At 68.0% G+C, this 55,756-nt stretch carries 52 protein-coding genes and 4 tRNA genes (2 of these 56 only partly in view); 28 read left to right on the plus strand and 28 right to left on the minus strand.

Features of this window, described 5'->3' with window-relative positions; translation table 11 throughout:
• The 3 genes from ABZ412_RS02045 to ABZ412_RS02055 all read right to left on the minus strand — a co-directional run.
• On the minus strand, positions 1 to 417 hold the 5' portion of the coding sequence (locus tag ABZ412_RS02045; RefSeq protein WP_357275178.1) for a pyridoxamine 5'-phosphate oxidase family protein. Its footprint begins 201 nt before the window's first position; only the first 417 of its 618 coding nucleotides appear in the window; the start codon lies at positions 415 to 417; the stop codon falls past the left edge of the window.
• A gap of 411 nt (positions 418 to 828) precedes the next feature.
• Positions 829 to 3,087 (minus strand): molybdopterin-dependent oxidoreductase, encoded by a 2,259-nt coding sequence (locus tag ABZ412_RS02050; protein ID WP_357275180.1) that lies wholly within the window; start codon positions 3,085 to 3,087, stop codon positions 829 to 831.
• A gap of 191 nt (positions 3,088 to 3,278) precedes the next feature.
• Positions 3,279 to 3,758: a hypothetical protein gene (locus ABZ412_RS02055; protein ID WP_357275182.1), complete on the minus strand. Its 480-nt coding sequence runs from the start codon at positions 3,756 to 3,758 to the stop codon at positions 3,279 to 3,281.
• A 359-nt stretch (positions 3,759 to 4,117) separates the two neighbouring features.
• Here ABZ412_RS02055 and ABZ412_RS02060 point away from each other — a divergent pair, with 359 nt between their 5' ends.
• Both ABZ412_RS02060 and ABZ412_RS02065 read left to right on the plus strand, forming a co-directional pair.
• Positions 4,118 to 4,690, plus strand: coding sequence for a DUF4282 domain-containing protein (locus ABZ412_RS02060; RefSeq protein WP_357275184.1), 573 nt, complete (start codon positions 4,118 to 4,120; stop codon positions 4,688 to 4,690).
• A 107-nt stretch (positions 4,691 to 4,797) separates the two neighbouring features.
• Positions 4,798 to 5,670, plus strand: a complete 873-nt coding sequence (locus ABZ412_RS02065) for a helix-turn-helix transcriptional regulator (RefSeq protein WP_357275186.1) — start codon at positions 4,798 to 4,800, stop codon at positions 5,668 to 5,670.
• Between the two features lie 11 nt (positions 5,671 to 5,681).
• Here the strand turns inward: ABZ412_RS02065 and ABZ412_RS02070 are convergent, their stop codons facing one another.
• On the minus strand, positions 5,682 to 6,095 hold the full coding sequence (locus tag ABZ412_RS02070; RefSeq protein ID WP_357275189.1) for a MarR family transcriptional regulator: 414 nt from the start codon (positions 6,093 to 6,095) through the stop codon (positions 5,682 to 5,684).
• A gap of 87 nt (positions 6,096 to 6,182) precedes the next feature.
• Between ABZ412_RS02070 and ABZ412_RS02075 the strand changes: the two genes are divergently transcribed.
• On the plus strand, positions 6,183 to 7,646 hold the full coding sequence (locus ABZ412_RS02075; RefSeq protein WP_357275191.1) for an MFS transporter: 1,464 nt from the start codon (positions 6,183 to 6,185) through the stop codon (positions 7,644 to 7,646).
• Between the two features lie 197 nt (positions 7,647 to 7,843).
• On the opposite strand, the gene rfbC is transcribed toward ABZ412_RS02075, so the two are convergent.
• Both rfbC and rfbA read right to left on the minus strand, forming a co-directional pair.
• The gene (gene rfbC, locus ABZ412_RS02080; RefSeq protein ID WP_357275193.1) at positions 7,844 to 8,428 is read right to left on the minus strand and encodes a dTDP-4-dehydrorhamnose 3,5-epimerase; all 585 of its coding nucleotides are present in this window, start codon (positions 8,426 to 8,428) and stop codon (positions 7,844 to 7,846) included.
• Between the two features lie 3 nt (positions 8,429 to 8,431).
• Entirely contained in the window at positions 8,432 to 9,307 is an 876-nt protein-coding gene (rfbA, locus tag ABZ412_RS02085) for a glucose-1-phosphate thymidylyltransferase RfbA (RefSeq protein ID WP_357275195.1), read from the minus strand.
• Positions 9,308 to 9,555: 248 nt separating this feature from the next.
• On the opposite strand from rfbA, the gene ABZ412_RS02090 reads away from it, so the two are divergent.
• Positions 9,556 to 10,557, plus strand: a complete 1,002-nt coding sequence (locus tag ABZ412_RS02090; RefSeq protein WP_357275197.1) for an alpha/beta hydrolase — start codon at positions 9,556 to 9,558, stop codon at positions 10,555 to 10,557.
• Positions 10,558 to 10,710: 153 nt separating this feature from the next.
• Here ABZ412_RS02090 and ABZ412_RS02095 read toward each other — a convergent pair whose 3' ends face one another.
• Positions 10,711 to 11,427 carry a hypothetical protein gene (locus ABZ412_RS02095; RefSeq protein WP_357275200.1) on the minus strand — a complete coding sequence of 239 codons (717 nt, stop codon included), beginning with the start codon at positions 11,425 to 11,427 and terminating at the stop codon, positions 10,711 to 10,713.
• 435 nt (positions 11,428 to 11,862) lie between these two features.
• Here ABZ412_RS02095 and rfbB point away from each other — a divergent pair, with 435 nt between their 5' ends.
• Positions 11,863 to 12,867, plus strand: coding sequence for a dTDP-glucose 4,6-dehydratase (gene rfbB, locus ABZ412_RS02100; RefSeq protein ID WP_357275202.1), 1,005 nt, complete (start codon positions 11,863 to 11,865; stop codon positions 12,865 to 12,867).
• Positions 12,868 to 12,947: 80 nt separating this feature from the next.
• On the opposite strand, the gene ABZ412_RS02105 is transcribed toward rfbB, so the two are convergent.
• Positions 12,948 to 14,513: a DUF2142 domain-containing protein gene (locus ABZ412_RS02105; protein ID WP_357275204.1), complete on the minus strand. Its 1,566-nt coding sequence runs from the start codon at positions 14,511 to 14,513 to the stop codon at positions 12,948 to 12,950.
• Entirely contained in the window at positions 14,510 to 15,481 is a 972-nt protein-coding gene (locus ABZ412_RS02110) for a glycosyltransferase (protein ID WP_357275206.1), read from the minus strand. Before ABZ412_RS02110 ends, ABZ412_RS02105 begins: the two co-directional genes overlap by 4 nt.
• A 98-nt stretch (positions 15,482 to 15,579) precedes the next feature.
• Here ABZ412_RS02110 and ABZ412_RS02115 point away from each other — a divergent pair, with 98 nt between their 5' ends.
• Positions 15,580 to 16,128: a GtrA family protein gene (locus ABZ412_RS02115; protein ID WP_357275208.1), complete on the plus strand. Its 549-nt coding sequence runs from the start codon at positions 15,580 to 15,582 to the stop codon at positions 16,126 to 16,128.
• Between the two features lie 94 nt (positions 16,129 to 16,222).
• Positions 16,223 to 18,127 (plus strand): glycosyltransferase, encoded by a 1,905-nt coding sequence (locus ABZ412_RS02120; protein WP_357275211.1) that lies wholly within the window; start codon positions 16,223 to 16,225, stop codon positions 18,125 to 18,127.
• 66 nt (positions 18,128 to 18,193) lie between these two features.
• Here the strand turns inward: ABZ412_RS02120 and ABZ412_RS02125 are convergent, their stop codons facing one another.
• The gene (locus ABZ412_RS02125) at positions 18,194 to 19,042 is read right to left on the minus strand and encodes an NAD(P)-dependent oxidoreductase (protein ID WP_357275213.1); all 849 of its coding nucleotides are present in this window, start codon (positions 19,040 to 19,042) and stop codon (positions 18,194 to 18,196) included.
• A gap of 224 nt (positions 19,043 to 19,266) precedes the next feature.
• Here ABZ412_RS02125 and ABZ412_RS02130 point away from each other — a divergent pair, with 224 nt between their 5' ends.
• Positions 19,267 to 20,442 carry a serine hydrolase domain-containing protein gene (locus tag ABZ412_RS02130; RefSeq protein ID WP_357275215.1) on the plus strand — a complete coding sequence of 392 codons (1,176 nt, stop codon included), beginning with the start codon at positions 19,267 to 19,269 and terminating at the stop codon, positions 20,440 to 20,442.
• An 11-nt stretch (positions 20,443 to 20,453) separates the two neighbouring features.
• Positions 20,454 to 21,980, plus strand: a complete 1,527-nt coding sequence (locus tag ABZ412_RS02135) for an alpha/beta hydrolase (RefSeq protein ID WP_357275217.1) — start codon at positions 20,454 to 20,456, stop codon at positions 21,978 to 21,980.
• On the opposite strand, the gene ABZ412_RS02140 is transcribed toward ABZ412_RS02135, so the two are convergent.
• From ABZ412_RS02140 to ABZ412_RS02170, 7 genes are all read right to left on the minus strand, one after another.
• Positions 21,981 to 22,628 (minus strand): response regulator transcription factor, encoded by a 648-nt coding sequence (locus tag ABZ412_RS02140; protein ID WP_357275219.1) that lies wholly within the window; start codon positions 22,626 to 22,628, stop codon positions 21,981 to 21,983.
• A gap of 34 nt (positions 22,629 to 22,662) precedes the next feature.
• Entirely contained in the window at positions 22,663 to 24,012 is a 1,350-nt protein-coding gene (locus ABZ412_RS02145) for a sensor histidine kinase (protein WP_357275221.1), read from the minus strand.
• Between the two features lie 123 nt (positions 24,013 to 24,135).
• On the minus strand, positions 24,136 to 25,242 hold the full coding sequence (rsgA, locus tag ABZ412_RS02150; RefSeq protein ID WP_357275223.1) for a ribosome small subunit-dependent GTPase A: 1,107 nt from the start codon (positions 25,240 to 25,242) through the stop codon (positions 24,136 to 24,138).
• A gap of 280 nt (positions 25,243 to 25,522) precedes the next feature.
• Positions 25,523 to 26,446, minus strand: a complete 924-nt coding sequence (locus ABZ412_RS02155) for a glycosyltransferase family 2 protein (protein ID WP_357275225.1) — start codon at positions 26,444 to 26,446, stop codon at positions 25,523 to 25,525.
• Complete coding sequence (locus tag ABZ412_RS02160) at positions 26,443 to 27,264, minus strand: ABC transporter ATP-binding protein (RefSeq protein ID WP_357275228.1); 822 nt, start codon at positions 27,262 to 27,264, stop codon at positions 26,443 to 26,445. Before ABZ412_RS02160 ends, ABZ412_RS02155 begins: the two co-directional genes overlap by 4 nt.
• Before the next feature lie 7 nt (positions 27,265 to 27,271).
• Positions 27,272 to 28,096: an ABC transporter permease gene (locus ABZ412_RS02165; protein WP_357275230.1), complete on the minus strand. Its 825-nt coding sequence runs from the start codon at positions 28,094 to 28,096 to the stop codon at positions 27,272 to 27,274.
• Positions 28,097 to 28,238: 142 nt separating this feature from the next.
• Complete coding sequence (locus ABZ412_RS02170) at positions 28,239 to 28,835, minus strand: bacterial proteasome activator family protein (protein ID WP_357275232.1); 597 nt, start codon at positions 28,833 to 28,835, stop codon at positions 28,239 to 28,241.
• 228 nt (positions 28,836 to 29,063) lie between these two features.
• On the opposite strand from ABZ412_RS02170, the gene ABZ412_RS02175 reads away from it, so the two are divergent.
• A complete protein-coding gene (locus ABZ412_RS02175; protein WP_357275234.1) occupies positions 29,064 to 30,269 on the plus strand; it encodes a cysteine desulfurase-like protein in 1,206 nt (401 codons plus the stop codon).
• A 21-nt stretch (positions 30,270 to 30,290) separates the two neighbouring features.
• On the opposite strand, the gene ABZ412_RS02180 is transcribed toward ABZ412_RS02175, so the two are convergent.
• On the minus strand, positions 30,291 to 31,283 hold the full coding sequence (locus ABZ412_RS02180; RefSeq protein ID WP_357275236.1) for an NAD(P)H-quinone oxidoreductase: 993 nt from the start codon (positions 31,281 to 31,283) through the stop codon (positions 30,291 to 30,293).
• Positions 31,284 to 31,574: 291 nt separating this feature from the next.
• On the opposite strand from ABZ412_RS02180, the gene ABZ412_RS02185 reads away from it, so the two are divergent.
• The 3 genes from ABZ412_RS02185 to ABZ412_RS02195 all read left to right on the plus strand — a co-directional run bounded on the left by ABZ412_RS02185 (position 31,575) and on the right by ABZ412_RS02195 (position 33,508).
• On the plus strand, positions 31,575 to 32,753 hold the full coding sequence (locus tag ABZ412_RS02185) for an alpha-hydroxy-acid oxidizing protein (protein ID WP_357275239.1): 1,179 nt from the start codon (positions 31,575 to 31,577) through the stop codon (positions 32,751 to 32,753).
• Between the two features lie 92 nt (positions 32,754 to 32,845).
• Entirely contained in the window at positions 32,846 to 33,358 is a 513-nt protein-coding gene (locus ABZ412_RS02190) for a MarR family transcriptional regulator (protein ID WP_357275241.1), read from the plus strand.
• Positions 33,359 to 33,423: 65 nt separating this feature from the next.
• Positions 33,424 to 33,508, plus strand: a tRNA-Ser gene (locus ABZ412_RS02195).
• Positions 33,509 to 33,564: 56 nt separating this feature from the next.
• On the opposite strand, the gene ABZ412_RS02200 is transcribed toward ABZ412_RS02195, so the two are convergent.
• A complete protein-coding gene (locus tag ABZ412_RS02200; RefSeq protein WP_357275243.1) occupies positions 33,565 to 34,374 on the minus strand; it encodes an alpha/beta hydrolase in 810 nt (269 codons plus the stop codon).
• Positions 34,375 to 34,452: 78 nt separating this feature from the next.
• On the minus strand, positions 34,453 to 35,529 hold the full coding sequence (gene hisC / locus ABZ412_RS02205; protein WP_357275246.1) for a histidinol-phosphate transaminase: 1,077 nt from the start codon (positions 35,527 to 35,529) through the stop codon (positions 34,453 to 34,455).
• A 187-nt stretch (positions 35,530 to 35,716) separates the two neighbouring features.
• Between hisC and ABZ412_RS02210 the strand changes: the two genes are divergently transcribed.
• From ABZ412_RS02210 to ABZ412_RS02220, 3 genes are all read left to right on the plus strand, one after another.
• Entirely contained in the window at positions 35,717 to 36,406 is a 690-nt protein-coding gene (locus ABZ412_RS02210; RefSeq protein WP_357275248.1) for a dienelactone hydrolase family protein, read from the plus strand.
• 88 nt (positions 36,407 to 36,494) lie between these two features.
• Positions 36,495 to 36,584: transfer RNA gene (locus tag ABZ412_RS02215), tRNA-Ser, on the plus strand.
• A gap of 36 nt (positions 36,585 to 36,620) precedes the next feature.
• A tRNA-Arg gene (locus ABZ412_RS02220) sits at positions 36,621 to 36,693 on the plus strand.
• 55 nt (positions 36,694 to 36,748) lie between these two features.
• Here the strand turns inward: ABZ412_RS02220 and ABZ412_RS02225 are convergent.
• From ABZ412_RS02225 to dcm, 4 genes are all read right to left on the minus strand, one after another.
• A complete protein-coding gene (locus ABZ412_RS02225; RefSeq protein WP_357275250.1) occupies positions 36,749 to 37,462 on the minus strand; it encodes a maleylpyruvate isomerase family mycothiol-dependent enzyme in 714 nt (237 codons plus the stop codon).
• Between the two features lie 26 nt (positions 37,463 to 37,488).
• On the minus strand, positions 37,489 to 38,250 hold the full coding sequence (locus ABZ412_RS02230) for a DUF998 domain-containing protein (RefSeq protein WP_357275252.1): 762 nt from the start codon (positions 38,248 to 38,250) through the stop codon (positions 37,489 to 37,491).
• Between the two features lie 124 nt (positions 38,251 to 38,374).
• Positions 38,375 to 38,794, minus strand: a complete 420-nt coding sequence (locus ABZ412_RS02235; protein ID WP_357275255.1) for a very short patch repair endonuclease — start codon at positions 38,792 to 38,794, stop codon at positions 38,375 to 38,377.
• A 38-nt stretch (positions 38,795 to 38,832) separates the two neighbouring features.
• Positions 38,833 to 39,975 carry a DNA (cytosine-5-)-methyltransferase gene (gene dcm / locus ABZ412_RS02240; RefSeq protein ID WP_357275927.1) on the minus strand — a complete coding sequence of 381 codons (1,143 nt, stop codon included), beginning with the start codon at positions 39,973 to 39,975 and terminating at the stop codon, positions 38,833 to 38,835.
• A gap of 273 nt (positions 39,976 to 40,248) precedes the next feature.
• Here dcm and ABZ412_RS02245 point away from each other — a divergent pair, with 273 nt between their 5' ends.
• Positions 40,249 to 40,851 carry a putative glycolipid-binding domain-containing protein gene (locus tag ABZ412_RS02245; protein ID WP_357088043.1) on the plus strand — a complete coding sequence of 201 codons (603 nt, stop codon included), beginning with the start codon at positions 40,249 to 40,251 and terminating at the stop codon, positions 40,849 to 40,851.
• A gap of 65 nt (positions 40,852 to 40,916) precedes the next feature.
• Here the strand turns inward: ABZ412_RS02245 and ABZ412_RS02250 are convergent, their stop codons facing one another.
• Positions 40,917 to 41,867, minus strand: coding sequence for a prephenate dehydrogenase (locus tag ABZ412_RS02250; RefSeq protein ID WP_357275257.1), 951 nt, complete (start codon positions 41,865 to 41,867; stop codon positions 40,917 to 40,919).
• A gap of 58 nt (positions 41,868 to 41,925) precedes the next feature.
• Here ABZ412_RS02250 and ABZ412_RS02255 point away from each other — a divergent pair, with 58 nt between their 5' ends.
• The 5 genes from ABZ412_RS02255 to ABZ412_RS02275 all read left to right on the plus strand — a co-directional run bounded on the left by ABZ412_RS02255 (position 41,926) and on the right by ABZ412_RS02275 (position 44,348).
• On the plus strand, positions 41,926 to 42,465 hold the full coding sequence (locus ABZ412_RS02255; protein ID WP_357275259.1) for a tRNA adenosine deaminase-associated protein: 540 nt from the start codon (positions 41,926 to 41,928) through the stop codon (positions 42,463 to 42,465).
• A 26-nt stretch (positions 42,466 to 42,491) separates the two neighbouring features.
• A complete protein-coding gene (locus ABZ412_RS02260; RefSeq protein WP_357275930.1) occupies positions 42,492 to 42,929 on the plus strand; it encodes a nucleoside deaminase in 438 nt (145 codons plus the stop codon).
• A 54-nt stretch (positions 42,930 to 42,983) separates the two neighbouring features.
• A tRNA-Ser gene (locus ABZ412_RS02265) sits at positions 42,984 to 43,071 on the plus strand.
• Positions 43,072 to 43,209: 138 nt separating this feature from the next.
• Entirely contained in the window at positions 43,210 to 43,683 is a 474-nt protein-coding gene (locus tag ABZ412_RS02270) for a hypothetical protein (RefSeq protein ID WP_357275262.1), read from the plus strand.
• Between the two features lie 143 nt (positions 43,684 to 43,826).
• Positions 43,827 to 44,348, plus strand: a complete 522-nt coding sequence (locus ABZ412_RS02275; RefSeq protein ID WP_357275264.1) for a hypothetical protein — start codon at positions 43,827 to 43,829, stop codon at positions 44,346 to 44,348.
• Between the two features lie 114 nt (positions 44,349 to 44,462).
• Here the strand turns inward: ABZ412_RS02275 and ABZ412_RS02280 are convergent, their stop codons facing one another.
• On the minus strand, positions 44,463 to 45,029 hold the full coding sequence (locus ABZ412_RS02280) for a TetR/AcrR family transcriptional regulator (RefSeq protein ID WP_357275267.1): 567 nt from the start codon (positions 45,027 to 45,029) through the stop codon (positions 44,463 to 44,465).
• A gap of 92 nt (positions 45,030 to 45,121) precedes the next feature.
• Here ABZ412_RS02280 and ABZ412_RS02285 point away from each other — a divergent pair, with 92 nt between their 5' ends.
• Complete coding sequence (locus ABZ412_RS02285) at positions 45,122 to 46,231, plus strand: FAD-dependent monooxygenase (RefSeq protein WP_357275269.1); 1,110 nt, start codon at positions 45,122 to 45,124, stop codon at positions 46,229 to 46,231.
• A 71-nt stretch (positions 46,232 to 46,302) separates the two neighbouring features.
• On the opposite strand, the gene ABZ412_RS02290 is transcribed toward ABZ412_RS02285, so the two are convergent.
• Entirely contained in the window at positions 46,303 to 48,630 is a 2,328-nt protein-coding gene (locus ABZ412_RS02290) for an MMPL family transporter (RefSeq protein WP_357275271.1), read from the minus strand.
• Positions 48,631 to 48,847: 217 nt separating this feature from the next.
• Between ABZ412_RS02290 and ABZ412_RS02295 the strand changes: the two genes are divergently transcribed.
• The 5 genes from ABZ412_RS02295 (at position 48,848) to tgt (ending at position 55,250) form a co-directional block, all read left to right on the plus strand.
• Entirely contained in the window at positions 48,848 to 49,435 is a 588-nt protein-coding gene (locus ABZ412_RS02295) for a TetR/AcrR family transcriptional regulator (protein WP_357275272.1), read from the plus strand.
• Between the two features lie 36 nt (positions 49,436 to 49,471).
• Entirely contained in the window at positions 49,472 to 50,011 is a 540-nt protein-coding gene (locus tag ABZ412_RS02300) for an Rrf2 family transcriptional regulator (protein WP_357275274.1), read from the plus strand.
• Between the two features lie 191 nt (positions 50,012 to 50,202).
• Positions 50,203 to 51,936 carry an ABC transporter ATP-binding protein gene (locus tag ABZ412_RS02305; RefSeq protein ID WP_357275276.1) on the plus strand — a complete coding sequence of 578 codons (1,734 nt, stop codon included), beginning with the start codon at positions 50,203 to 50,205 and terminating at the stop codon, positions 51,934 to 51,936.
• Entirely contained in the window at positions 51,933 to 53,897 is a 1,965-nt protein-coding gene (locus tag ABZ412_RS02310; RefSeq protein WP_357275278.1) for an ABC transporter ATP-binding protein, read from the plus strand. Before ABZ412_RS02305 ends, ABZ412_RS02310 begins: the two co-directional genes overlap by 4 nt.
• Positions 53,898 to 53,999: 102 nt before the next feature.
• Positions 54,000 to 55,250, plus strand: coding sequence for a tRNA guanosine(34) transglycosylase Tgt (gene tgt, locus ABZ412_RS02315; protein WP_357275280.1), 1,251 nt, complete (start codon positions 54,000 to 54,002; stop codon positions 55,248 to 55,250).
• Between the two features lie 42 nt (positions 55,251 to 55,292).
• Here the strand turns inward: tgt and ABZ412_RS02320 are convergent, their stop codons facing one another.
• Positions 55,293 to 55,756, minus strand: the 3' portion of a protein-coding gene (locus ABZ412_RS02320; RefSeq protein ID WP_357275933.1) for a queuosine precursor transporter. Its footprint extends 211 nt past the window's final position; only the last 464 of its 675 coding nucleotides appear in the window; the start codon falls outside the window, past its right edge; it ends in the stop codon at positions 55,293 to 55,295.

The following is a 55,756-nucleotide window of genomic DNA, read 5'->3' on the forward strand; positions in this document are numbered from 1 at the left end:
CAGATCCGGGACACAGCGGCGCATGAGCGCGTCGTCCACGATGCGGGCGGTGCCGTTGACGTGCAGGCCGATCAGGTCCTGCACGAAGTCGATCATCAGAATGCCGACGTGCGGGTTCTCGAGCACATTGCCGAGGCTGGCCATCACGCCGTTACCGCGGTATTCGGGGTAGGCGACCGTGCGTTCGTCGATCACGTGCAGGAACCCGGGATTGCCGGCGCGGAAACTGGCATCGCATTCGCCGTGCTTGTCGGCGGTGGCGATGAAGGCCATATCCATCCGGTGGATGAAATCGATCATGTGGGTATTGAGCCGATCCCGTACCTGATCGGAGTAGAAGCGCTCCGCTCGGTCCTCGGTGCCGTACCGATCCTGCAGTTCCCGCTCGCCGTCGCTGCCGTTTCTGACCCCGGGCATCGTGCGCCCCCTTTGGTAGCTGAAATACCGGATGGAAGAGGCTCGGCCACGAACTACGGCCATCCGAAATCCTATACGGTTTAACTATTTTCGTGTGGCGAATGCGTGAACCGGCAGATCTGCCCTGGTAAGGGTGCTGCGACTGATGCCGGACAAACCTTCCCGATGCGAGGATCCTCCCGGATGAAAAGGCTCACAAGGGACCTTCGTCCCTTAGCTGTGGGGATGCTGCCGGTCACTTCCGGGGTACGGGTATGCGAGATCCCCAGGGGGCGCGGGGATTTCGCATTCCTGTTTTGTCCACTTCGCAGACGTTCGCACCGGGCTCGATCGTTTTCATCCCCCTAGCTGGCGCTGATCTTCGGTACTCAAACATGAATACCGAAAGGTCTTTTCGAGGCGGCTCCGGAATCAGGCTCGGGTGAGCGTCACCGGCACCCCGTTGAACACCGCGTTCCCCGACGGGACATCCACCAGCGAATCATCGGTCAGCACATTGGCGTTCACCCCGGCATGGGTCCGGGCGACCGCCTGCGCGCTGTCCTCGTGTCCCCAGCCGTGCGGCAGGCTCACCACCCCCGGCATGATGTCCTCGGTCGGCTCCAGCTCCACGGTCACCGTGCCCGCCGCCGACTTCACCACGGCCCGCCCGTCCAGCCCCAGCCGCGTCGCGTCCTCGGGATGGATGTGCAGCGTGCACCGGTTCGACCCGCCCACCAATGGTGGAACATTGTGCAGCCAGCTGTTGTTGGAGCGCAGCTGTCGCCGCCCCACCAGCACCATTTCCGGCCGCCGGTCGTCCGCGCGCGCCCGCAGCCGGGCCACGTCGGCCAGCAGTTGCGCGGGGGCGAGCTCCACCTTCCGGGAGGCCGTCCGCAGCGCGCCGGGCAGCCGCGGGCGCAGCGGACCGAGGTCGATGCCGTGCGGATTGTCCAGCAGTACTCGCAGATTCAGCCGACCCGCCCAGTTCTCGGTCGAGTCCCCGGAATCGGGATCGCCCGGAGCGGACGGCACCGTGGGCGCGTTCGCCGCGGCCGCCCACTCGCCGAACGGGCCCAGCCGCAGCATCAGGTCCAGTCGCTGCTCGGTGGTGTTCGACCCGAGCAGTTCCGCGCGCCGATCGGCCATCCCAGCCTTGTGCAGGGTCCCGGCGATCACGATCTCGTCGACCACGGTGAGCGGATCCAGCCCCGGTTGGGGCTCCTGCCCGGACACCGCGAGCGCCAGCCGGGCCATCACCTCGGCCTCGGACAGCTCGTCCTCGCCCAGCGGCGCCACCGGCGGCGAGTAGCGCGCGTAGTTCCGCACCGCGAAATTGAGCAGCGCGAAGTCGTAGTGCGGGGACTGTGTGACGCGCGGGGGCGGCAGGATCACGTCCGCGTGCCGGGTGGTCTCGTTGAGGTACCGATCGACGCTCACCATGAATTCCAGGCCCTCGAAAGCGGCATCCAGGCGCGCGCCGCTGGGTGCGGACAGCACCGGATTGCCGGCCACCGTCACCATGGCCCGGATCTGCCCGTCCCCGGGTGTCAGGATCTCGTCGGCCAGCGTCGCCACCGGCAGTTCGCCCATGGCCTCGGGCAGCCCGCGCACCCGGCTGCCCCAGCGCCCGGTCCGGAACGGCCGCGACCGCACGATGCCCAGCGCGGCGCCCGTCGCGAACATGGCTCCGCCGGGCGAATCCAGATTGCCGGTCAGCACATTGACCACGTCCACCAGCCACTGCGTGATGGTGCCGAACTCGGCGGTGCAAGTCCCGATCCGGGCGTAGACGGCGGCGGTGGGCGCGGCGGCCAGTTCCCGGGTCAGCCGCACGATGGTCTCGGCGGGCACCCCGGTGCGGGCGGCGACCAGCTCCGGCGGGAAATCGGCCGCGGCGGCGCGGATCTCGTCGAGCCCGTTCACCTCGACCCGGACGTCGGTCAGGTCCTCCGCGAACAGCGTGTGCACGATCCCGAACAGCAGGTAGGCGTCGCTGCCCGGTCGCACGAACAGATGCTCGTCGGCCAGCTTGGCAGTGCGGGTGCGGCGCGGATCCACCACCACGAAGCGCCCGCCGCGCTGCCGCAGCGCCTTCAATCGACCCGGGAAATCCGGTGCGGTGCACAGGGATCCGTTGGACTCCAGCGGATTCGCGCCCAGCATCAGCAGGTAGTCGGTCCGGTCCAGGTCGGGCACCGCCACGGTGAGTGGGTCGCCGAACATGAGCCCGCTCGACACCTGCTTGGGCATCTGGTCGGCGGTGCTGGCGGAGAACAGGCTGCGGGTGGCCAGGGCCCGGATCAGCAGCGGCACGTAGAGCGCACCGGCCACGGTGTGCGCGTTGGGGTTGCCGAGGTACAGGCCCACCGCCTGATTGCCGTACGCGGCCGACACCTGCGGCAGCCGTTCGCGGATCACCCCGAAGGCCTCGTCCCAGCTCGTGGCCCGCCAGGTATCGGTGGCGCGATCGCGAATCATGGGCCGGGTGAGCCGGTCCGGGTCGCCGTCCAGGTGGCCGAGAGTCGCGCCCTTGGGGCAGACGAAGCCTTTACTGAAGGGGTCGGCATGATCACCGCGCACCGACACGATGCGGTCGCTGCCGTCGAGGGTGAGTTCGAGTCCGCACACCGCTTCACAGAGCGGGCAGGTGCGCAGCGCGGTCCGGGGGCTGTCCGTGACGTGGGTCATACCCAATGATCGCCCGGCGGCGGATCGGGCGAAACACCCGCGGCGGACGAATCGCGATGGGGGAGCAGGCTATCGCGAGACCTGTGCTGATGTCCGTTATCTCTTAATTCGCAACGTTCGGACCTGGATACGGTGAAACCCGCGAGCGCCGGGGAGCACTCGCGGGTTTCGAGTCGTTCGTGGAGCCGGTGTCAGGAGGCGATACGGGTCGCCTGCGGCCGGGCTCCTTTGGCGGCGGCGCGGACGCCCGCGGCGATGGCGACCACCGGCGGGATCCAGCGGGCCTCGTGCGGGGCGACGCCCCAGCAGGCCGCACCGGCGGACAGCTTGCTCGGCGGCAGCGGGATGCCCGCGCCGTCGGAGTAGACGACCACGCCGGCCTCGCGCAGCGCCTCGATGGCACGCGCGGCCTTGGCCAGGCCGGTGACGAGGTGGATCTCGCGGCGCTCGGCGCCCGGGATCTCGATGACCGGGCCGGTCAGGTCGTTGGCCCGCAGGTAGCGGCGCACGAACGCGGCGCTGTCACCGGTGACCTCGATGCCCGCGATGTTCTCGTCGGTGACCAGGCAGACGCCATTGGCGGTTTCGGCGACCGTCCAGCCGCGCTGGATGTAGTCCTGCGCAGATTCCGCAACGGCTGACGAAAACGTCGTACGCACTGGTTTCTCCATTCCCCGGTAGATCTAGTTCCTGCTCTGGTGGCGTATCGGAGCGGGGGGTTCGGGGCGTTACACACCCTTTTTCACCGCGAGTTCGGTTCTGTCGCAGAACGTCGTTTGTCCAGTCCGCTTTGTCCGGAAAGTGCTGTGGCTCTTCTGAGACACCCGGTTGCCGGACCGGCTCTCGCCTGCGACGACGCGTCAAGGGCGCTATCGCTCGGTTAGGAGCCCGTCATCAGCCGGCGGCGCGACGTGTTCTACAACACACTCTCTCGTCGTGCGGGCCTCCGGCGTTACCGGAGACACTGAATCGGCCGAAACCGGAGACACAGAATCGGCCGAACGGGTCTGCGGGAGAGGAGATCGTCGGCATGGCCGAACAGCCGGGGGAGTCGGAACTCGAGGAGCTCGAGGAGCTCATCGAGGAAGGCCGCTGGGCCGCCTTCAAGGAGGCCGCCACCCGTCGCATGTCCCGGCGGCTCGCCGAGGGCGAGGACGCCGAGGAGCCGGTCGAACCCTTCACCAGTCCAGGAGCTTTCGGCGCGTGGAGCGTGGATGCCGCCCGCGCCCTGCTGGACCTGCAGTTTCACCGCGCCGCCACCCGCACTCTGCTGCCGCTGGCATACCTGCTGGGCCTGGCGGGCGCTGTCGCGATTCCGATCGTGGGAACCGTAGGGCTCTGGCGAATCTCGGCGTGGCTGGGAATCGTGTTCGCGGTGGTGTTCGCGGTGCCGTTGGGCCTGGTGATCGCCGCGGTGGTGCGCCTGCTGCTGGAGTTCGTGCTCAACGCGTCCCGGCTGGCGGCGCGGGTCGAGCATATTTCCGATATGGCCGACGATCTGTTCCAGGCGTTGTCGGATGTGGCGGAACCTGTCAATCAGTTGTCCAAAGATGTTCAAGCAGTGCAATTCTGGCGCTTCCGCCGACGGTCTTCCCGGAAGTAGCCTGGGTAGCGGCCCGTTCCGTCTCCGCCCGAAGCGTGTCCCGTGTCCATGGATCGCTGAGTTTTCCTGTGCAACAATGCGATCGCAACACTGGTATAGGGGGACGAATGGCTCTACCGCAGGGGATTACCGGATCGACCGTGCCGCGCCGGCAGCTCGGCCGACACCTGCGCGACCTGCGAAATCGCGCGCGCATGACGACCCGGGTGGCGGCGCAGCGACTGGAATGGTCCGAGGCCAAGATCTGGCGCATCGAAACCGGTCAGACGTCGTTGCGCAGTCTGGATGTCGAGGCCATGTGCCGGATCTACGGCGCGCCGGAGGACGCTATCGAACCGCTCACCGCGCTGGCCCGCGAGACCAAGGCCCGCGGCTGGTGGACCGAGTTCAGCGATGTGATCGACGAGGGCTACGAGGTCTACATCGGGCTCGAGGAAGCCGCCGGAAAGCTGATCAGCTACGAGAACGAGCTGGTCCCCGGGCTGCTGCAGACCGAGCAGTATTACCGCGCGGTGCTGGCGGGGGCCTACCCCGGCATCTCGCCCGAGCAGCTGGACCGCCGCGTCCGGGTGCGGACCGCGCGCCAATCCCTGCTCACCCGTGCCGATTCGCCGCTGCAGCTGGACGTGGTGATCTCCGAGGCCGTGCTGTGGCACCGCGTCGGCGGTGACGAGGTGACCCGCGGCCAGCTCGACCGGCTGCACAAGCTCGGCGAGCTGCCCAATGTCCGGCTGCGCCTGTTGCGCGCCGAGTGCGGCTACCACAACGGCATGGACGCGGGCCGCTTCGTGCTGCTCGAATTCCCCACCGCCGCAGGGGAACCCACCGAACCGCCGGTGGTGTACGTGGAATCGCTGACCGGTTCCTCGTATCTCGACAAGGAGCCCGAGGTGGCCCGCTATCGCGAGGCCTTCGCCTCGGTGAGTTCCATTGCGGTGGACGCGCTTCCGATCATCGAGTCGGTGCGCGCGGCGCTCTAGGGCGCGGGTCTCTAGCCCAGAGTCTGGGCCAGCACCGCACGGTGCGTGGGCGCGGCCTGCTTGTGCAGTTCGCGCCCTTTTTCCGTTACGCAGACGAAGATCGCGCGCCGATCGTTCGTGCACAGCGTGCGATCCACCAGGCCGTCGCGTTCCAGCCGCGCCACGGTGCGCGAGAGCGCGCTCTGGCTGAGGTAGATGTCATTGGCCAGATCGCTCATCTTGTAGCTGTCGCTGCCGGTTTCGATGAGGCGGTCCAGGGTCTCGAATTCGCTGAGCCCGATGTGGTGGCGGCCCTGCAGTTCCTTCTCCAGGGCGCACGAGGTGGACGCGTGCCGGGCCAGGAGCTCACGCCACTCGCCCACCAGCCCCGACGTCTCGAAAGACGTTGTCACAGGCCGGTCGACGGGCACTGTCGGCTTCGGCATGGGGGTCATCCTAGTCGTTTCCGCGAAATCATGCCACCGCATTAAATGCTTGTGCATTTGATGCGCACGCATGTACCGTCCTCTCTCGTGACTTCCACCGAGATCCGCCCCGCAGTGAGCGCCGCGGCCGACACCACGCAGTGGACCGCCCGGCTCTGGGGCATGCTCATCACCCTGTGCATCGTGCTGTTCCTCGACGGCCTCGACGTCTCGATGATCGGCGTCGCGTTGCCCTCGATCGGCACCGAACTCGACATCCAAACCTCCACCCTGCAGTGGCTCGTCAGCGGTTACGTGCTCGGCTACGGCGGCCTGCTGCTGCTCGGCGGCCGCACCGCCGACCTGCTGGGCCGTCGCAAGGTCTTCCTGATCGCCCTCGCCGTCTTCGCCCTGGCCTCGCTGGCCGGCGCGCTGGTGAGCTCGCCGGCGCTGCTCATCCTGACCCGCTTCGTGAAGGGCCTGGCCGCCGCGTTCACCGCGCCCACCGGCCTGTCCATCATCACCACGAACTTCCCGGAGGGACCGGCCCGCAACAAGGCGCTGTCCATCTACACCGTCTTCGGCGCGGGCGGTTACTCCATGGGCCTGCTGTTCGGCGGCCTGATGACCGGGCTCGGCTGGCGCTGGACCTTCCTGCTGCCCGTCCCGATCGCGCTCGCCGCCCTGGCCGCCGCGTACGTCCTGGTCCCCAAGGACAAGCCCGCCGAAGAGGGCGGCCACGACCTGCTCGGCGCGCTGCTGTCCACCGCCACCATGCTGCTGCTGGTCTACACCGTCGTCTCCGCGCCCGCCGCGGGCTGGGCCTCGGTCCGCACGATCGGCTCGTTCGTCGCCGTCGCCGTGCTCGCCGCCGCCTTCGTCTACGTCGAGAACAAGGTGCGCTACCCGCTCGTCCGCCTGGGCATCCTGCGCAAGGGCACCCTGGTCCGGGCCAGCCTGGCCATCATCGCGGTCGGCGGCTCGTACTTCAGCTGGCAGTTCATCACCACCCTGTACCTGCAGGACACCCTCGGCTGGTCGCCGCTGAAGCTGGCGCTCGCGCTGCTGCCGGTCGGTCTGCTGGTGGTCGCCTCGGCCTTCGTCTCCGACAAGCTGGTCGACCGCTTCGGCACCGGCCCGATCATCGCGATCACCATGGTGATCATGGGCATCGGCTACCTGCTGTACCTGCGCATCGACACCGCGCCGGACTACCTCACGGTGCTGCTGCCCGCGGTGCTGCTGGTCGGTATCGGCTGGGTCGGCTTCCCGGCCATCAACATTCAGGCCACCAGCGGTATCGACGACGACGAACAGGGCCTGGCGGCCGGTGTGCTGCAGACCGCCATGCAGGTCGGCGCGGCCATCGTGCTCGCGGTGACCACCGCCATCGTCACCTCGTCGGTGCCCAGCCACCCGACCCCGGCCACCATGCTCGACACCTACCGGCCGGGCCTGCAGTTCGCGGCCGGCGTCGCCATCGTCGGTGCCCTGGTCGCGCTCACGGCCTTCCTGCCGAAGGTCCGGGCTCGCCGGGCGGACCGCGACGCGGAGGTCGAACTGGTCGGCTGACGCTTGTGGTGACTCCGCCCGCAGCTCACACGGGCGGAGCCGTCAAAGAAATCGGGGCGCATCGCATTACGCGATGCGCCCCGATGACGTATCTGACGTGACCACTGATTTGGTGACGGTTGGGGTAACTCATCGGGGACGGCCAAAATCGGTTCGGCACCCAACCGCCGGCCCGCATGCATGACCGGCGACGGCTCTCAGCCGTGCGCTGAAGTTCCGGGGAGGCGGGGGAGCTCCGCCAGGCGCGGAGCCGCGGCGTCCTTGTCGGAGCGGACGAAGGTGAGCGGCTCGCCGTCGCGGCCCACGGTCGGCCAGGCGATGGCCAGGTCCGGGTCGAAAGCGTCCAGGTCCCGGTCGAATTCGGGGGAGTACTCCAGCGAGCACAGGTAGTTCACGGTGGAGTTGTCCTCGAGCGACAACAGCGCGTGCCCCAGGCCCTCGGCCAGGAACACCGACTTGCGCTCCACATCGTCGATCACCACCGCGTCCCAGGTCCCGAAGGTCGGGGAGTCGCGGCGCAGGTCGACCACCACGTCCAGGAACGCGCCGCGCACGCAGGTCACGTATTTGGCCTGGCCGGGCGGGGTCTCGGTGTAGTGGATGCCGCGCAGCACGCCCGCCGCCGACGTGGAGATATTGACCTGCAGCAGATCGAAGGGCCGGCCCGTCGCCTTCTCGAACTCCGAGGCCTTGAACGACTCGTAGAAGACGCCGCGGTCGTCTCCGTGCAGCCGGGGGGTGAACTCCCACGCACCCGGCACCGACAGTTCCCGAATCCGCATTGCCTACTCCCAGGTTCGCCCGTGGCCCAGCAGGTCCATCAGGTACTTTCCATAGCCCGAGCGCACCAGGGGTTCGGCCAGCCGGGCGAGTTGATCGTCGTCGATGAAGCCGAGTCGCCAGGCCACCTCTTCCGGCACGCCGATCTTCAGACCCTGGCGTTCTTCGATGGTGCGCACGTAGTTGGCCGCGTCCAGCAGGGAGTCGAAGGTGCCGGTGTCGAGCCAGGCGGTGCCGCGGGCCAGTACCTGCACGTGCAGGCGGCCCTGCTCCAGGTAGGCGCGGTTGACGTCGGTGATCTCGTATTCGCCGCGGTCCGAGGGCTTCAGGTCGCGGGCGATGGCCAGCACGTCGTTGTCGTAGAAGTACAGCCCCGGGATGGCGTAGTTGGAGCGCGGGCGGGCCGGCTTCTCCTCGATGGAAATGGCCCGGCCGTCGGCGAATTCGACCACGCCGTAGGCGGTGGGGTCGGAGACCCGGTAGGCGAAGACCGCGCCGCCGTCGAGGTTGTGGAAGGTCTGCAGCTGGGTGCCCAGGCCGGGTCCATGGAAGATGTTGTCGCCCAGCACCAGTGCCGCGCTGTCGTTGCCGATGTGATCGGCGCCGAGTACGAAGGCGCGGGCCAGGCCGTCGGGCTCGGGCTGCACCACGTAGGAGATGTTCACCCCGAAGCGGCTGCCGTCGCCGAGCAGCCGGGTGAAGGCGTCCGCGTCCTCGGGGGTGGTGATCACCAGGATGTCCCGGATCCCCGCCAGCATGAGGGTGGACAGGGGGTAGTACACCATCGGTTTGTCGTACACCGGGACCAGCTGTTTGCTCACCCCGCGCGTGATCGGGTGCAACCGCGATCCGGTGCCCCCGGCCAGGATGATTCCGCGCATGTCACGACAGTCTGCCAGTTCTGCCGGGAACCGTGGCGGTCAGGTTCCGACTGGACCTCGGATCGATCACGCTCGTTTACCAGCGGACGAATCCGGCGATAACTGTTGCGTAGGTCACGTTCCCATGGTGTTCTGAAATAACGCTATGTGAGATGTCAGCGCCGACTCTCCGCGCGCCGGGTGCCGAGCCAACCAATCGGTCCTTCCGGTCGAACGGCTCGGCGCGCCAACAACGAGGTAGGTGCGCGATGGCATTGCCCTATGACGGGACCGCTGTGGCCCGCGACGAAGTCGAGAACCCGGACCGTATCAGCGCCGCCGCGCGCACCCTGACCGCATTCTCCCGCACCGTGATCCGGCCCGCCGGTGACCGCGCCACGGTCACCGTGGGCTCGATGCCGGTCGTCAGTACCGTGATCAACAGCCTCGCCAAACTGCGCCCCACCCCGCGCGGCGTGGAACGGGAGGAAGTGCGGCTCGAGGGCTTCCGCATCGAGATCGTGCGGCCCGCCGGGGCGAGCAAGTCACTGCGCGACGGCGCGGTGCTGTACATGCACGGCGGCGGCTTCTTCCTGTGCGGACTCGACACCCACCGCCCGGTGGTCGCGTCCCTCGCCCGGCGCACCGGACTGCCGGTGGTCAGCGTGGAATACCGGCAGCTGCCCAAGACCGACATCTCCGGATCCGTCGACGACTGCCTCACCGCCTACAAATGGCTGCTGGCACACGGGGTTCCGGCCGGCCGGGTGGTGTTCGCGGGCGACTCCGCCGGTGGCTACATGACCTTCGCGACCGCCCTGCGCGCCCGCGACACCGGACTCCCGGTCCCGGCCGGCCTGGTCGGGCTGAGCCCCGCGCTGGACCTGGACTGCACCGAGAAGCGCGCCCACCCCAACTACCACCGCGACGCGCTGATCCCGTTGTCCGCCTTGGAATCCGTGGTGAAGATCGGCGCGGAGGTCGACGGCCGCCTGGATCCCCGGATGTCGCCGGTCAACAATGTGCTCGCGGGCCTGCCGCCCGCCCTGCTCATCATCGCCGAGGACGAGGTGCTGCGCCGCGACAGCGAGGTGATGGCGCAGCGGATGGCCCAGTCGGGTGTGCCCGCCACGCTGGAGATCTGGCGCGGCCAGGTGCACGCGTTCCCGGCCATCTTCCCCAACATGCCCGAGAGCCGGGCCGCCCTGGCACACGTGGCGCGGTTCGTCCGCGAACGCGTCGAATCCGGAAGCATCGCCCGCACCGCGTGAATCGGTGATGCGCACAGCGTGATTCGATGATGTGGGGCTCGGGGCACAGACCTCGGGCCCCACATCCCCGAACAACGCGAAACCCCCCGCCCGGATGACCCGGGCGGGGGGTTTCGACGTACAGCGCGCAGTTACTCGGCCGGGGCCGACGTATTACTTGGCCGGAGCCGGGGAGATGTGCGGGCCGTTGATGGTGGTGAAGTACTGGATCGCGGCGGCGATGGCGACCGGCGCGGTGATCAGCAGCTGACCGGCGATGGTGCCCAGGAAGCCGATGGTCGAGGCGCCGACGAGGCAGCCGATGACCGGGCCGGCGCCGAACAGCGCGGCCAGCGGGGCGGAAGCCAGACCGGCGACGCCGAAGCCGAGGACGCAGCCGACGGCCGCGGCGCCCAGGCCACCGACGAGGGTCGCGACGGTGGCGCCCAGCGCGATGGTGTCCTTCATGCGGTTCCAGGCGGCCTGCTCACGGTCGTAGTCCGACTTCCACGGAGCCTGGTCCTCGTAGGGGAGGGCGACGTCCTTCACGTTCTGCGGCGTGTAGGTCGCGTGGTCCATGTCGTACTGCGGGGTCAGGGTCGCGGTGTGGTCGGAGATCTCCGCCGCGATCGGGAAGGTGAAGTCGTCCACCTGCAGCTTCAGCGGCATGCCGGCGACGATGTTGCCGTTGGCGGCCTTGATAACGAAGTTGCCGTTCTCGACAGCCATCGAGCCCGCGTCGGTACGGATGATGGTGTTGGTCTCGGAGGTGGTGGCGGTGTAGTTGATCGCACCGGCCTCCTCGGCGGGGGCGGCGTTCACGGTGCCGGCGGTGACGGCCATGGCAGCGGACACCAGCGCCGCGGTGGCGGCGAATTTCCTCATCAGCATTTGTAGAAACCTCATCGAAGAGCTCGGGGGGACAACACGAATCGAAATCGAGGACAGCTAACGAGCGGTGAACCCGTTGTGACCGTTCGTTCAAATTCTGTTCACCAAGTCGATCGCGCGGTTCGTAAGGTAGGGGAAAAGTGCTGCATAGGAAAGGTTTTCGCGCAGATATACGATCGCCGCAATCGTTACCTCAGCGGATCCTTGTGACGAAGGTCACACGCGTCATTGGCGCAGTCGAGACCTTGCGCGCCCGAATGTCGCGGTCGGAGCACCGAATTGCGAAATGTAGACCGAGCGGCCCCCTTTCAATTAAGTGTATTTGTTTCAACGGGATGACCGATTCCGCGCACACGGGTCGCCCAGCGGGTGTAGGGGATCGCAACTTTCCGGACCCACCGCCGAGGTTCGCCGCGGCCGTCGTAGTGTTTCGGTGTGCGATTGCTCGTAACCGGCGGGGCCGGCTTCATCGGCGCGAACTTCGTTCACCAGACGGTGACGCGGCGCGCGGGTGTCCACGTGACCGTGCTGGACAAACTCACCTATGCGGGCAACCGCGCCTCACTCGACCCGGTCGCGGACCGAATCGAGTTCGTGCACGGCGACATCGCCGATACCGCGCTGGTGGATCGCCTGGTCGGGGGTGTGGACGCGGTGGTGCATTTCGCCGCCGAATCACACAACGACAATTCGCTGGCCGACCCGTGGCCGTTTGTCCAGACCAATATCGTCGGCACCTATTCGCTGCTCCAGGCCGTGCGCCGCCACCAGGTGCGCTACCACCACATCTCGACCGACGAGGTGTACGGCGACCTGGAACTCGACGATCCGGCGGCATTCGATCAGAACACGCCCTACAACCCGTCGAGTCCCTATTCGGCCACCAAGGCCTCCAGTGACATGCTGGTCCGCGCCTGGGTGCGTTCCTTCGGGGTGCGGGCCACAATCTCCAACTGCTCCAACAACTATGGGCCCTACCAGCATGTGGAGAAGTTCATCCCGCGTCAGATCACCAATCTGATCGACGGCGTCCGGCCCCGCCTCTACGGCGCCGGACATCAGGTGCGGGACTGGATCCACGTGGACGACCACAACAGCGCGGTCTGGGAAATCCTGGAGCGCGGGCGAATCGGCCAGACCTATCTGATCGGCGCCGACGGCGAACGCGACAACAAGTCCGTGGTGGAGCTGATCCTGGAGGCATTCGGCCGCGCCGCGGACGATTTCGATCACGTCACCGATCGCCCCGGCCACGATCTGCGCTACGCCATCGACGCCTCGCTGCTACGCACCGAACTGGGCTGGGAACCCGAGTATCGGGACTTCCGCAAGGGCCTGGAAGCCACCATCGACTGGTATCGGGACAACGAATCCTGGTGGCGGCCACAGAAGGCCGCGACCGAATCCGCGTACGCCGACGCGGGCGAAGAGGTGATCTAGACGGTCCTGACCGACCCGAAACAGCAACGCCGGGGCAATTCGCCCCGGCGTTGATCGTTGCAGGTCACGGATGTTTCGGGTCAGCCCCAGACGATGGTCGAGTACTTGACGACCGCCGCGATCAGCGCCACCGAAGTAGCTGCAACCACGGTGAATGCCGCCGCGCGCGCCGGAACCCGGCCGGCGGCGTCGGCGAGCCGCAAGGGCACCAAGCGCAGCAGCACCGCCAGCCCCAGTACCGCCAGTGGCACGAAGTAGCGACCCTGCACACCGTCGATGATGAAATAGCCGACCGGCGTGAAGGACATGTACAGCGTCACGTAGATCATGGCCACGCTGGCCGCGATCGTCAGCAGTACCAGCCAGGTCCGCTTCCGGTCCGCGCCGCCGGGCGAGAAGCGTTCCGCCGCACCGAGGCTCATGCCGAAGGCCAGCAGGGCCGCCAGGATGGTGAGGGCCGGTACCTCCACGTAGGAGAAGCCGAGTTCACCGAAGAATTGCGTGAACCAGTGCTGATCGCGGCGGGCGATGCTGTCGCCGAATACCCGTAGGAAATGGAACGGGTCGGTGACGATGCCATGCAGCTGGTCGCCCGGACGCACCGTGCCCCAGTGCTCTTCTTTTCGCATCAGGCTCATGCCGTCACCGGTCGGGGCGGCGATCTTCATCCACACCGCGAAGGACACCGCGCCGAGCCCGGCGGCAGCCCACGGCAGCACCCGCTGCCAGGCCGCGACCCGCTCGCCGTCGCCGAAACCGAGGCGGCGCGCCGGAATCAGCACCGTCAGCATGGCGATCAGCACGTAGGTCGGCTTGCACACCGGCAACAGCACGGTCGCGGCCAGGGCGGCCACCGTCTCCGGTTTGGAGAGTCGTTCGCCGAGGAACAGGCCCTTCACCACCAGCGCCGACACCAGCAGGGCCAATGCGTTGGTGACGGTGTCTGCCGTGACGGTCCCGGCCTGGAACAACGCGATCGGCAGCACCGCGACGGTGAACGCCAGCCACTGCACCCGGTGCCCACGCAGCGTGCGCAGTGCGAACCCGACAATCATCAGGTAGGCGAGCAGTCCGGCCCAGCGTGTCGCCAGTGCCATGCCGCCGACGCTCAGGCCGAAGGCCTCGGCGATCCGGATGCCCGCCGCTTGCGGCAGATACGGAATGGGCGAGTAAGCGGCGGTATTGGTGAACCACAGCTGCTTGGTCTCGTCGGATACCGCGGCCGCGGCCAGCTGGTCGTAGGCGTTCGGGTCTACGACCATGGGCTCCGGTTCGTCCGGATGGTCGTTGTAGTTGTGGAAGGCATAGCTCATCAGCGCATCGATGCTGACGGGAATGTCGCCGCCCCACGCCGGCCCGCGGTCGTCGTGGATCTTCTCGGGCAGGAAGCCGCCGTGCGCGACCTGGTAGGCCCGGCCGAACTGGGTGATCTCGTCGTGGCCCCAGAACGGCGGGGTCAGCACCGACCACACCGCGCCGAAGACACCTGCGACCAGCAAGAAAACCACGGCGGCCGAACCGAATCGCCGTTCGATGCCGATCACGGCGCGCCGCAGTCCGGCGGTCCTGGACTCGGACCCTGCGGCCGTGGCCTCGGGTTCGGCCGGGACCTTCTCGGGTGCCGCGATGGTGGTGCTCTCCGTCATCGAACCGGACCGCCGGAGTGGCCGCCGGGTTCGGTCTCGCCGACCGCGGCGTACCGCAGGTACATCAGGCGGGCCGCCTCGTGCCGGGAGCGGCGGATGCCGTCCAGAATCAGGCCGGCGGTCCAGGCCAGGCTGCCGAGCAGCAGCAGGGTGAAACCGAGGAACAGGGTCGGGAAGCGCGGGACCTGGTGGGTCTCGTAGAACTCGATCACTATCGGCGTGATGAGCACCAGCGAGACCAGCCAGGACAGCGTGCCGAACAGGCCGTAGAAGGCGACCGGCCGCTCGTGCCGGGCCAGGCCGACGATCAGGCGCAGGATCTTGAAGCCGTCGCTGTAGGTGCGCAGCTTGGATTCGCTGCCCGCGGGCCGGTCCCGGAAGCCGACCGGCACGGCGGTCTGCGGGACGCCCAGGTGCTGCGAATGCACGGTCAGTTCGGTCTCGATCTCGAACTCGCGCGACACCGCGGGGAACGACTTCACGAAGCGGCGGGAGAAGACCCGGTAGCCGCTGAGCATGTCCTCGACGTTCTCGCCGAACACCTTGCCGACCACGCCGTTGAGCACCTTGTTGCCGGTCTCGTGTCCGGCCCGGTACGCCGACCCGGCCTCGACCTCGCGGCGCACGCCCAGCACGTGGTCGTAGGGGCCCGCGAGCAGGGTGCGGATCATCTCCGGCGCGGCGGCGGCGTCGTAGGTGTCGTCGCCGTCGACCATCAGATAGACATCGGCCTCGATATCGGCGAAAGCGCGGCGCACCACATTGCCCTTGCCCTTGCGGTTCTCGGTGCGCACGATCGCCCCGGCCGCGCGCGCCTTATCGGCGGTGGCGTCGGTGCTCAGGTTGTCGTAGACGTAGACGACTATGCCCGGGACGGCGGCCTGCAGGTCGGTGACGACCTTCGCGACGGCGGCCTCTTCGTTGTGACACGGCACGATGGCGGCTATACGAAGCTCGGTGGAGTCCACCCGGTCAATCCTCTGATCGGAGGCGAATATGAACACCGGGGAGGGTACCCGACCGTCACAGATATATGGGTGCTGCGGGGTTGGGGTACCGTCGGCCGGTGTCTGCGAACGAGTCCACGGCGGAACAGGAAGACCTCGGAAAGCCCGGGGTCAACACCGGCAACGGACGCGCCGGCATATCGCCGAATACTTCCCTGACCGGGAAGGTCCGGGCCCTGCTGCAGCGCGGCGGGGCCTTCCTGGTGGTCGGTGCGATCGGCTTCGTGGTCGACGCGGGCACCTACAACCTGCTGGTCTTCCTGGGCGGTGAGGGCCCGTTGTTCCGTCTCCCGCTGGTCGCCAAGATCATCGCGATCGGCGTGGCCACGGTGGTCACCTATTTCGGCAACAAGTGGTGGACCTACTCCGATCACGACGGCGATACCGGGGCGCGGCACATCCTCACCTATGCCGCGCTGAATGTGATGGCCATCGGACTGCAATTGGGCTGTCTGGGCTTCTCCCGCTATGTGCTGGGGCTGGACAGTCCATTGGCGGACAACGTTTCCGGCACGCTGATCGGCCAGGCCGTGGCCATGGGCTTCCGATTCTGGGCCTACGGGAAATTCGTCTTCACCAATCCGGCCTCGGGAACGAATAACGCCTGACACTGATAGTGTCGGGCCGCCGAGCGTGACAGTGGCGGTGCGACCACGTCGGATGAGCCGGTGTCTAGAGTATTCAAAGGATGTCGAGGGATTCATGGATGCGTCGGCTGGGCAGGCCGTGACCGAAACCGAGGATCGGAAGGCGACCGGGGAGGCCCCCGCCTCCCTGCGCGCGGAACATGCCGCGCCGGATCGGCTGGTGCTGGCCCGCGGGATCTTCACCGGTCCCGCCCCCAAGATCAGCGACGACCTGTACGCGGTGGCCAAGGGCAAGGTCACCCGGGAACGGCGGACCCTGCGCCTGGAGAAGGGCGCGTCGGTCAATACCAACACCTATTTCGGGCGCTTCGCCGCCGCCTACTGGCAGCGTTGGACGACGGTCACCGAGGTCGAAGTGGGCCTGACCCTCGAGGTGACCGGCAAGGTGCGGGTGCGGCTGGCCGCCTCCGACATCGCCGGACACCGCCGGGTGGTGGACACCGCCGTGATCAAGGAGACCGGCCGGGTGACGCTGCTCGCCCCGCTGGACATGTACGTCGACGGCGGTGCGATCTGGCTGGAGATCGAGGCGCTCGGCGGTGAGGCCGTGATCACCGATCTGGAGTGGACCGCGGCCGCGCCCGAGCAGGTGCGCCCGGTGGCCATCGCCATCTGCACCTTCAACCGGGCCCAGGACTGCGCGAATACCGTTGCGGCACTGGCCTCCGACGCGACCGTGCTGTCGCTCATCGATGCCGTGTACGTGGTCGACCAGGGCACCGACCTGGTGCAGGACCAGGCGCTGTTCACCGAGACCCAGCCCAGGTTCGGCGACAAGCTGCGCTACATCCGGCAGCCCAACCTCGGCGGCGCGGGTGGTTTCACCCGCGGCCTCTACGAGGTGTCGGGCGCCAACGAGCACGCCGACGTCATCCTCATGGACGACGACATCTTGTGCGAGCCGGAAACGGTGTTGCGGCTCAACGCCTTCGCCAATCTGACCGTGGAACCCACCCTGGTGGGCGCGCAGATGCTGTTCCTGTTCAACCCCGACTTCCTCAATGTCGGTGCGGAGGAGACGAATCTGGGCAAGCTGCGCCACGGCCAGAAGGTGGCCAAGGCGCTGCGCAACACCTCCATGCTGAAGAAGCACCAGGAACGCCGCGTCGACGCCGGCTACCAGGCCTGGTGGACCTGCCTGATCCCGGCCGAGGTGGTCAAGAAGATCGGGCTGCCGGTGCCGATCTTCTTCCAGTGGGACGACGTGGAATACGGCCTGCGCGCGCGGGAGAACGGTTTCGTCACCGTCACCCTGCCCAATGCCGCCGTGTGGCACGCCGACTTCTACTGGAAGGACTTCGACGACTGGGCGCGCTACTTCTCCTCGCGCAACTCGCTCATCGTGTCTTCCCTGCACCACGACCTGGATAGCAAGGCGATCACTCGCCAGCTGTTCCGTGAGATCGCCGAGTACCTGGTCGGCATGCAGTACGGCCTGGCGCACACCACCCTGCAGGGCATCGAGGACTACCTGAAGGGCCCGGAGACGCTGCGCGACGGCGGCATCGAGGCGCTGGCCAAGGCCCGCGGCTCCCGCTCCGACTACCCGGAGACCGCCAAGCACCCCGCGGCCACCTCCCCGGTTCCCAACGCCCACCTGCACGTCCGCCGCGCGGGCGGCGAGCCCAGCCACCCGCTGCTGGTGCTCTACAAGCGCGCGCTCAACCAGTGGACCGGCCGCGTCATCCCGGGCCCCGTCGCGGTCACCCGCGAGGACGCCCACTGGTGGCACGTCGGTCTGTTCAACCACGTGGTCGTCACCGATGCCTCGCAGTCCGGTGTCCGAGTTCGCGTGCGCGACAAGGAAACCGCCCGCCGTCTGTTGATCCGCACCTACCGGGTGCTGCGTCAGCTCCGCAAGGAGCTGCCGGACCTGCAGCGCCGCTGGCGGGGCGCGATGCCGGAGCTGACCAGTCGAGAGAACTGGGAACGTCTCTACGGAATCGACAAGACTGCTTGATATTCGGCTGAACATGGCCCGGGACATCGTGTCCCGGGCCATGTTTCATTTCCGCGGCGGCTGAGGTCAGAGGAACAGGTCGGTGGTGAGGGGGCCGTCGCCCGGAGTGACGCGGTACTTGTCCAGGTCGGTGATGCCGTGTGCCGCAAGGACTTCGTCGTCGATGAAGAAGTTCCCGGTGGTGTCCTTGGCGGGGGAGGTGAGCACCAGGTAGGCGGCGTCGGCGTAGACGTCGGGGGTGCGGGAGGTGGAGATCATCTCCTCGCCGCCGAGCAGGTTCTGGACGGCCGCGGTGGCGATGGTGGTGCGCGGCCACAGGGAGTTCACGCCGATGCCGTACTTGCGCAGCTCCTCGCTCAAACCCAGCGTGGTGAGCGACATTCCGTACTTGGCGATGGTGTAGCCCAGGGCCATGCCCGCCCACTTGGGGTCCAGGTTGAGCGGCGGTGACAATGTCAGGATGTGCGGATTGCGCCCGGCCTGAGCGGAATCCCGCAGTGCGGGGATGCTGAGCTTGGACAGCAGGAAGCTGCCGCGGCAGTTGATGTCCTGCATGAGGTCGTACTTCTTCATGGGCAGCAGCTCGGTGGGGGAGATGTCGATGGCCGAGGCGTTGTTCACCACCATGTCGATGCCGCCGAACCGCTCCTGCGTCTGCCGTACCGCGTCGGCGACGGCCTCGTCATCGCGCACGTCGCCGAGGTATTTGAGGACGGTGCCGCCCGCGGTCTCCAGTTCGGCGGCCGCGGTATGAATGGTGCCGGGCAGTTTCGGGTGTGGCACATCGGTTTTCGCGATGATGGTGATGTTCGCGCCGTCCGCGGCCGCCCGCTTGGCGATCTCGAGCCCGATTCCGCGACTGCCACCCGACATGATCATGGTCCGACCTGCCAGCGGCTTCCGTGCTCCGGTCATGGATCCACTCCTCTTCTGCTGTTGTCGCCCTGAATCCGATCATCCGCGCCTGACCGGGCCGGCGGGCCGGAACTCTCGCATCTCGGGGAGTAGTGCTGGCACTACCAAGCGCCCGGCCGCCGACACGACCACGATCCGGGTGCTCGGGGCATGGGCCGCACCCGAGCGCGTCCTTACCCTCGAAAGGGCCGGAAAACCCGGTCTGAACAGGAGGAATGTCTTCCATGAGTGGATTGCGGCGGCCGCGCGGGCGGGCTCTGCTGGCCGGTGTCGGGGTCCTGGCCGTCCTCGCGGCCCAGGCGTGCGGCACCGACCCCGGGAGCGGTGAACCCGCTCGCAAGGAGCTCTATCGCACCGTCACCCGGGCCCTGGACGGCGTGGTCCGCGGCGGCTTCCCGGGCGCGCAGGTCGTGTTCGACGGACCGGACGGTCATCACGTGCTCACGGCGGGCGTAGGTGACCTGAGCACCGGTGCGCTGATCCCCGAGGATGCGCGGGTACGGATCGGCAGCAATACCAAGACCTTCGTCGCCACCGTGGTGCTGCAGCTGGTGGGCGAGGGCACAGTCGAACTGGACGCCCCGATAGAGCGCTATCTACCGGGCGTGGTGCGAGGCAACGGCAATGACGGCAACCGCGTCACGGTCCGGCAGCTGCTGCAGCACACCAGCGGCCTGCCCGAATACCTGGCGGGCCGCGACCCCGCCGCGCCAGGGTCCGGGCAGTTGACCGCCGATTCCGATCAACTCCGCCGCTCCCACTACGAACCGGCGGACCTGGTCCGCATCGCCATGGCCATGCCGCCGCAATTCGAGCCCGGCGCGCGGTCGGTCTACACGAACACCAACTACATCCTGCTCGGCATGTTGATCCAGCAGGCCACCGGTCGCCCGGCCGCCGCCGAGGTCGAGCGCCGCATCCTGGAGCCGCTGGGCCTGCGCGACACCTACTTCCCGAACTCGCGCGAGACCGGGATCCGGGGACCGCATCCGCGCGGATACCACGAAATCGACGGCCGCCGAGAGGACTTCACCGAGCTGGACCCGTCCTGGGCCGATACCGCGGGCGCGATGATCGCCACGCCCGCCGACCTGAACCGCTTCTTCACCGCCCTGCTCGCCGGGAAACTACTGCCCGCGGCCCAATTGGCGGAGATGAAGCGGACGGTCCCGTGGGATCGCGGCGAACCCGGTTCCGGCTACGGGCTCGGACTGATCCACCACGCGAGCTCGTGCGGCAAGGAGGTGTGGGGTCACGGCGGCAGCATTCCCGGCTTCGGCACCCACACCGGTGTGGCCGCCGACGGCACCGCCGTGGTGGTCACCGTCAACCAGCTCCTGGCCGACCGGGCCGCTTCCGAGGTCGTGACCAAGGTCTTCGACTCCGCCTTCTGCTCGTGAGAGGAACCTCCGTGCGTTTTCGCGAGATCGCCCGCACTCGACGAGGCTTGGCCGCGCTGGCGGTGACCGGGCTGGCGGCGGGAGCCGCGCTCACCACGGCCGCCGTCACCGAGCCTCCTGCCGCCGCGGCGCCCCTGGACCGCTACTACCACCAGCAGCTCGACTGGAACTCCTGCGACATTCCGGAACTCGACGGTATGGGCGGGCAGTGCGCCGATATCACCGTGCCGCTGAATTACGCCGAGCCGCAGGGCCGTACGACCACCGTCGCCATCTCCCGTATTCCCGCCACCGACCCGGCGCGACGGCGCGGCGTCGTGCTGTCGAATCCGGGTGGTCCCGGTGGCGCGGGCCTGGACTACTTCGTGGAGACCAGCAAGGCCCTGACTCCCGAGGTCCGCGCCCGCTACGACCTCATCGGCATGGATCCCCGCGGCGTGGGCCGGTCCGACGCCGTGAACTGCCACTGGCCGACCGGCTTCGGATTGCAGTTCGCGGGAGTCGACGCCAAGGGTTTCGCCGAATCCGTCGCGACCCAGTCCGATCTGGCGGCGCGGTGCGCGGCCGCCGAGGGAGATCGGCTGCCGCACATGACCACTCGCAATACCGCCCGCGACATGGACGTCATCCGCACCGTGCTCGGTGAAAGCCGGATCAACTACGTGGGCACCTCGTACGGCACCTACCTCGGTGCGGTGTACATGCAGATGTTCCCGGACCGGTCCGACCGCATGGTGCTCGACGGCAGTGTCGACCCCGACCGCTACGGCGTGGTCGGCATGGTGCAGGACATGGGCGCGCCCAATGAGGCCGCGCTCGACGCCTGGGCGGCCTGGACCGCCGAACGCGACGGTGAATACCACCTCGGCGCGACCGCGGCCGCCGTCCGTGACCTGGTCCAGCGGCTCATCGCGCGCGCCGCGACCCAGCCCATCCGGATCGGCGACTTCGACGTCGACGCGCACTCCCTGCCCCTGGTGCTCTACATCGCCTTCGACTCCCCGCAGAACTACGGCCGTGCCGCACAACAGATCCGGGAACTGGCCGACGCCGCCGACGGGCAGCGGGTCGAGCCGGACGAGAACCTGGCGGGCAGCCTGGCCGTGATACTGCGCGCCCAGCCGCGCGACATGTCACCGTCGATGGCGGTGCTCTGCGGCGATGTCGGCGCGCCCCGCGATCCGGCCTGGTACTGGCGCAACCTCGAGGCCTCCCGCGCCACCCAGCCGGTCTTCGGGGCACTGGCGAACAACATCACGCCGTGCGCGTTCTGGGCCCCGCCCGCCGAATCACCCACGGCCATCGCCAATGCGGCGCCCACCCTGATCGTCCAGGCCACCGGCGACACCCGCACCAGCTACGGCGGCGCGCTCGCCATGCACCGGGCGCTGACCGGCTCCCGCATGGTGACATTGCAGGACGTCGGCATCCACTCGATCCTGGGCCGCTACCCGAACGCCTGCGTCTACGACGCCGTGAACACCTACCTGGCGGACGGCGTCCTGCCGGCCTCCGACCTCACCTGCCGCGACGAGTGATCAGCCGGCGTTCAGATAGGCGAGGACGGCCAGCACCCGCCGGTGCCCCACCTCGTCGGCGAACAGCCCCAGCTTGGCGAAGATGCTCCGAATGTGTTTGAGCACAGCGCCTTCGGTGACCACGAGGCGCTCGGCGATGGTGGCATTGTCGAGCCCCTCGGCCATGAGCGCCAGCACCTCCCGCTCACGCGGGGTGAGGCCCGCCAGCGGATCGTCGGTCTTGCGCCGCACCAGCAGTTGGGAGATCACCTCGGGATCCATGGCGGTCCCGCCCTCGGCGACCCGGCGCAGCGAATCCAGGAAGCGATCCACCTTCCCGACCCGCTCCTTGAGCAGATATCCGATCCCGCCCGCCCCGTCGCCGAGCAGTTCGGCGGCGTAGCTGTCCTCGACCCAGGCCGAGAGCACCAGGACCGGCAGGCCGGGATGAATCTGCCTGGCGCGCACCGCTGCCCGTAGTCCGTCGTCGGTGTAGGTGGGAGGCATCCGTACATCCACCACCACCGCGTCGGGCCGGTCGGCGGTGACCACCCGCAGGAAATCGTCGGCATTGTCGACCGCCGCGACCACGTCGATACCGGCGGTCTTCAACAACAGCGCCAGTCCCTCGCGCAGCAGCGCGTCGTCCTCGGCGATCACCACCCGCATGACGCCATCACCCGCTCACCGCTTTCCCTCATGATCAACACGGCAGCTCCACCCGCACCACGGTAGGTCCGCCCGGCGGGCTGCTGAGCAGCATCCCGCCGTCCAGCGCCTGGGCTCGCCGCCGGATTCCGGCCAGTCCGCCGCCCTCGGCTTCGACCGCCGCTCCGACACCGTCATCGTGCACTTCCACGATCAGGACCTCGGCGGTACCCCCGAGGCCGACTCGAAGCTGTCGAGCCCCGGAATGTTTGGTCGCATTGGTCAGCGCTTCGGCGATCACGAAATACGCGGCCGCCTCCACCGCCGCCGGCCGTCGCCCGATCGGGGCGCTCGCCTCCTCGTCGACATCGAGGATGCACGGGATCGGCGAGCGGGCGGCCAGGGCCGAAATGGCGCTGGTCAGGCCACGATCCGCGAGCACCGGCGGGTAGATGCCGCGCACCACGTCCCGTAGTTCGGCGAGTGCCGCCTCAGCCGTGTCCTGGGCTTTGCGCACCAGTTCGTCCGCCGCGTTCGGATCCCGCTGCCGCAGTTGATCGGCCAGTCCGAGCTGCATGATGACCGCCGCGATCCGCGCCTGCGCCCCATCGTGCAGATCCCGCTCGATGCGCCGCAGTTCCGCTCCATGCGCGTCCAATGCGGCCGCGCGGGTAGCGGTGAGTTCCGCCACCCGAACCTCGAGGTCGGCGCCCGGCGACGGTCCGAGCAGCGTCCGCGCCAGCAGGGCCTGCCACCGGGCCACGGTCGGCAGCTGGAGGACCAAGGCCGCCAAGGGAATCGCGATGAGGGCGCTGACCGCCGCCAGCGGCCACGAATCGACGACGAAACCGAAGCTCTCGACCGTCCCCGGCGGCACGATCCGCCAATACATCGGAATCGTGAGCTGATTCAGCGCGCCCCACGGCAGCCCGACCGCGAACAGCGCCACCACCATGCCCGGCACCCCGTGCAGGCACAGCCACGCGATATCCCGCCCGTTCGCCGGATCCTGGAAGGCGGTCGTCAGCCGCTGCCACAGTCCGCCGGTCATCGGGCGGTATGCCACCGGGATCGGCGCGCCCAGCCGTTTCCCCGCCCGCCGCCGTTCGAACGCGGTCAGCGGTCGGATCAGCCGCAGGAATTCGGGAATCGCCGGAATGCCCACGCCGAGGAGGCTGGTGGCCGCCACCAGCAGTAACCCGACCGTCGCGAGGATGGCCGCGGCTCCGGTGACACCGCCGATCAGCAGATAGCCGATGCTCCCCGGCAGCGCCCGTAACCGATTCGCCGTCCAGCGTCGCGCGGTCGGCATGGTGTCGCCGGACTCGCCATCGCCCCGAGCATCCACCGCCGTGCCGCCGGCCCGGGGATCCGGGCCGGGCTCCGGCGTCGGGTCGGCGGTCATGCCACCAACCTACTGGCTGTGGAATGGGCACAGTCGGGGCCTTCCGCCGGGTACTGTCCGGCGCCAACCGGCCGGTTCGGCGCGCCGCGGTGGTTCACCCCGGCGCGCCGCTTCCGTGCTCGGTCAGCGTTGCTTGCCGCCGCGTTCCTTGTAGAGCCTGCGCTGGCTCTTGTTGATGTCCTTCCACACCTTCTTGCGCTCGGCCTGCAACCGGGCGTCGGTGCGGGAGGCCAGCCAGTCGTTCTCCCGGCTCAGCTTGCGGAAGCTGTCCAGGCGCCGCTGCGGCAGCTCACCGGATTCGATGGCCGCCAGCACCGCGCACCCCGGTTCGGTGCGGTGGTCGCAGTCGGCGAACCGGCACAGTCCGGCCAGGGATTCGACGTCGCTGAAGGTGCGGCCCAGACCCGTCGCGGCATCCCAGAGACCGACCGACCGCAGGCCCGGCGTATCGATGAGGGTGCCGCCGCCGGGCAGCGGCCGCAGTTCGCGGTGCACGGTGGTGTGCCGGCCGCGCTTGTCGCCTTCGCGGACCGCCTGGGTCGCGAAGACATCCGCCCCGAGCAGGGCGTTGGCCAGCGTGGACTTGCCCGCACCCGAGGGGCCGATCAGGGTGACGGTGCCGGACAGCAGGGAGGTCAGCACGTCCATGCCGACACCGCCGGACGCGCTGACCGCCAGCACGGTCACGCCGGGCGCGGCGGCACGGACGTCTTCGATCGGAATATCGTGGGCCAGATCGGCCTTGGTGAGCACCACCACCGGTTGGGCGCCGGACTCCCAGGCCAGCGCGAGCAGCCGCTCGATGCGCCCGAGATCGACGTCCCCGTCACCGGCGGTGCACACCAGCACGGTGTCCACGTTCGCGGCCAGCACCTGATGGGCGGATTTGGCGCGGGACTCGGGCTGCCCGGAGACCGCTGCCCGGACGATGGCGGTCCGGCGCGGCAGCAGGGCCCGCACCGTGCGGCCGCGGTCGATGGCCACCCAGTCGCCGGTGCACAATCCGCTGACCTCGGAATCCGAGCGCGGAAGCTGTGCGCGGACCACCGCGGCCGTCAAACGGCTCTGGTAGTCGGCGGTGGGCAGCGGGGCGGCGATATCGCATTCACTGCGATCCATGCGAATCACACGGGCGGGAATCAGGTCCTCGCCCAGCAGCGGCAGATAATCGGCGGCCAGGGCGGAGTTCCAGCCGTAGGGGGAGAGCAGGTCGAGATCGACCGTAGACATGTGGAGTCCTTCGACGGGCCGAGCCCGGATCATGGACTCAGCGAGGGGAATTCGAGGTGGAGGCGCGCACCGCGCGCGTGAACGCGGGCACGGCAATCCGCACAGTCGTCGTCACGAAACTCCACCTCCCATCTCTCCTCATGCCGTCACCGAGGCGACCGCTCCCAACAAGAACGGGGACAAGCTTCGCAGCCTGTCCCCGTTGCGCGCAACGTATTTTCTCGCCCGGTCCTTCGGGGTTTCATGGGTTCACCCCTGAGCGTCCGAGAGTTGGACTCACCTACGACGAGGGCTTGTCGAACTGCTCCCGGCGGCCCATCCGCTGCAGGCGTAGCCACTCCATCAGCCCGGCCGGGTCCTTCTGCTGCACCAGGAAGAACCACCCGAAGCGGGCGACCTCCTGCGGCAACAGCTTTCGCATGCCGGGCTGAGCCATCAGGTAGCCGCGGTTGCGATAGGTGAAGTGCCGCTTGACCGGATCGTCCGGGTACTGGGTGTGCATGCGCCCGCCCAGGATCGGCTTGAACTCGGCCGAGCCGTTCGGGTGCAGGTAGGCGGTCTGCAGGCAGGTGCCGAAGGGCAGCCCGGACCGCACCAGCCGCCGGTGCACCTCCACCTCGTCACCGCGCACGAACAGCCGCAGGTCCGGCACGCCGATCTTGTCGACGGCCGTCGCGGACACCAGCGCGCCATTGAACAGCGAGGCGATGCCGGGCAGGAAGTCCTCGTCGCCCAGCTCGGACCGCAGTCGCCGCCACACCACGCCGCGCCGCAGCGGGAAGGCCAGCCGGTCCGGGTCGTCGATGTCGGCGACCACCGGTGACACCTCGACCAGCGAGTGCCGTTCGGCGCAGTCGAAGAGGGTGGCGAGCACGTCGGGGCCCTCGGGCCGGCCGTCGTCGTCGGCCAGCCAGACCCAGTCGGCGCCCATGGTGAGCGCGTGCAGCATGCCGAGCGCGAAACCGCCCGCGCCGCCCAGATTGTGTTCCGAACCCAGGTAGGTGGATTCGATGGGCTGCTGCTGCACCAGCTCGCCCACCTCGGCCTCGTTGCCGTTGTCGACCACGATCAGGTGGTCGACCGGACGGGTCTGGCTGCTCAGCACCTTCAGCGATTCGGCGAGCAGTTCCCGGCGTTTGTGCGTGACCACGATGGCGACGATGCGGGCCTCGTCGCCGTAAAGGGGGGTGGATGACTCACTCATGCGGGGTTCCGTTCCGGTTCACGTTCACGTTCCAGATCCCGCAGCACCTGCGCCACGTGATCACCCGCCTCCGGGCCCTCGTAGGCCCGCACCACGTCCTCGATGCCGCCCTGCATGCGCACCTGTCCGTGATCGATCCACATGGCGCGGTCGCACAACTGGGCCAGGAACTCGTTGGAATGGCTGGCGAAGACGAGAATGCCAGAGCGCGAGACCAATTCCTGCAGACGCACCCGCGCCTTCTTCATGAATTCCGCGTCGACCGCGCCGATGCCCTCGTCGAGCAGCAGGATCTCCGGATCGATGGAGGTCACCACGCCCATCGCCAGACGCACCCGCATACCGGTCGAGTAGGTGCGCAGCGGCATCGCCAAATAGTCGCCCAGCTCGGTGAATTCGGCGATCTCGTCGATCTTGGACAGCATCTGCTTGCGGGTCTGACCGAGGAACAGGCCGCGAATGATGATGTTGTCGTAGCCGGAGACCTCGGGGTCCATGCCCACGCCGAGATCGAAGACCGGCGCCACCCGGCCGTGAATCCGCGCGCTGCCGCGGGTCGGTTCGTAGATGCCCGAGAGCAACCGCAGCAGTGTCGATTTGCCCGCGCCGTTGTGGCCGACCAAGCCGACGCGATCGCCTTCCTTCAGCGACAGCGAGATATCCCGCAGCGCCTCCACGACCACCACATCGGATTGGTTGCGCCCGATGGCCCCACCGGCCGAACCCAGTACCGCCTTCTTCAGCGAACGGGATTTGGCGTCGAAGATGGGGAATTCCACCCACGCGTTCTGGGTCTCGATACTCACATGGTCGGTCATTGAGCCTTCACACCCAGTAGGGGACTCGGGAACGGAACTTCTTCATAGCCAGTATCGCGACTATCCAGCCGACGACGGTGATCGCCACCACCACAATCCAGCTGCGCAGGTGGATCGCGTCCCCCAGCAGGGGCGCGCGCACGATCTCCAGGTAGTGGAAGGTCGGCACCAGTTCGGCCAGCTTGGCCCGATCGCTGGCGGTGCCCGACAGCGCCGAGGTCTTCCACATGACCGGGGTGAGCACGAACAACATCAGGGTGGTGCTGCCCAGGATCGGCGCCAGATCCCGATAGCGGGTGCTGAAGATGCCGAACACGATCGTCACCCAGATGGCATTGAGGAACAGCAGCACCAGGGCCGGAATCGCCAGCAGCGCCGACCAGTGCAGATGCCGCCAGATCCCGAACGCGGGCACCATCACCGCGTAGATGATCAGGTTGTGGGCGAAGAACAGGAACTGCCGCCACACCAAGCGGTACACGTGCACGCTCAGCGCCGACGGCAGCTGTTTGATCAAGCCCTCATTCGCGATGAAGACATCCGAGCCTTCGAGAATGCTGGCATTGATCACATTCCAGACAATCAAACCCACTGTCACGTACGGCAGATACGAACTCAGTGACTGCCCGAACAGTGTGGCGTAGAGCACGCCCATGGCGGCGGCCTGCAAACCGGTGGCGATGGTGATCCAGAACGGGCCCAGCACCGAACGCCGGTACCGCTGCTTGATGTCCTGCCACCCCAGGGCCAGCCATAGTTCACGCTGGGAGAACCCGTCGCGAAAATCCTTGAAGGCGCGACCGAAGGACTGGGAGTCCGACACGAGCGGCACTATTTCAGTGTCCGGGCGCACGTCGGTCTTCGCCGAGTCAGGGGGAGCAGCAGCAGGCACAGCACCCGACCCTATCTAATGGCAATCGCTTTGCGCGCAGAACCTGCCGCCGACCGTGATGTATCGGCGGCAGGACGGGCTGTCAGAGGTATTGACCGCCGCCGGAACCCTGTTGTCCGCGGGGGTCGCCGTGGCTCATCCCCGGCGGGAGGGCCTGGCGCATCTGCTCGAGTTGGGCGCGGGCCGCCATCTGCTGGGCGAACAGAGCGGTCTGGATGCCGTGGAAGAGGCCTTCCAGCCAGCCGACCAACTGGGCCTGGGCGATGCGCAGTTCCGCGTCGGAGGGGATGGTCTCGTCGGTGAAGGGCAGGGCCAGCCGCTCCAGCTCCTCGCGGAGTTCGGGGGCGAGGCCGGTTTCCAGTTCCTGGATGGAGGTGCGGTGGATCTCGCGCAGCCGGGTGCGGGAGGCGTCGTCCAGCGGTGCGTGCCGGACCTCCTCGAGCAGCTGCTTGATCATGGTGCCGATGCGCATGACCTTCGCGGGCTGCTCCACCATGTCGGCGAGCGACTCCTCCTTTTCCTGGGAGTTGTCCAGAATGCCCGAATTCTCGTCACCGACAACCTGTCCGGTGATCTCCACCGGCTCGCCGCCGATCTGGGCCGCCGCCGGGATGAACAGCGGCTTCCCTTCGGGCCCGATCACGACAATGTTCTCCGGCACCCCATCGGATTGCGTCATGTCTCCCATCCTGCCCAATCCGTACCGAGCCCGCTAAGTCACACCTCGGTTCGTAACACGCCGATGACCCGCCGCGAAGTGTGACCAGACCCCCCGGAGCGAAGCGGAGGGGCGATATAAACACAGTCCCGTCCAGTTTGTTCGGTAGATGCAGGTCGTCCCTTTCTGCGCGGACGCTTCCATCCCTACCGTTACCCAGCCGTGCCCTCTCCCTTTAGAGTGGCCAGCATGACTTACGACGTCGCACGGGTGCGGGGCCTGATTCCGTCCCTGGGCGACGGCTGGATCCATCTAGACCCTCAAGCGGGCATGCTGGTCCCGGATTCGGTATCCCGGGCCGTCTCAACGGGTTTCCGGACCTCCGCGTTCTCGCACTCCAATCGGCACGGTGCGGCCAAGCGCAGCGCCGCGATCCTGGAGGCCGCGCGCGAGGCCGTCGCCGATCTGGTCGGCGGCGATCCGGCGGGCGTGGTGCTCGGCCCGGATCGCGCGGTCCTGCTGGCCTGGCTGGCCGAATCGCTGAGCTCCCGGCTGGGTCTGGGCACCGGGATCGTGCTGTCGCGCCTGGATGACGAGGCGAATGTCGCGCCCTGGCTGCGCATCGCGAATCGCTATGGCGCACACGTGCGCTGGGCCGAGGTCGAGATCGAGACCTGCGAGATGCCGGCCTGGCAGTTCGAGGAGCTCATCGGGCCCACCGCCCGCCTGGTCGCGCTGACCGCCGCCTCACCCATCGTGGGCTCCGCGCCCGCGGTCCGGGTGGCCGCGGACCGCGTGCACGAGGTCGGCGGCCTGCTGGTCGCCGACTGCTTCGGCGCCGCGCCCTACGCGCTCCTCGACATCGACGAACTCAATGCCGACGTGATCGCCCTGAGCGCTCCGGCCTGGGGCGGCCCGCAGATCGGCGCGCTGGTCTTCCGCGATCCGGCCTTCCTGGACCGGATTCCGTCCATGTCGCTGAATCCCTATGCCAAGGGCGCGGAACGGCTCGAGGTGGGCGGCCACCAATACGCGCTACTGGCCGGGCTCACCACCTCGATCGACTACCTGGCCTCCCTGGACGAGCGCGCCACCGGCACCCGCCGGGAACGCCTGGAGATGTCGATCACCTCGCTGCAGGACTATCACGACCACCTCTTCGAACATCTGATGGCGGTGCTGGACACCATCCCGAATCTGACCGTGATCGGCCGCGCCTCCACCCGCATCCCGACGGTGAGCTTCACCATCGCGGGCACGCAGGCGGAGAAGGTCTCCGCCAAGCTGGCCGACGCCCGCATCGGCACGCTGAGCGGCTCCCACGGCGGCAGCCGCCTGCTCGACGCCCTGGGCGTCAATGACGAGGGCGGCGCGGTGACCATCGGACTCGCGCCCTACACAACGACTTTCGAGATCGACCAGCTCGGCCGCGCGCTGGCCGCCCTCGACACCTAGGATCTCGGCGCCACCCCGGCCCTAGACCTCGTGGATCTGCAGGATCACCTTGCCGACGGTCTCCTCGGAGTCCAGCAGCCGGTGCGCCCGCGCCACCTCGGTCACCGGAACCTCGGCCGACACCACTGGCGCCACGGTGCCGTCGGAGATCAACGGCCACAGGTGGCGGCGCAGTTCGGTGATGATCTCCGCCTTCGACCCGCGCCCGTGCTCGGGACGGCGGCGCAGATTGGTGGCGTGCACCGAGCCACGCTTGCCCAGCAGCACGCCCAGATTCAATTCCGCCTGCACGCCGCCCTGCATGCCGATCACCACCAGATGCCCGTCCTCGGCGAGCGCGTCGACATTGCGCTTCAGATAGGACGCGCCCATATTGTCGAGAATGATGTCGGCGCCTGGATATTCGCTGTGCAGTGTGGTCACGAAATCGTGCTCGCGGTAATTGATCAGCACCGTCGCGCCCAATTCCGCGCACCGGTCCAGCTTGAACTGCGATCCGGCCGTCACCGCCACCCGCGCGCCCAGCGCCCGCGCCACCTGGATGGCGTGCGTGCCGATACCGCTGCCGCCGCCGTGAATCAGCAGCAAATGCCCACTGTGCAGGCCCGCGGTCATCACCAGGTTGGACCACACGGTGGCCGCCGCCTCCGGCAGCGCGGCCGCCGCCGCCACGTCCAGACCGTCGGGTACCGGCAGCAGTTGAGAGGCGGGCGCGTTCACCCGTTCGGCGTAACCGCCGCCGGCCAGCAGCGCGCACACCTGATCGCCGGGACGCCAATCCCGTACGCCGGGACCGACTTCCGCGACGGTCCCGGAGACCTCCAGCCCCAGGATCTCGCTCGCGCCGGTCGGCGGGGGATACAGGCCCTGCCGTTGCAGCAGGTCCGCGCGGTTCACCCCCGCGGCCGTCACATCGATCGCCACTTCGCCCGGTCCGGGCGCGGGCAGGTCGTCCACCTGCGCCCACTTCATGACCTCTGGCCCACCGAAACCGTCGAGTGTCACCGCATACATGAAAACGAGCCTACGACCGAGCCGCACCGATTACTGTCAGGCCACCCTCGGGCGCGGTACAGCATCCTCTCAGCTTCGACCGGCATCGTGTGTGGAGGGATTCGAAAGGAGATTCCATGATCACCACCCTGACCGTTCTCGGCGGCATGGTCATCCTGGCCGCCATGGCGATGTCCGGATTCGTCGCCCACGACGCCCCGCGCGCCCTGGTCCGCGTCCGAAACCGCCGATAGTCCCCCAGTACTTTCGACCCGATACGCGGCCGGGTCGAAAGTACTAGCGTTCCGGGGCATGAGCAGTTTCGTCGACTTCCAGAACGAGATCTATCTCGCCGGTCTGGCGGGCGCTGTCCCGGCGCTCCCGATGACCGCGGCGGGCCTGGAAGAGCGGGCTCGGGAAGAGCTCGATCCGGCGGCCTTCGCTTATGTGGCGGGCAGCGCTTCCTCCGAACGGACGGCGCACGCCAATCTCACCGCCTTCGAGAAGTACCGGCTGCTGCCGCGCGTGCTGCGCGGCGCGAGCGGGCCCGGTGCGCGCGACCACTCGGTCGAGGTGCTCGGAACCCGTTTGGCCGCACCCATTCTCACCGCACCGGTCGGCGTGCTGGGTCTGTTGCGCGAGCGCGGCGACACCCTGGTCGCCGACGTCACCAAGGAGCTGGGCATCGGCATGTGTCTGTCCACCGCCGCCTCCTCCACCATCGAGGACGTGGGCGCCCGGGCCGGGGCCTGGTGGTATCAGCTGTACTGGCCCAATGACATGGAGCTGGCCCGCTCCTTCGTCGAACGCGCCGAGAGGTCCGGCGCCAAGGCCATCGTCGTCACCGCCGACACCCCCGCGCTGGGCTGGCGGCCCCGCGATCTCCAGCACGGCCACCTGCCGTTCCTGCACGGCCAGGGCATCGCCAACTACCTGTCCGATCCGGTCTTCCGGGCCAAGCTGAGCGCCCCGCCGGAGGAGAGCGAGGAGGCGCTGCGCGCGGCCGTGCTCACCTGGTCCGGACTGTTCGGCAATCACACGTTGCGCCCGGCGGACCTCGCCCGGCTGCGGGACTGGACCGAACTGCCGATCGCCGTGAAGGGCATCCTGCACCCCGACGACGCCCGCCAGGTGGTGGACGCGGGCGCGGACGCGGTGATCGTGAGCAATCACGGCGGCCGTCAGGTCGACGGGGCGATCGGCGCGCTGGACGCGCTGCCGACCATCGTGGCCACCGTCGGCGATCGCGCCGACGTGCTCTTCGACTCCGGTATTCGCACCGGGTCCGACGTCATGATCGCGCTGTCCCTGGGCGCCAAGGCCGTCCTCTACGGCCGCCCCTGGGTGTACGGCCTGGGCCTGGCGGGTGCGGACGGCGTGCGCCACGCGCTGCGCTGCCTGCTCGCGGATTTCGATGCGGCCATGGGGCTTTCGGGCTGCCGCGGTCCGCACGAGCTGAGCCGCACCATGATCTCGTCCTACCGCGTTTAGCCCGCGCGCGCGGAGGAATTCTGCGGGTGGAAAACCGCGCGGGACCGCCGAGCTGAGGAGGGGCGATCACACGCCGTCACAACAATGAGCCGATGGCCGCGGCCGCGGGCCGGAATACGCTCGAACCGAGGTGGCTCACCCCAGAGCAGCAGCGTGCCTGGCGCGCCTACATGGACGGCAGCCAGCGCCTCATGTCCGACCTCAACCGGCAGCTGCAACGCGACTGCGATCTGTCCCTGGCCGAGTACCGCATCCTGACCAAACTCTCCGAGGCCCCCGGCCGCGCCCTGCGCATGAGCGACCTGGCCGACGGCGTGCTGTCCTCCCGCAGCCGCCTCACCCACCAGGTCCGCCGCATGGAGGCGCAGCGCATGGTCCGCCGCATCGCCTGCGAGGACGACGGCCGCGGTGTCCTGGCCCAGCTCACCGACGAGGGCCTGTGCCGCCTGCGGACCGCCGCGCCCGCCCACGTCGCCGCGGTCCGCCGGTTCTTCGTGGACCTGCTCACACCGCAGCAGCTGGCCGCCGTGGCCGCGGCCCTGGACCTGGTGAATCTGGCCGCCGACCACCGCGCCGACACCAGGTCGGCCGCCGATCTGGAGTGACCGGCTACGCGGATCTGGAAGCGGCAGGCCGACCGCACGCGCCATCAGTTACCATCAGTCCGCTTGGAAGCGTGGCAGAGCGGCCGAATGCACTCGCCTTGAAAGCGAGCGTTGTGAAAGCAACCGGGGGTTCAAATCCCTCCGCTTCCGCGTGAAAATGCTGGCGGCCAAGGGATTTCATACCCCTTGGCCGCCAGCATTTCGCATTACCGGGCGGGCAGATTCGCGAGCCAGTCGCGAATGATCGGGTCGGTGACCTCGGGGTGGGTGAACGGCACCGAGTGGGCCGCGCCCAGTCCCTCGATGGTCTCGACCCGGATCGGACCGCCCAGCTGCGCGGCCAGTTCCTCGGTCTGGCGGCGGCTGTGGATCTGATCCTGCACCCCGTGCATGAGCAGCGCGGGCGCGGTGATGTCCTTGACCAGGTCGACGATGGACTCGCGGTCGATGAGGCAGCGTCCGGCCTGCTCGAGCCGACGCCGATCGGAGGCGTTCCACTTGTCGAGCCAGTAGCGGCGCTGTTCGCGGGTGCCGCCGATCATCTGCACCGCGATCGGGGTGGCGATGGGCTCCAGCGGGACGTCGCCCAGGATCCACTGGTTCATGATGATCATCTCGAAGCCAACGGATTCCGCGTCGTCGTAGGCGTCCGCCCGGGTGCCGATCAGGATCAGGCCGCGCACCCGCGCGGGCTGCAGCAGCGCCATGCGCATGCCGATCCAGCCGCCCTGCAGCAGGCCGCCCACGACCAGCCGGTCCAGGCCGAGGTGATCGACGACAGCCCATGCGTCCCAGGCCAACCGCCAGTTGTCGAACGGCTCGGCCGGGTCCTCGGTGTGGCCGTGGCCGCGCGCGTCGATGGTGACGACCCGGTAGTCCGGAGCCAGGGACGCCTCCTGGGCGGCCCACATCTCGGTGTCCTGGAAGAAGCCGTGCATCAGCAGCACCGCCGGGCCGTCGCCGCCGGTGTCGCGATAGTGGATCTTCGCCCCGTCTTCGGTCGTCACGAACGGCATGCGGCGGCGCCCCCTGTCAGGTCTTCGGTTGCGCCGGTGTGGATTCGAGGCGCGTGCCGACCCTAACAGGAACGTGTTCTAGATGAAGCGCGCGATCGTCGCCGGATCGGTGGCGAACTCCAGGAACGCGTCGTTCTCGTGCGGATCGCCCGCCGTGACGCGCACGCCGTCCGTGCCGTAGGGCCGGAGGATGACCCCCGCCGCGGTGCTGGCCGCCCCGTACTCGGCGCTGCGGTCGCCCAGCGGCAGCCAGACGAAGTTGGCGTGACTCACCGGCACCCGGTAGCCCGCCGCCAGCAGCGCGGCGCGCATGCGATCCCGTTCGGCCACAACCGCATCGGTGCGCTCGATCAGCTCAGGCCGCGCCTCCAGGGACGCGATGGCCGCCGCCTGCGCCACCCGGCTGACGCTGAACGGGATGTGCACCTTCATCAGCGCGGTGATCACCTCGGGCGCGCCGACCGCGTAGCCGACGCGCAGCCCCGCGAGGCCGTACGCCTTCGAAAACGTGCGCAGCACCAGTACGTTCGGGCGCGTGCGGCCCAGTTCTACGCCGTCCGGGAAGTCCTCGGCGGGTATCCGCACGTACTCGAAATACGCCTCGTCCAGCACCACCAGGACGTCGGAGGGCACCTTGTCGAGGAACTCCACGATCTCGGCCCGGCCGCGCGCGGTGCCGGTCGGATTGTTCGGGTTGCACACGAACACCACGCGGGTCTTCGGGGTGATCGCCGCCGCCAAAGCGTCCAGGTCGTGGGTGAATTCATCGTCCAGCGGCACCTGCACCGCCTTCGCGCCCGCCACCTGGGTGACGATCGGGTACGCCTCGAACGAGCGCCACGCGAACAGCACCTCGTCGTCGGGGTTGCGGCAGGTGATCTGCACCAGCTCCTGGCACAGCGCGACGCTGCCGCACCCGGCCGCCACGTTCTCCAGCTCCACGCCCAGGAAATCCGCGATGGCGCCGCGCAATTCGATGGCGTGGTTGTCCGGGTACCGGTGGGACAGCTCGACCGCCTCGGCAATCGCCTTGGTCACCGACGGCAGCGGCGGGAAGGTGGTCTCGTTGCTGGCCAGCTTCACCGCGCCGGGGTGGGTCTTGCCGGCGACGTACGCGGGGATGGCATCGAGGTCCGGGCGAATGTGCGCGCTCACCCCTCCACCCTATGTCCAGTGCCGGCGGGGTCGCCCGGGGGTGTCGTCCGGCTTGCGCGAATGCCGGCCGGGGTTTGCTCGCCCGCCCCGAGCCGGGCTCGAATCGCGCTCGGCTGGAATATCTCCGGCCCTCCTGACCGGCGGAAAGATTTATCTCGTTTTTACCTAGCACAACTACAGTGGCCCTATGTCGGGCATCTATCGAGAACTGGCCCCTGTGCACGACACCACCGCGATAGCGCTGACCGTGCTCGAACCCGAGGGACACACGCGCGGCGGCATCGTGGTGTTGCACGAATCACGTGAATTCACCGAGCCATTGCTGGAACTCATGCGAGCGCTCGCCGCCGACGGCTGGACCGTCATCGCCCCCGACCTGTTCCACCGCCCCGCCAACGGCAGCCTCGACCGCGTCTTCGGCGACGACCTCTTCGCCGACTTCGACGCCTGCTTCGAGTGGCTCACCGGACACGGCGTCTTCCGCGACTGCATCGGCGTCCTCGGCTTCGACTCCGCCGGCACCGCCGCCGCCCTGGTCGCCACCAACCGCCGCGTCGGCGCGGCCGTCAGCGTCGCCGCCCCCGGCATCGAAACGCCCCTCACCGAGCAGGCCGTCGCCCTGCTCGCCGCCGCGCCCGCCTTCCAGGCCCCCTGGCTCGGCCTCTTCGGCGAGGACGACCCGCGCACGCCGCCCGATCAGGTGGACCGCCTGCGCGAGGCCGCCGCCCGCGCCGACGTCGCCACCTTGGTGGTCACCTACCCCGGTCTCCACCACCGCCCCGACCAACCCGGCTTCGACCCCGCCGCCCTCGACGACGTCTCCGTGCTCGACGCACAGACCAGAATCTACGAATGGTTCGACTCGCACCTACGCTGACCAGCCGATTTGGCCTATTGGTCACCCGCTGTGTAATCTTCTGTCCCGGCGGTTCGAAAGGAACCGGCGCCCTCGAAGAGGGGCACCAGGAGGCGTGCCAGAGCGGCCGAATGGGACTCACTGCTAATGAGTTGTCCCTTCACGGGGACCGGAGGTTCAAATCCTCTCGCCTCCGCCACTGCCCGGTACGCCGGGTGGACATTTGAATAGACATGCGCCCGTAGCTCAACGGATAGAGCATCTGACTACGGATCAGAAGGTTAGGGGTTCGAATCCCTTCGGGCGCACAAACAAGGGCCCCACACCAAACGGTGTGGGGCCCTTGGCTTTTGGCGGGTGCGGCTACTTCCAGGCGGCGAGGGCGGGGAGATCGCCGGTGAGGTCGGCGCCGGGGGCGCGGCCGATGAGCCAGGCGGCCAGGGATGCGGCGGGGCCGGTGATTTCGGGGCCCTGAGTGCCCACTGCGCCGGTGTAGCCGGTGTCGGTGGCGGTGACCGTGAAGCCCGCTCCGTCGGCGGGCTTGACCTCGCTGAGGGACTGAGCGAGGAGGCGGGCGGTGAAGTCCTCGGGCCAGTCGGCGGGGGTGTAGCCGATGTTGAGGTCGACGTGGTGGATCTCCACCTCCAGCAGGCGCATCCAGATGACGCGGGTCGCGGGGATCTCGCCGCCCATGCGGTTGCGGACGGTGGCGGTCCAGCGGTCGGCGGGCATGACGCGGGCCAGCGCGAGCCAGCGTTCGGCGGAGGCGGTGAGGTCCTCGACTTGGTCGCGCAGCGAGCGCGGCGCACCGGCCTCGATATCGGAGTCGCGGAGGTATTGGCTTGCGTACTGCGGGGTTTCGATGCCGGTGCGGGCCCATAGCAGCAGGTTGACCAGGCTGTCGGCATTGCGGGAGAGGTGCGCGAGCACGTGGCCGCGGGTCCAGCCGGGCAGCAGGGAGGGGTCGACGAGGTCGGCGTCGCTCAGCGCGGCGACCGCGGGGAGCAGGCGCTCGGTCGCGGCGGCGACGGTGTCGAGCTGGGCGGCGGTGTCGGCGAGGTGCGCGTCGCTGGTCACGGTCCGACCCTAACCGCTGCGGGCGGTCAGCGGCCGGACGCGCGCGCGGTGTGCCGGTGCCGGGACGGCGTCCCGGAATCGCGTTCGGCCACAACGATTTGCACGGCCAGCGCCACCAGCCACAGGGACATGGCCCCGACCTGGATGCGCTGCGCGATGCCCAGGCCGTAGTTGCCGGGCAGGTTGTCGGCGATCAGCATCCACGCCGTCACCACCGAGCCGACGATCAGAATCCACAACCCGGTGTGCCGCAGGATCGGCCAGCGCCGGTACTTGAACGCGGCCACCGTGAACGCGATCATCGCGATGTAGATCGAGAAGACGGCCAGGGTGCTGGTCAGCGCGTGAATCTGGTGCAGCTGCGGGAACAGTCCGGTATCCACATAGCGTTTGGGCGCGCCCGGCTCGTCGGGCACGATCGGCCACTGCGCGTCCGCGATGGTCGCCGCGCCGAAGCAGGCCAGCGCCACCCAGCCGATGGTGGCGTAGAGCCGCCGCGAGAACAGCAGCACGCCGCCCAGCCCCGCCACCACCAGCAGCGAGCCGGAGACGGTGTCACCGGTGGTGAAGACCCAGCGGAACGGTGCGCCCTTCTCGGCCAGCTGGCTGAGGAAGGTGTTGGTCGGGTTGCTCTGGATGGGCAGGATGAATTCCAGGACCCAGGAGGAGTAGCCGAGTCCGGCGACCGCGATCAAGATCGCGATGAACCATCGCAGTGCCCGTCGCCATCGCGGCTGGAGCACGGTCGTGCTCGGAGCCGCCTCGGCTAGTTTCTGCTCGGTTGGCATCACCGCGCTCGCTTTCGCTGGCCTCGCTCACTCGTACTGCCCTGCCCGGCAGTTTTCGATTCGTCCGGACTGGTCGGCTGGTCCGGTTGCTACGTCCATTGTCGCCCATTGGTTAACACGGACGTCACACGCCGCGCGACAACGCGGTCAGCACCAGGTCGGCAGCCGATTCGGCGGCCTCGTGTTCCCACACCCGCACCACGGTCCAGCCCGCCGCCGCCAGGCGGGCATCGGTGTCGCGGTCGCGCGCCACATTCCCCGCCAGCTTCTCGGCCCACCATTCGGCATTGTTCTTCGGGCGGGTCGCATGCTTGGGACAGCTGTGCCAGAAGCACCCGTCCACATAGACCGCCACCTTCCGCCGCGGGAACACGATGTCCGCTCGCCGCCGTAGTCCCGGCAGCGGCGCCCGGTCCACGAAGTAGCGCTCGCCGCGCCGATGCAATTCCCGCCGCAGGGCCAGTTCCGGCTTCGTCCCCACGCGGCGCTGCTTGGCCATACGGGCGCTGGTCGCCGCGTCGGTGCCCGGCCGCGCATCCGTCATGCGGCCATCCTTGCCGCGCCCGACAAGGCCGGCAAGATTCACGCGGCTTTGACGGGAGCGCCTCCCATGCGCTCGAGATGGTTCTCGACATCGTCGAGGAAGCCCTCGGGGAAGCGCAGCGAACCCATCTGGGTGCGGCGCAGGAATCCGGCGGTCGCCCGGGCCGAGAGCAGCCGGGGATCGTCGAGGAACCAGCGCAGGTCCTCGTACGGCGCGTGAACCGGCCAGGTGGACACCGGAACCCGCCGCACCTCCCCGCGATGCCCCCAGGCCGCGGTCGGCCAGCTGCGGCGGGTCAGCGGTTCGCCCTCGGGGATCGGGTCGTCGGCGGGGTCGGTGACGCGCCCGGCGATCCACTCGGCCATGCGCACGCTCACCGCGTTGCCGACCAGCTTCCAGCGATGCCCGGGACGCACGCCCGGGACCTCCAGCGCCGGAGTCGTCCAGTCGCGGTCGAAGCCCTGCAACCGTTCCCCGTCGGTGATGCCCGGCGTCACCAGTTCCCCCGACGGCAGCCGGACGGCGGGCGGGCTGGCGATGCCGAGGCCCGAACCGCCCTTCAGGGTGGGCACCGCGTTCACCGCCCAGCCCAGTCCGCGATTGCCCTCGGTCCAGTAGAAGCCGCACGGATCGTGCGCCGGATCGCCGACCTCCCGCGGGCCCGCGTCGGTCCCGAACAGGATGGGCCGCGGATCCTCGGTGCGGGAAGCCAGCATCAGCACCCGCTCCCGCCGCTGCGGCAGCCCGAACGCGCGCGCGTCCACCACCCGGTAGGCCCAGGTGTAGCCGAGTTCGGTGAGGGCGTCGGTGATGTGGCGCATGGCCGCGCCGCCGCCGAGCTGCAGCATGAACGGCACGTTCTCGATGAGCAGCCAGCGCGGCCCCCGCTTGCGCTTGACCAGCCGGAACACCTCGTCCACCAAACCCGAACGGGAGCCGGTGATTCCGGCCGTACGCCCGGCCTGGGACAGGTCCTGGCACGGGAATCCGGCCGCCACCAGCTCGATCCCGGACGGCAGCGCACGGAGCTTGGTCACGTCCGAATGCAGTGGCACGCCGGGGAAATGCGCCGCCAGCACGGCCTGCGCGCCCGAATCGATCTCGCAGAGCAGTTCACTGCGCCACCCGTGGGCCGCGAGCCCGAGTTCCAGCCCACCGATGCCGGCGAACAGGCCGACCATCCGCGCGCCCGTCACAACAGTCCCTTTCACCCCGGAGTCCCCGTGCCGCAGAGCACGTTACTCGAGTCCCTCATCCACACCGAGCACAGCGCCCGCCGGAGCCGGACTCCAGAGCCGGTCGCTATCACTCGGGCGGTCGATCAGCGGGCGCCGGCGTGCGGAAACGCCGAGAACCGCTCCGCACCATTGCATGTTGATCACGATGTCCGGTCACGGGAGTGATACCGGCCGGGGATCTCGGACGAGCCGGGGCCTGCAACTACGGTTATAGGCGTGACGGATAACGGGAGTGAGGACGCCAAGCCGGTGGCGCCGCGGTGGCCGGCCATTCTCACCTGGCGCGCACACAACGCCTCACGCATGGAATCGGTGCGGGTGGTGCTGAGCGGCAACCGGATTCGCGCCGCGGGCCGGATCATCGCCGGCGACTGCGAGGACCATCCCGCGTTCAGCGCCTCCTACGACCTGGTCACCGATGAATCCGGGGTCACCAAGCGGCTGTCGCTGCGCAGCACCCTTGCCACCGGCGAACGCCACGCCTCGATCGCGCGCGACGAGGAGGACTACTGGCTGATCGACGCCGGAAACACCCATGTGCGCTCCACCTTCGGCGGGGCGCTGGACGTGGACGTGGTGCTGAGCCCGTTCTTCAACACGCTCCCGATCCGCCGCTACGGGCTGGCCCGAGCGAGCGAGGACGTCCAGGTTCCGGTCGTCTACGTGCGGCTACCGGACCTGCTGGTGCAGGAGGCCAGCCTCACGTATAGCAGCGGCCCGGACGGCATCCACGTGCTGTCCCCCGTCTCGTCCGCCACCGTCACCGTCGACCAAGACGGCTTCCTCCTCGACTATCCCGGCCTGGCCGAACGCATCTAGCCGTCGAGTGGCGCACCCTGGAGGGGTTTCGTCCGAATTCGGCTCCAGGATGTGCCACTCGGCGATCAGTCGAGGGAGGTGAGGACGCCGCCTGAGCGGCCGGCGTCGATGAGTTTGGTCAGCCAGTTGCGTTCGCCGGGGGTGATGTCGGTGATCGGCCAGCGTTCGTTGTCGTCGTAGTCGGTGCGGGCGTCGTGACCGGCCTCGGTCAGTTCGGTGATGGTGCCGTTGGCGCGCAGGCTGTCGCGGGCCTGGGCGAGCACCTCGAGGGTGTCGTCGAGGACGTCCAGCAGGGCGGCGGCATTGGGTTCGCAGATCGCGCGGACCAGTTCGGGGGAGGTGGCGGCGACGCGGGTGCCGTCGCGGAAGGAGCCCGCCGCGAGACCGAGCGCCAGCGGGCCGCCGTTGGCGCCTTCGATGGCGAGCGCCTCGGCGAGCACGTGGGGTAGGTGCGAGATGCGGGCGACCGCGCGGTCGTGCTCCACGGCCAGCACCGGGACCACCACCGCGCCGCAGTCCAGGGCGAGCTGGGCGACACGCCGGAAGTTGTCGGCGTGCACGCCCGGGTCCACGCTGACCGCCCAGGCGGCGTTCTTGAACAGGTCGGGAGTGGATGCGGCCCAACCGGATTCGCTGGTCCCGGCCATCGGGTGACCGCCCACGTAGCGGGCGCTCAGTTCGTGGCGTTGCACGGCGGCCGCGACCGGGGCCTTCACGCTCACCACGTCGGTGAGCACGCAGTCGGGTGCGAAGGTCTTCACATCGGAGAGCACCGCGTCGATGGCGGGCATGGGCACGCCGACCACGATCAGCGCGTCGCGTCCGGCGGCGCGCGACAGCACCGCCTCCACGTCGCTGATCACGTCGTAGCCGTCCATCCGGGCGGCCTTGGCGCCGACCTCGGACCGGTTGTAGCCGAAGGCCTCGTAGCCCCCGGCGGCGGCGGCCCGCAGGACCGAACCGCCGATCAAACCGGTACCCAGGACGCAGACAGCTGGTTTCGAAGTGCCCGTCATGCGATCAGATTCGCATACGACTTCAACATTTCCCCCGAAGCGGACTACCGTTGCGCGCATGGCAGCACAACGCTCGAGCACGAACAGGGCGGCGTCGGACGACTTCGACGACGTGGAAGGGTTCGCGGTGGCCGTTGTCCGTGAGGAAGCCAACTGGAAGGTGACGCCGCTGAGCGACGCGTCCCTGTCCAGTCTGTCCGCGGCCGAGCACGAGTTGCGCGCGCTGCGAAGTTCCGGCGCGGTGTTCGGCCTGCTCGACGTCGACGACGAGTTCTTCATCATTCTGCGCCCGGGCCCGACCGGCAGCCGCATCCTGCTGTCGGATGCCACGGCCGCCATCGACTACGACATCGCGGCCGATGTGCTGGAGGAGCTCAATATCGAGATCCCCGACATCGACCCCGACGAGCTCGACGATGTCGAACCGTGGGAGGAGGGCGACCTCGGCGTGCTGTCCGATCTCGGCCTGCCCGAGCCGGTGCTGTCGGTCATCCTGGCCGAGACCGACCTGTACCCCGACGAGCAGCTCGGCATGATCGCCCAGCGTCTCGGCTTCGCCAACGAGTTCTCGGCGGTCCTGGACAAGCTCCCGCGTTGACCGGCTCGCTCGCCTCCGACGAGGCGATGATGCGGGCCGCCATCGCCGCCGCCGCCGCGGCCGATCCGCGCGACGTTCCCGTCGGCGCGGTCGTCTTCGACGCCGACGGCCGTGAACTCGCGCGCGCCGCGAACGCCCGGGAAGCCCTGGGCGATCCCACCGCCCACGCCGAAGTCCTCGCCCTGCGCGCCGCCGCCCGGGTCCACGGCGACGGCTGGCGCCTCGAGGGCGCGACCCTCGCCGTCACCCTCGAGCCCTGCACCATGTGCGCCGGCGCCCTGGTCCTCTCCCGGGTCTCCCGTGTCGTCTTCGGCGCCTGGGAACCCAAGACCGGCGCCGTCGGCTCCCTCTGGGACGTGGTCCGTGACCGACGTCTCAATCACCGCCCCCAGGTCCGCGCCGGCGTCCTCGAACCCGAATGCGCCGCTCTCCTGGACTCTTTCTTCCGATCCCACCGCCCCTAGCCCTCTCTCCAGCCGATTTCGGTTTCCGCACGGTCCTCCTGTAAAGTCACCACCGGTGGCGTGTCCGAGCGGCCTAAGGAGCACGCCTCGAAAGCGTGTGAGGGGTAACCCCCCTCCGAGGGTTCAAATCCCTCCGCCACCGCTGAGGAGCCCCTCACCTGTTCACACAGGTGAGGGGCTTCTTCTATTTATCCGGGCGAAAAGGTTTGTTTAAGCCTCGGCTCGCAGGATTGCTTGCAACGCAGAACTTTCCGTGCGAACGAGCAGCCTGGAGGCTTCGATGTCCTATCCGCACAATCAGCCTGGCCAGGCCTACTGGTACCCCGCGCAGACCGTGCCGCCTCGGGTGGACAGCGCCGCCGGGGTTCTCGCGGGGGTTGCGGCCCTCGGGTTCGGGGTGCTCACCGCGTTGGGAAGTGCTGCGCAGTACCACCTGTGGTGGAGCTACTCGGATGAGATGCGGAAGCTCATGGGTGTGCTGCCGTCGATGGTGTGCGGGCCGATCGCTGCCTTGCTACTGATCCCCGGCGGCGTCTTGCTGCTGCGTCGTACGGCGGTAGGCCGAGTCCTGGTCATTCTCGGCTTCGTTCCGCTCTTCACCGAACAGGTGCTCGAGTGGCAGCGGCATGTGCCCGCGAGCCCTTTCGTACTGGCCTGGTCTCTCGGCTTCATGGCCCTCTATCTGGGTGTGGCCATCCTCGCCGCCCTGCCCTCCGTCACCCGCTGGATCAACGCCCGCGAAATGAATAGGTGATCCAATCTGTCGGCGTCTTTCGTGTGCCTGTAATTGCACTATGCTGCAGGCGATTTCGTGCGACGACGGTTGAATAGGGCCGTCCGATTTTGTCGGTGGGCTGCAGTAGCTTCGTGCATGGACGTCGATCGTTGGGGCGTCGAATGAGCGAAGGGGTCGGTATGAAGAACACTCGAATTCGTTGGGCGGGGATAGGAACAGCCGGATTCGTGACCTTGGGGGTGGCAACGGTTGTCGCGGCCACGACCGCATCCGCGCAGATGAGCGTTTCGCAGTCGTCGGCGTACTGTGTCGGTTCCACTTATACGATTACGTTGCCTGTCGCGGACCAGACCGCACTGCTGAATCGGGCTCCCAGTGGGTACCACGAGTTCATCTTCAGTGACGTATCGTCGGCCGGCGGCAATGCCAGGACTTTCGCCGTCGCACAGATGGTCGCGGGTCAGGACCTGACCGTTCAATGGAAGCCGGATGTGGCCCAGTCGACGAACATCTATGCGGGCGCGTGGGATTCGGCCACTAATACCGGTGGCGGCCTCGAATTGCTGGGTCCCATCAATGTTGTTCAGGGTGGACCGAGCTGCCCGGCGCCGCCCGCCACCGGAACGGGCAGTGCGAGCTCGATCCCGGTGATCGGTGGCTTGCTGAAGCTGCTCGGACTCTGAACCGATATCTGGAAGCGCCGATTCCATTCCGGGTGTCGGCGGCCTGCTGAAGGCCCTCGGACCCTGATCGAAGGAGTAGCCCCGCGCTGGGAAACCGGTGCGGGGCTTTTCTTTTCAGGGGCGGAGGCCGTCGAGGAGGAGGTCGAGGACTCGGTTGACGGCGGTGGGGTAGGGCTCGTCGGGGGTGGCGTAGATCTGGAGGGTCATCAGCCGGCCGATGTCGGCGGGGGTGACGTCGGGGCGGAGGGTGCCGTCGGCGTGGGCTCGGGTGGTCAGGTTGTCGATGCGGTCGGTGATGGTGGCGCGGACTTCGGTGAGGGTGGGGTCGGCCTTGATGTCGGCGTGGAGGGTGGGTTCGATGGCGGCGGCGAGGGCGCCGAGGCGGAGTTCGGCGCAGGTTCGGAGGAGGCGGGTGAGGGCTTCGAAGGGGGTGGGGGCTTCGCGTTCGGCGGTGGCGGCCAGGTCGGAGAGGGCCGAGAGGTAGGAGTGGGCGGCGGCGGTGATGAGGGCGCCGCGGTCGGGGAAGCGCCGGTAGAGGGTGCCGACGCCGACGCCGGCGGCGTCGGCGATGTCCTTCATGGAGACATTGGCGCCCTGCTCCCGGAAGACGAGCTGGGCGGCGGCCAGGATCTGGTCGCGGTTGTTGCGGGCATCGGACCTGAGCTCGGCCGTTGTCCTCACCTCCGGCAATAAGTGGACGAAATTATTCCGGTTACTGTACCGTCCACTGAAAAGTGGACGAAAATCGTCCACTTTGGCTGGAGGTGATGACGATGAGCAAGGCCGTGCTGATCTCCGGGGCGGGGATCGCGGGGGCGACGCTGGCGTATTGGCTGGGGCGCAGCGGGTTCGATGTGACCGTGGTCGAGCGGGCGCGCGGGCAGCGGTCGAGCGGCAACCCGATCGATGTGAAGGGGCCGGCGGTCGAGGTGGTCGAGGCCATGGGGGTGATGCCCGCGCTGCGGGCGGCGGCGTCGGCCGTGGATCGGATGAGCTTCGTGGACGAGACCGGCAGGAAGCGGTCGGGGTTGCGGCTCAGCGCTTTTCAGGGCGGTGCGGGGGACCGGGAGGTGGAGGTCGCTCGGGCGGACCTGGCCGGGGTCCTGCTCGATGCGGCTCGCGACAAGGCCGAAGTCCGCTGGAGAGAGTCGATTTCGGCGATCACGCAGGATGCGGGCGGGGTGGACGTCCACTTCCGGAGCGGCGGCACCGGCCGCTACGACTACGTGATCGGAGCCGACGGACTGCATTCGAACGTCCGGCGGCTGGTCTTCGGCGACGAGGCCGGATTCCTCCGCCACCTGGGCATGTACGCCGCCACCCTGCCCGTCGACCGGGTCTTCGACGACGAACGTGAAGTGGTCATGTTCAACCGGCCGGGCCGCGCGATCACCGTCCACCCGTCCAGGGGGAAAGCCGTGGCCGCCTTCATGTTCCGGCAGTCCGCTGTTCCCGGCTTCGACCACCGTGACCTCGCGCAACACAAACGCCTGGTCGCCGCGGCCTTCACCGGCCGCACCGGCATCTTCACCGATCTCCTCGACCGCCTCCAGGTCGCCGAGGACATCTACTTCGACTCGGTGAGCCGAATCGGTCTGCCGCACTGGTCGATCGGCCGCGTCGCCCTGCTCGGCGACGCCGGATCCTCGCTCTCCCTGTTCGGCGATGGCTCCACCCTCGCCATCGCGGGTGCGCACACCCTGGCCGAGGAACTCACCCGCACACCCGATGACCCCCGGCACGCTCTGGTGGCCTACGAGCGCCGCCACCGCGAGCTCGTCGAACCGAGGCAGCGCGGCTTCCGCGCGGCCGCCGCCCTCATGGTTCCCGGCACCGCCGCCGGTATCGCGCTCCGCAACGCTGCCGTCCGCTTCCTGCGCTGACGAACTAGGCGCGCAAACGAACTCGGCCCCCACCCGGAATCCGGGTGGGGGCCGAGCGTGCGACGCGTCGATCAGCCGATCGTGGCGTGTTCCTTCGTCTCGGTGGGGACGGTGGACTGCTTCAGCTCGGTGAGCTTGGCGCCTTCCACGTCGATGTCGGGGAGGATGCGGTCCAGCCACTTGGGGATCCACCACGCCGAGTCGCCCAGCAGGGCGAGCAGCGACGGGATGAGCACCATGCGGACGATGAAGGCGTCGAAGAAGACGCCCGCCGCCATGGCGAAGCCCATGGACTTGGCCACCACGTTGTCCTGCAGCATGAATGCGCTGAAGACCGAGATCATGATGATGGCGGCGGAGGCCACGACGCGGGCGCCGTGGTGGTAGCCGCTGATCATGGCTTCCTTGGCGGACTTGCCGTGCACGTATTCCTCACGCATGCGGGTCACCAGGAACACCTGGTAGTCCATGGCGAGACCGAATACCAAGCCGATCAACATGATCGGCAGGAAGCTGACCAGCGGGTGCGGTTCGACCAGGCCGAACTTGCCGTCCTGGAAGATGAGCACGGTCGCGCCGAAGGTGGCCGCCATGGAGAGCAGGAAGCCGAGCGCGGCGGTCAGCGGCACCAGGATGGAGCGGAACACCAAGAGCAGCAGGATGAATGCCGCGCCCGCCACGATCGCCAGATACGGGATGATCTTGACCAGCAGCGCCTGCGAGACGTCCGCGAAGATGGCGGTCGTACCGGTGATGCCGTACTCCATGCCGTACTGAGCCTTCAGCTCCGACTCGGCATTACGTGCGTCCTTGACCAGGTCCTTGGTCTCTTTGTTGTTCGGTCCGGCGTGCGGGACGCCCATGAACATGGCGGCCTGCCCGTCCTGGCTGTGCTGGGCCACCGTCAGGTAGTCCATGCCCGGGTAGTGGGCCAGCTTGTCGCGCAACGCGTTCAGCGCCTCGGTGCGCTGGTTCTCCGGGGTCTTGCTGAGGTCGACCGCCACCATCAGGGTGCCGTTCGAGCCTTCGCCGAAGCCCTCGGTCTGCAGGTCGTACGCCTTGCGGATGGTGGTGTCGTGCGGCATCGAGTCGCCGCCGGGCAGACCCAGCTGCAGGTTCACCGCGGGGGCGGCGAGCAGGCCGAGCAGCACCACGGAGATGCCGAGGGTCAGCGCGGGCGCCTTGCCGATGAGGCGGGCGAAACGCTGGCCGTTGGTGACCGACGAGTCGTCCTCGGGATCGTGCTGGGCGACCAGCGGCAGCTTCGGCTTGAACAGGAAGCGGCCGAACGCGCCCATGAGCGCGGGCATCAGGGTGACGGCCACCAGCACCGCCATGGCCGCGGAGACCGCGCCGAAGATACCCATCGAGGTGAGGAAGCTGACCCGGACGAAGGTGAGACCCGCCAGCGCGATGATGACGGTCAGACCGGCGAAGATGACGGCCGAGCCCGCGGTGCCGACCGCGGTGCCCGCGGCCTCCTCCGGCGAATTCGACACGGCCAGTTCGTGTTTGTACCGGGAGACGATGAACATGGCGTAGTCGATGGACAGCGCCAGGCCGATCATGGAGGCCAGGATCGGGGTGAAGGTCGGCACGGTCAGCCAGTGGGTGCCGAACATGATGACGGAGATGGCGGTGCCGACACCGACCAGCGCGGTGAGGATCGGCACGAAGGCCGCCACGATCGCGCCGAACGCGATCACCATGACCACCAGGGCCACCGCGATGCCGATCATCTCCGAGGCGCCGCTGGAGCCGCCCGGATCCTGGGTGATGGAACCGATGAGTTCGACCTGCAGGCCGGCCGCGCGCGCGTCGTCACCGACCTTGTAGGCGGCTTCACGGTCCGCCGCGGTGAGGTCGGAGTACTTCGGGATCGTGTACTTGACCTGCATGGTCGCGACCGAGTCCGGGTGCTCCTCGTTCAGCACGTTCAGCGGTGCGCTCGAGCAGTTCGCGGCGAAGGCCGGGTTGGAGCGGTCGGCGGCGAGGCAGTCGATTCCAGCGCGCTCACCGATCTTCTTGGTGATGTCGACCGGGTTCATCAGCGGCGCGGTCTTGTCGATGATGTTGAGTTCACCGAGCTTGGTGACGAAGGCCTGCAGCGCGGCCGCGTTGCCGGGATCGGTCAGCTTCTGACCGTTCGGCGCGGCGATCACGTAGGTGCCGTTGACGGCGTTCTGGTCGAAGCCGGCGGAGGCGCCCGGGAAATGCTCGTCGAGGATCTTGGTGGCCCGCTCGGATGGCAGGTCCGGCATGGTGAAGGAGTCCTGGAACGGCTTGGCCAGGGAGCCGCCGACACCGCCGATCACGAACAACGCGGCGATCCACGCCGCGATGACGATCCATTTACGGCGGAAGGCGAACTTTCCCCACCGATAGAGGTATACGGACACGAGGAGTCTCCTGGGCGATGGTTTGTGCGGGCTGAACAGGGGTGCTGGTGTGCGAGCGCGTAGACAACACTGCCGCCGGGAGCTACCGCTCCCCGCCTTCACGAAACGAAATCTGCCTACCGTGCGGTAGGTAGACTACCGAGGAGCTAAGTGGAGGAACAACCTCGACTCCAGGTGGCGTTGATCGCATTTCGAGCACGAGTGAGAGGATGAGTGCATGGGTGGCCAAAACGGTTCCGGGACCGTTGTCGCAGGTAGAAGCACTAAAGAGGCGATCCGCGACGCCGCTCTGCAGTTATTCGCCAGCAAAGGGTTCGACCACAGCAGTTTGCGCGAGGTCGCCGATGCGGTGGGAATCACAAAAGCCTCGCTCTACTATCACTATGCCTCGAAGGTCGATCTGCTGGTAGCGATCATCGAGCCGATGTTCGACGAAGTGCGGGATCAGGTCGCGAGCCTCGACAACCTGCCCGCAACTCCCGACAACGTCCGAGCGGTGATTCGCGAGCGCCTGCACTCCACCCTGGCCAACCGTCAGGTGGGCGCGCTGTGCATGCGCGACACGGTCGCCATCGTCAACGCGCTCGGCAATCGCTACCCCGACATGATCGAGTTGCATCACCGCATGTGCCGGTGGATGGCGGGACCCGATCCGGACGCCGACACCCTCTTGCGGGCCGCCGCGGCCATGCAGGTGCTCAGCACCGCGATGATGACCCAGGAGATCGTCCCGGACATGGATGTCGACCACGTCGAGACGACCTTGCTGAATGCCGCACTCGGTGTGCTGTATCCAGCGCGATAGGGTTTTCACACCACCGGTCCGATTTCAGGAGTTTCCGTGCACATCACCGCGAAGGTCGATTACGCGGTGCGCACCCTCGTCGAAATCGCGAAGGGGCAACCGGATTCGGTGAAGGCCGACGCGATCGTCGCCGCCCAGGACATTCCGCCGAAGGTGCTGGAATCGGTGGTCGCGGATCTGCGCAAGGGCGATCTGGTGATCAGCCGCCGCGGTCCGGACGGTGGTTACCGGCTGGCCCGCCCGGCCGCCGAGATCAGCATCGCGAATGTGATCCGCGCCGTGGAAGGCCCGCTGGCCTCGGTGCGCGGGCAACGGCCGGAGGACGTCAGCTATACCGGCGCGGCCGAACCGCTGCAGCGGGTCTGGATCGGGCTACGTGTGAACATTCGTTCCGTGCTCGAGCGCGTCACCATCGCCGACATCGCCCACGACTTGCTGCCGTCCTTCCTGGACGAACTGCTGCACGACCCCGACGCCTGGACCCGCCGCCCTCGCTCGGCCGCAGGATCAGTGGCCGGCGCGCATGCTGAGCCCACCTCGGGCGAATGGCGTGACCTGGATCACCCCGATATCTAGGCAGAAGCCGCGGATGTTCGCGGCCGTCCCGATTCTGGACCGACGGAGCGGGGGAGCGAAGCGGAGGAGCGGAGGAGGGAAGAATCGGGACCAGGGGCCGCGAACATCCGCCCCGGAGCGCAGCGGAGGGGCAATCAGACACAGAAAAGGTCGCGGCGAGCGTTCGAGGATGGCGGTAGCCTGCCAGCATCATGTTGATCCGACTTCTACGCACCTCCATGCGGCCCTACCGCAATCAGTTGGCGGGGGTCGTCGTGCTCCAGCTGATCTCGGTCATCGCCATGCTGTATCTGCCCACGTTGAACGCCGACATCATCGACCAGGGTGTCACCAAGGGCGATATCGGCTATATCTGGTCCACCGGCGGCTGGATGCTGCTGGTGACCGCCATCCAGATCATCGCCCAGGCCGCCTCGGTCTATCTGGGCGCCCAGGCCGCCATGGGCGCGGGCCGCGATATGCGCGCGGCCCTGCTGCACCGGGTGGGCACCTTCTCCGCGCGGGAGGTCGGCGTGTTCGGCGCGCCGTCGCTGATCACCCGCAATACCAATGACATCGGCCAGGTGCAGCTGCTGGTGCTGATGAGCGCGACCATCCTGGTGATGGCCCCGATCATGTGCATCGGCGGCATCTTCATGGCCTTGCGCGAGAGCATGCAGCTGTCGTGGCTGCTGTTGATCGCGGTGCCCGCGCTGGCGCTGTCGATGGGCTTCATCATCACCCGCATGGTGCCCGGCTTCCGGCGCATGCAGGACCGCATCGACGCGGTGAACCGGGTGCTGCGCGAGCAGATCACCGGTATCCGCGTGGTGCGGGCGTTCGTGCGGGAACGTCAGGAGACCTGGCGCTTCGGTGTCGCGAACAGCGAGCTGACCGAGCAATCGCTCTATGTCGGTAAGTACATGGCGCTGATGTTCCCGATGGTCATGCTGATCTCGAACGTCACCACGGTCGGCGTCATCTGGTTCGGCGGCCATTCGATCGACAACGGGGACATGCAGATCGGCACGCTCACCGCGATGCTGGCCTACATCATGCAGATCCTGATGGCGGTCATGATGGCCTCCTTCCTGGCCATGATGGCCCCGCGCGCCGCGGTGTCGGCGGAGCGGATCAGCGCGGTGCTCGACACCGAATCCTCGGTGTCGGAACCGCGGGTGCCGCAGGCGTTCAAGGACGACCCGGGCAAGGTGGACCTGCAGTTCGCCGAGTTCAAGTTCCCGGGCGCGGAGAAGCCGGTGCTGAAAGCCATTCGCTTCCAGACGAAGCCGGGCACCACCACCGCGATCGTCGGCGCGACCGGCGCGGGCAAGACCACGCTGATCAACCTGATCCCGCGGCTCATCGACGTCACCGACGGCGCGGTCCACGTGGGCGGCACCGACGTCCGTGAGCTGGCGCTGGAGACGCTGCGCACCGAGATCGGCCTGGTCCCGCAGAAGGCGTACCTGTTCTCCGGCACCGTGGCCTCGAACCTGCGCTACGGCAAGCCGGACGCCACCGACGAGGAACTCTGGCACGCGCTGGAGATCGCGCAGGCCGCCGACTTCGTGCGGGAGATGCCGCAGCGGCTGGAAACGCCTGTGGCGCAAGGCGGTACGACCGTATCCGGCGGTCAGCGACAGCGTCTGGCCATCGCCCGCGCGCTGGTGCGCAAGCCGCGCGTCTACCTGTTCGACGACTGCTTCTCCGCCCTGGACGTCGCCACCGACATGCGGGTGCGCGAGGCCCTGAGGCCGGAGACCGCGAACGCGTCGGTCATCATTGTGGCGCAACGGATCTCGACCATCCGTGACGCCGACCAGATCGTGGTGCTGGAGGACGGCGCGATGGCCGGCATCGGCACCCACGACCAGTTGCTGCTCGACTGCAACGAATACCGCGAGATCGTGGAATCGCAGTTCAGCGCGGAGGAGGTGCGATGAGGCCCGGAGCCCCCAATCCCGGTGCGCCGGACGCGAAGGCGAAATCCTTCGGACCGTCGCTGAAGCGCCTGCTGCGCATGCTCGCGCCGGATCGGGCCTATCTGATCGTGGTGTTCGTGCTGGCGGTCGGCTCGGTGGTGCTCAACACCCTGGGTCCGCAGATCCTCGGCAAGGCCACCAACCTCATCTTCGACGGCGTGGTCGGCAAGCAGCTGCCCGCCGGGCAGAGCAAGGACGAACTGGTCGAGGGCCTGCGCGCGGGCGGCAACACCACCTTCGCCGACATGCTCGCCAGCATGGACGTGATCCCCGGCACCGGAATCGATTTCACCGCCGTGGGGCAGGTGCTGGCCTGGGTGCTGGCGCTCTACATCGGTTCCGCGCTGTTCGGCTGGCTGCAGGCGCAGCTGCTGATCGTGGTGCTCAACCGCACCGTGAAGCGGATGCGCGCGCAGATCGAGGAGAAGATCCACCGGCTGCCGCTGCGCTACTTCGACTCCATGCCGCGCGGCGACGTGCTCTCGCGCGTCACCAATGACGTCGACAATGTGGCGCAGACGCTGCAGCAGACCATGTCGCAGCTGATCATCAACGTGCTGTCGGTGATCGGCATCCTGATCATGATGTTCTGGATCTCCTGGATCCTGGCCCTGATCGCGCTGCTCACCGTGCCGCTGGCGGTCATCGTGACCGCGCAGATCGCCAAGCGCTCCAAGCCGCATTTCGTGGATCAGTGGAAGTTCACCGGTGAGGTGAACGCTCAGGTCGAGGAGGCCTTCACCGGCCACGAGGTGGTCAGCGCCTTCGGTCGCGTGCGCGAGGTGGGGGAGAAGTTCGACGAGACCAACGAGAAGCTCTACAACTCCTCGTTCAAGTCGCAGTTCATCTCCGGGCTGATCATGCCCGCCATCATGTTCCTCGGGAACCTGAACTACGTGCTGATCGCCGTGGTCGGTGGCCTGCGGGTGGCGTCGGGTCAGCTGTCGCTGGGCGAGGTGCAGGCGTTCATCCAGTACTCGCGCGGTTTCACCCAGCCGCTCACCCAGATCGGTTCGATGATGAACCTGCTGCAGTCGGGTGTGGCGTCGGCGGAACGGATCTTCGAGATCCTCGACGCCGAGGAGCAGTCGCCGGACCCGGATCCGGAGGACTCGCGGCCGCTGGAGCGCGGGCGGGTCGCGTTCGAGGACGTGTCCTTCCGCTACGAGCCGGAGACCCCGGTCATCGACGACCTCTCGCTGGTCGCCGAGCCCGGGCACGTGGTGGCCATCGTCGGGCCGACCGGCGCGGGCAAGACCACCCTGGTCAACCTGCTCATGCGGTTCTACGAGGTGGATTCCGGCGCCATCACCATCGACGGCGTCGACATCACCGCCATCACCCGCGACCACCTGCGTTCGCGCATGGGCATGGTGCTGCAGGACACCTGGCTGTTCGGCGGCACCATCCGCGAGAACATCGCCTACGGCAATCCGAACGCCTCCGAGGAGGACATCCTCGAGGCCGCCCGCGCGGCCTACGTGGACCGGTTCGTGCACGCGCTGCCGATGGGCTACGACACGGTCATCGACGAGGAGGGCTCCGGTGTCAGCGCCGGCGAGAAGCAGCTCATCACGATCGCCCGCGCGTTCCTGGCCAAGCCGTCCATCCTGATCCTGGACGAGGCCACCAGCTCGGTCGACACCCGGACCGAGCTGCTGGTGCAGCACGCCATGGCGGCGCTGCGCCGGGACCGCACGAGTTTCGTGATCGCGCACCGGCTTTCGACGATTCGCGACGCCGACACCATCGTGGTGATGGAGAAGGGCAAGATCGTCGAGCAGGGCACGCACGAGAAACTGCTCGCCGCCCGCGGCTTCTACCACCGGCTCTACAACGCCCAGTTCGCCGCCGCCATCACCGACGGTGAGGGCAACAATGTGGACGATCCGGAGCCGGACGCGGTCGTCCTCACCAAATGACCCTCGCTTCCATGGCCTGGCCCGCGCACGAAGGTGTGTGGGCCAGGCCACTTTCGTGGAGCGAAGAAAATCGCTCGTCTGACGAAGTGAGAGGATAGCTCGGTGTCTGCTGCCTCCGAGTTCTCGTTCAAGGTCGGTGCCCGCCTGGAAGGGCGGCACGGCAGGACCGGTGTGATCAGTACGCCGCATGGCGATATTGCGACACCCGCCTTCATCCCCGTCGGCACCAAGGCCACCGTCAAGGCCGTGCTGCCGGAGACCATGAAGGAACTCGGCTCGCAGGCGCTGCTGGCCAATGCCTACCACCTCTACCTGCAGCCCGGCCCGGACATCGTGGACGAGGCCGGGGGTGTGGCGGAGTTCATGAACTGGCACGGCCCGACGTTCACCGACTCCGGCGGCTTCCAGGTCATGTCGCTCGGCGTCGGCTTCAAGAAGGTGCTGGCCATGGAATCGGTCGGCGTGCAGGACGACGATGTGATCGCCAAGGGCAAGGAGCGGCTGGCGCACGTCGACGACGACGGCGTCACCTTCCGCTCCCACCTGGACGGCTCCAAGCACCGGTTCACCCCCGAGGTGTCCATGGGCATCCAGCATCAGCTGGGCGCGGACGTCATGATGGCCTTCGACGAGCTCACCACGCTCATGAACACCCGTGGCTACCAGGAGGAATCGCTGGAGCGTACGCGGCTGTGGGCCAAACGCTGCCTCGACGAGCACGAGCGGCTCACCGAGGCGCGCTCGCATCGGCCGTATCAGGCGCTGTTCGGCGTGATCCAGGGCGCGCAGTACGAGGACCTGCGCCGCAAGGCCTGTCGCGACCTCGAGGAGTTGCGGGCCGCGGCCGGAACGGGATTCGACGGCTACGGCATCGGCGGCGCGCTGGAGAAGCACAATCTGGGCACCATCGTCGGCTGGTGCTGCGACGAACTGCCCGAGGGCAAGCCCCGGCACCTGCTCGGCATCAGCGAGCCGGAGGACATCTTCACCGCGGTGGAGAACGGCGCGGACACCTTCGACTGCGTGAATCCCTCACGCGTGGCGCGCAATGCGGCGCTGTACACCGACGAGGGCCGGTTCAATATCAATACGGCCCGGTTCAAGCGCGACTTCACGCCGATCGACGAGACCTGCGACTGCTACACCTGCGCGCACTACACGCGCGCCTACATCCATCACTTGTTCAAGGCGAAGGAGATGCTCGCCTCGACGCTGTGCACCATCCACAACGAGCGGTTCACGGTGCGTCTGGTGGATCGCGTCCGCGAGAGCATCGACGGCGGCTACTTCGACGAATACCAGGCCGAGTTCCTGGGCCGCTGGCGCGGCCGCATCAAAGCCCCTGGGCAATAAGGGAATTCGACGCGGCCGCCAGCTTCGGAGGGTCGGTCCGCGTCACTCGTAGATGGCCGAGCGCTCGCGCGGGCGGTAGGACGGTTCGCGCTTCTTGAGGAAGGCGATGCAGCGGTAGCTGATCGGCAGCACGCACGCCTCGACGAGGGTCTTCCAGATGAAGCCGACGATCACGTAGTTGACGAAGTCGCCCCAGGTGTTGATGCCGATGGCGGTCGCCGCGATCGAGCAGAACACCAGCGTGTCACCGAACTCGCCCGCGATGGTGGAGCCGAGCAGTCGCGCCCAGAGATGCTTCTCCTTGGTGCGCTCCTTGATCAGCACCAGCGTGCTGGAGTTCAGGAACTGGCCCACGAAGTAGCCGGTGATCCCGGCCAGCGCCAGCTGCGGGGTATTGCCGAGCACGTCCCCGAAGGAGGTCGGGTTCTGCTGCAGGTCACCGGTGGGCAGTTTGATGACGATCTGGAAGCAGACGATCATCAGCAGCAGCGCCGCGAACCCGTAGT

The organism is Nocardia sp. NPDC005746 (assembly GCF_040630785.1).
Lineage (GTDB): Bacteria > Actinomycetota > Actinomycetes > Mycobacteriales > Mycobacteriaceae > Nocardia.

What these genes read in the sequence shown, in the direction of transcription:
- ABZ412_RS02050 (WP_357275180.1), bottom strand. Translation starts at nt 3,087, where the DNA reads ATGACCCACGTCACGGACAGCCCCCGGACCGCGCTGCGCACCTGCCCG.
- ABZ412_RS02055 (WP_357275182.1), bottom strand. Translation starts at nt 3,758, where the DNA reads ATGGAGAAACCAGTGCGTACGACGTTTTCGTCAGCCGTTGCGGAATCT.
- ABZ412_RS02060 (WP_357275184.1), top strand. Translation starts at nt 4,118, where the DNA reads ATGGCCGAACAGCCGGGGGAGTCGGAACTCGAGGAGCTCGAGGAGCTC.
- ABZ412_RS02065 (WP_357275186.1), top strand. Translation starts at nt 4,798, where the DNA reads ATGGCTCTACCGCAGGGGATTACCGGATCGACCGTGCCGCGCCGGCAG.
- ABZ412_RS02070 (WP_357275189.1), bottom strand. Translation starts at nt 6,095, where the DNA reads ATGCCGAAGCCGACAGTGCCCGTCGACCGGCCTGTGACAACGTCTTTC.
- rfbC (WP_357275193.1), bottom strand. Translation starts at nt 8,428, where the DNA reads ATGCGGATTCGGGAACTGTCGGTGCCGGGTGCGTGGGAGTTCACCCCC.
- rfbA (WP_357275195.1), bottom strand. Translation starts at nt 9,307, where the DNA reads ATGCGCGGAATCATCCTGGCCGGGGGCACCGGATCGCGGTTGCACCCG.
- ABZ412_RS02090 (WP_357275197.1), top strand. Translation starts at nt 9,556, where the DNA reads ATGGCATTGCCCTATGACGGGACCGCTGTGGCCCGCGACGAAGTCGAG.
- ABZ412_RS02095 (WP_357275200.1), bottom strand. Translation starts at nt 11,427, where the DNA reads ATGCTGATGAGGAAATTCGCCGCCACCGCGGCGCTGGTGTCCGCTGCC.
- ABZ412_RS02105 (WP_357275204.1), bottom strand. Translation starts at nt 14,513, where the DNA reads ATGACGGAGAGCACCACCATCGCGGCACCCGAGAAGGTCCCGGCCGAA.
- ABZ412_RS02120 (WP_357275211.1), top strand. Translation starts at nt 16,223, where the DNA reads ATGGATGCGTCGGCTGGGCAGGCCGTGACCGAAACCGAGGATCGGAAG.
- ABZ412_RS02125 (WP_357275213.1), bottom strand. Translation starts at nt 19,042, where the DNA reads ATGACCGGAGCACGGAAGCCGCTGGCAGGTCGGACCATGATCATGTCG.
- ABZ412_RS02130 (WP_357275215.1), top strand. Translation starts at nt 19,267, where the DNA reads ATGAGTGGATTGCGGCGGCCGCGCGGGCGGGCTCTGCTGGCCGGTGTC.
- ABZ412_RS02140 (WP_357275219.1), bottom strand. Translation starts at nt 22,628, where the DNA reads ATGCGGGTGGTGATCGCCGAGGACGACGCGCTGCTGCGCGAGGGACTG.
- ABZ412_RS02145 (WP_357275221.1), bottom strand. Translation starts at nt 24,012, where the DNA reads ATGACCGCCGACCCGACGCCGGAGCCCGGCCCGGATCCCCGGGCCGGC.
- rsgA (WP_357275223.1), bottom strand. Translation starts at nt 25,242, where the DNA reads ATGTCTACGGTCGATCTCGACCTGCTCTCCCCCTACGGCTGGAACTCC.
- ABZ412_RS02155 (WP_357275225.1), bottom strand. Translation starts at nt 26,446, where the DNA reads ATGAGTGAGTCATCCACCCCCCTTTACGGCGACGAGGCCCGCATCGTC.
- ABZ412_RS02160 (WP_357275228.1), bottom strand. Translation starts at nt 27,264, where the DNA reads ATGACCGACCATGTGAGTATCGAGACCCAGAACGCGTGGGTGGAATTC.
- ABZ412_RS02170 (WP_357275232.1), bottom strand. Translation starts at nt 28,835, where the DNA reads ATGACGCAATCCGATGGGGTGCCGGAGAACATTGTCGTGATCGGGCCC.
- ABZ412_RS02175 (WP_357275234.1), top strand. Translation starts at nt 29,064, where the DNA reads ATGACTTACGACGTCGCACGGGTGCGGGGCCTGATTCCGTCCCTGGGC.
- ABZ412_RS02180 (WP_357275236.1), bottom strand. Translation starts at nt 31,283, where the DNA reads ATGTATGCGGTGACACTCGACGGTTTCGGTGGGCCAGAGGTCATGAAG.
- ABZ412_RS02185 (WP_357275239.1), top strand. Translation starts at nt 31,575, where the DNA reads ATGAGCAGTTTCGTCGACTTCCAGAACGAGATCTATCTCGCCGGTCTG.
- ABZ412_RS02190 (WP_357275241.1), top strand. Translation starts at nt 32,846, where the DNA reads ATGGCCGCGGCCGCGGGCCGGAATACGCTCGAACCGAGGTGGCTCACC.
- ABZ412_RS02200 (WP_357275243.1), bottom strand. Translation starts at nt 34,374, where the DNA reads ATGCCGTTCGTGACGACCGAAGACGGGGCGAAGATCCACTATCGCGAC.
- ABZ412_RS02210 (WP_357275248.1), top strand. Translation starts at nt 35,717, where the DNA reads ATGTCGGGCATCTATCGAGAACTGGCCCCTGTGCACGACACCACCGCG.
- ABZ412_RS02230 (WP_357275252.1), bottom strand. Translation starts at nt 38,250, where the DNA reads ATGCCAACCGAGCAGAAACTAGCCGAGGCGGCTCCGAGCACGACCGTG.
- ABZ412_RS02235 (WP_357275255.1), bottom strand. Translation starts at nt 38,794, where the DNA reads ATGACGGATGCGCGGCCGGGCACCGACGCGGCGACCAGCGCCCGTATG.
- dcm (WP_357275927.1), bottom strand. Translation starts at nt 39,975, where the DNA reads ATGGTCGGCCTGTTCGCCGGCATCGGTGGGCTGGAACTCGGGCTCGCG.
- ABZ412_RS02250 (WP_357275257.1), bottom strand. Translation starts at nt 41,867, where the DNA reads ATGACGGGCACTTCGAAACCAGCTGTCTGCGTCCTGGGTACCGGTTTG.
- ABZ412_RS02255 (WP_357275259.1), top strand. Translation starts at nt 41,926, where the DNA reads ATGGCAGCACAACGCTCGAGCACGAACAGGGCGGCGTCGGACGACTTC.
- ABZ412_RS02260 (WP_357275930.1), top strand. Translation starts at nt 42,492, where the DNA reads ATGATGCGGGCCGCCATCGCCGCCGCCGCCGCGGCCGATCCGCGCGAC.
- ABZ412_RS02270 (WP_357275262.1), top strand. Translation starts at nt 43,210, where the DNA reads ATGTCCTATCCGCACAATCAGCCTGGCCAGGCCTACTGGTACCCCGCG.
- ABZ412_RS02275 (WP_357275264.1), top strand. Translation starts at nt 43,827, where the DNA reads ATGAGCGAAGGGGTCGGTATGAAGAACACTCGAATTCGTTGGGCGGGG.
- ABZ412_RS02285 (WP_357275269.1), top strand. Translation starts at nt 45,122, where the DNA reads ATGAGCAAGGCCGTGCTGATCTCCGGGGCGGGGATCGCGGGGGCGACG.
- ABZ412_RS02295 (WP_357275272.1), top strand. Translation starts at nt 48,848, where the DNA reads ATGGGTGGCCAAAACGGTTCCGGGACCGTTGTCGCAGGTAGAAGCACT.
- ABZ412_RS02305 (WP_357275276.1), top strand. Translation starts at nt 50,203, where the DNA reads ATGTTGATCCGACTTCTACGCACCTCCATGCGGCCCTACCGCAATCAG.
- ABZ412_RS02310 (WP_357275278.1), top strand. Translation starts at nt 51,933, where the DNA reads ATGAGGCCCGGAGCCCCCAATCCCGGTGCGCCGGACGCGAAGGCGAAA.